Raw genomic sequence first — 57671 nt, forward strand, 5'->3', positions numbered from 1 at the left:
ATGTCGCTGATCAATGATTTCAAGACAAAATACAATGTCTCGGTTGATGAGGTTGATCGCGAAGCCTTCCGCAAAAAGATGATCCCGGAACTGACTGGCGACAACGTGCCGTGGAGCAAGTCCGATTATGAAAAAGTCCAGTTGATCACCTGATTATGGTGCTCAATGGTACGAGATCTTTTGGGAATGTGCCGGGGTAAAGAAAATGGACGACAAAAAACGCACACCTGTGTCCTCGCTCTTTGAGCGGGGGCACCCCGAACCGCCATTTGCGATATCGGGTGAAACAGACGGAATAACCGTTGTTAAGGATGCGCCGGTACCCCGCCTCGGGGTCGAGGATATGGTGGGGCTGGGGTTTTTCTGGGTAACCGGGGCGGTTATTTTTTTGCAGTTCTTTACCCGTTATGCCTTGAACGATTCCTTTGGCTGGACCGAGGAAATTGGCCGCTACCTTTTGATCGGGATGACCTTTATCGGGGCGGCAGCGGCGGTCAGGCGTCACGCCCATGTCAACATGACCTATTTTCATACGATTGTTGCCGCCCCGGTCCGCCGTGTGATGCACGCGCTGATTGACCTGTTCAGCATCGTCATCCTTGGGGCGCTGACCTATTTCGCGATCAAGCTGGCCAATGCGATGGGCAATCAGCCCATGACGTCCATCAATATGTCGATGGGGATTGTTTATTGGACTGTCGCTGTTGGCATTGGCGCGATGACCGTGCGTACGCTTTTTATTGCGCGCCGTAATATCAGGCAACGCTACAGCGAACGCTGAACTGCGCCACGCTTTTCGGGAGACCTTCCGTTGATTATTCTTTTGTTTGCTGCGTTGGCGGTGTTCATTTTTCTGGGCTTGCCCATTGGCCTGTCACTGGCGGGATCGTCGCTGATTTATATTCTGGTTTCCGGACATATTCCGGGGCTGGTGGTTATTCACCGGATGGTCGGTGGTGTTGATTCCTTCCCTTTGCTGGCCGTACCGTTTTTTATTCTGGCGGGGAACCTGATGAATTCGACCGGGATTACCGAGCGGATTTTTGGATTTGCGACCGCCGTTGTGGGCTGGATGCGCGGAGGCCTGGGGCATGTGAATGTCGGGGCTTCGGTTTTGTTTGCCGGCATGTCGGGGGCGGCGGTTGCCGATGCCGGCGGGCTGGGGGCGATCGAGATCAAGGCAATGCGCGATGCCGGCTATGATACCGACTTTTCAATCGGGATCACCGCCTCATCCTCGACAATCGGGCCGCTTATTCCGCCCAGTTTGCCGATGGTGATTTACGGGGTTCTGGCTTCGGCCTCGATCGGGCAGCTTTTTGCTGCTGGCATGGTGCCGGGTCTTTTGATGGCTGCCGCCCTTATGGTGATGGTTGCCTGGTATGCGCGAAAGCGCGGTTACACCCCGGCCAACAGGTTTGCCTTGCGGCTTTTGGCCCATAGTTTTTCGCGCGCCTTTCTGTCGCTGATGACGCCGTTATTGATTGTTGGTGGCATTTTGCTGGGTATTTTCACCCCGACTGAAGCTGCAATTGCCGCCGTTGCCTGGGCCTTGTTTCTGGGGACCGTGGTTTATCGTAACCTGAGCTGGAAAAGTTTTGTCGCGGTCAGCCGGGAATCGATGGAAACCACCGTTGTGATCCTGTTCGTTGTCGCCAGCGCGTCGATTTTTTCGTGGATTTTGACCGAAAATCGCGTGCCCGAGCAATTCGCCCACATGATTTCGATGACGACCGACAACAAGATCGCAATCTTGCTGCTGATCAATCTGATCCTGTTTGTGGTGGGCTGTTTTATGGAAACGGTGGCGGCAATTACAATTCTGGTACCGGTTTTGTTGCCACTTGCTGTTGGCGTTGGCGTTGATCCGGTGCAGTTCGGCGTGATTATGGTGCTAAATTTAATGATCGGCCTGTTAACGCCGCCGGTCGGCATGGTCCTTTATGTGCTTGCCAAGGTTTCCAATGTCACCTTCGAGCAATCGGCGCGTGCCACCATGCCCTTCCTCGTTCCGCTGTTGATCGTGCTGATGCTGGTTACTTTTGTGCCCCAATTCTCGATGTGGCTGCCAACGGCTTTGTATCGTTAGGCGCATATTAAAGCCTTGTTATAAATTGTTATTTTGTCATCACGTCCTTTGCGTGAGTTTGCGAGGTTACCCGAACCATGTCATTTCCAATCGATCCGTCCCGGTTAACCTATCTTGGTCAGGGGCTTGAACGCCCGGAATGCGTTTTGGCCACAGCGTCGGGATCCGTTTTTGTATGTGACTGGCGCGGCGGCATCGTCCGGTTGGGCGCGGATGGTCAGCAATCCTTTATTGGCGAGCCAAAAGCACCAGGTTCATCCGCACTTTTGCCAAATGGCATTGCCCTGATGCGTGACGGGTCGTTTCTTGCTGCCAATCTGGCCGATAGCGGTGGTATTTGGCGAATAACCCCGGACGGGCAGGTAACGCCCTTTATTACCAAGGTCGATGGCGAACCACTATTGCCCTGTAATTTTGTTGCCCTTGATGCCAAAGGCCGGATTTGGGGCACGGTTAGTACCCGGTTACAGCCACGTACGCGCGCCAACCGGCTTGACGCAGATGACGGTTTTGTTTTTGTCGCCGATCAGCATGGTGCCCGGATTGTGGCGGATGGTTTCGGGTTTACCAACGAGGTCGCCGTCGATCCGGCAGGGGAATGGCTTTATGTAAATGAAACGTTTGGTCGCCGTCTGACGCGATTGGCATTGCGCGCAGATGGCACGCTGGGAAAGCGCGAGGTCGTGGCAAGCTTTGGTCATGGGACGTTTCCCGATGGTTTGACCTTTGACAGCACCGGGGCAATCTGGCTGACCAGTGTTATTAGCAATCGGCTGATCCGGGTGGTCCCTGGCGAGGATCCGCAAATTTTGCTTGAAGACAGCGATCCCGAACGGGTTGAGTTCGTCGAGGAGGCATTTCTTGCCGGTCGTTTTGGCGCCGAACACATGTCGGAATCGCGGGGCCGTTTCCTTGCCAATGTTTCCAGTGTGGCATTTGGCGGGCCCGATTTACGCACAGTTTATCTGGGCTGCCTTCATGACGGGAAAATTGCCAGCTTTCGCTCCCCTGTGGCCGGGATGCCGCCAGTGCATTGGAATTGGGGATAGGATGACAGCGGCAGGGCGGGCAGGCTGACATCTCGGGTTTCAGGTGCCTAGATCGCGGTACCGGTAACAGTTTGTAGTGTGATCCATGATCAGGCCGGTTGCCTGTAAAAATGAATAGATGATGGTTGATCCCACAAACCGCATACCGCGTTTTTTAAGGTCTTTTGACAGGGCGTCACTGACATCGGTGGTAACGGGAACGTCGCTGTGGTTCTGCCAGTGATTGACGATGGGCGCACCGCCGACAAACCGCCAGACATAGGCATCAAAACTGCCAAATTCCTCGACGATTTTCAGGAAAACACGGGCATTGCCAACGCTGCTGGAAACTTTTAACCGGTTGCGGATGATGCCGGGGTTTGCCAGTAATTCGGCCTGTTTGGCATCGTCATAGGCGGCGACTTTTTGCACATCGAAATTATCATAGGCCGCCCGGTACTGCTCGCGCCGTGATAAAACCGTCAGCCAGCTTAATCCCGCTTGCGCCCCTTCCAGTATCAGCATTTCAAAAAAATGCCGGTCATCATGTACTGGCGTGCCCCATTCGTGATCGTGATAGGCAACATAAAACGGTTTATCGATATGGGTTAACGCCCATTGGCATCGCGGCGGTTCTGCATTTGCAGCTGGTGCAGGTGTACCAGCCGGAGTGTTGGCCTGTTTTATGCTGTCGGTCATGGATGGGCCTTGGTTGCGGGCAATGGACAGGCAGCATAGCAATATTTGGGGGTCGGAACAGGGCCTAATTCACGATTGTTCAACCCTTTAAACGGCCGGGTTGCCCAAATGTTGTGCAATTTTGCCTTTTGGGGTGGAGTGACATAAATGTGCAATGAAAATGCAACCGAATATTAAAAATTGAAATAAATTCGGCGTGATAAATCCTTGGGCGGTCAATAAATTACAAAAGTCCGTTCGCCCCCCATGGTCAATGCTGAAAACCCCTCCCTGCAAACCGGTTCCCCGGTAATTGCGACCGGCGTTTCACAACGTTTCGGCAGCAATACCGTACTTAAAACCATTGATTTAAACGTCGCCCCGGGCGAGGTAGTTGCCTTGTTGGGGCCGTCGGGCTGTGGAAAAACAACCTTGTTGCGGTTACTGGCCGGGTTATCGCGCCCAACCACCGGATCAATCCATATTGGTGATCAACTGGTGGCCGATGCCGGCGGCGGAACGTTTGTGCCGCCCGAGCGCAGGTCGATCGGCATGGTATTTCAGGATTATGCCCTGTGGCCGCATATGACAGTGGCACAAAATGTGGGCTTTCCGCTGGAAATGCAAAATGTTGGCAGTGCCGAGCGCGATACCCGCATTGCCGAAGCCCTTGGCATGGTTGGCCTGGCCCATGTGGCAGATCGTCAGCCCGGAACATTGTCGGGCGGGCAGCAACAACGTGTGGCGCTGGCACGTGCGATTGTATCGCGGCCACGCCTTGTTTTGTTTGACGAACCTTTATCCAACCTGGACCGTGAATTACGCGAAAGCCTTGTGGTCGATATTGCGTCCTTATTGCGCAAGCTGGGCATGACAGCGGTTTACGTAACCCATGATCACGGCGAAGCCTTTGCCATTGCCGATCGTGTCGCAATTTTGCACAGCGGCAACATTTTGCAAATTGACGCACCGGAACAACTGGTCGGCAATCCGTCTTCGCCCATTGTTGTCGATTTTTTGAAACTGGGTTTGGTATTGCCCGCCGACGTGCAGGGGGGCGATTTAATGATCGGCGGTGGGGCGCGTCGATTAAGCCCGCCCGCCGGGCTGGTAAACGGCAGCCGATCAGGCCAGTTGTTTTTGCCAAGGTCCGCTCTTTTACCGTCAAACGGTGGAAATCGGGTCGCTGCCGGACATGCCATAAGTGGCACCGTTGTACATAGCATGTTCCGGGGGGATGGCTATGCCGTGCAGATGCGCTTTGACAACGATATTTCGCTGGAAATGTTCAGCACGACACGCCTGGGCGACGGCACCATCCATGACCTTGATATTTCGTGGGACCGGGCTTTCTGGTTTCCGCATGAAGACGTGCAGACCGACCATACACATAACGCGTAAAATGGGGATATCTACGATGAAAAGCTTTAAGACTGCTTTGCTGGCCGGTTTTGCTTGCCTGGCACTTTCCGGTACGGCCATGGCGCAAAGTGTTACCGTGTACACCGCTGGCCCGGGTAGCCTGATTGAAAAACTGGCTGCCGGTTTCAAGGATGAAAGCGGGATTGATGTAAACGTGTTTCAGGCAACCACCGGCAAGGTGATGGCGCGCCTGGAAGCTGAATCCTCGAACCCGGTTGCCGATATTGTTATTTCGGCATCGTGGAAAACCGCCACCAGCTTTGCCAAAAAAGACATGCTGCTGGATTACACCAGCGCCAATGCCAAAAACGTTCCTGACTTTCTGAAAGGTCCGGGTTATGTCGCGCAGGGCATTTCGGCCCTGGCCATCGCCTGGAACCCGAAAAGCGGCACGCCAAAACCGGAAGACTGGACAGACCTGACCAAACCGGAATATCGCGACCTGATCACGATGCCCGACCCTGCACAGTCCGGTTCGGCCTATGAACTGGTAGCCGCCCTGACAGCACAGCCGGATCTGGGCTGGAAACTGTTTGAAGGTTTGGCTGAAAACAAAATGATTGTTCCCGGTGCCAATGCCCAGGCTCTGAACCCGGTTTTGCAAGGTGCCAAGGCCGTTGTTTTTGGCGCAGTTGATTATATTGGCCTGGCACAGGCGGCCAAAGGCGAATCCATCGAAGTGGTGTTCCCGAAAAGCGGGACCGTGATTGCCCCGCGTCCGATGATGATTTTAAAAACCTCGGCCCATCAGGACGATGCCAAAAAATTCATCGATTATGTATTGTCCGATGCCGGTCAGGCACTGGTTGCTAAAACACAGCTGATGCCGGCCCGTTCCGATGTCAAAGCCGACCGTCCGTTGATCGCGGATCTGAAAATTCTGGAAGTTGATCCGAAAACCGACCGTAAGGCTGTTCTCGATCGCTTCACCAAAACCTTTGGTCTGGAATAATAGGCCCGATGTGCGCCTGACATCTTTGAAATCGCGAGTATTTGGCAACGGCGGCATGATTTTTGCCGCCGTTGCCCCTGTTTTGACCCTTCTGGTGGCGTTTCCGCTGCTGTTTGTGGTGTTGCAGGCTATTTTCCCCGATATCGCGCGGGGTATTTTTGCCAATCCGTTTTCCCGATTTGTCGAAACGCTTTTTGACAAACATCTGATCAGTTGGACGTTAAACACCCTGATGCTGGGCGGCAGTGTTGTGCTGGTGTCGGCTTTGGTGGCGGTGCCGCTGGGTATTTTGCGTGGCCTGTTTCGTATTCCCTTTGCCGGGTTGTGGGATGTGGTGTTTCTGGTGCCCTTTACCATTCCGCCCTATATAGCCGCCCTTGGCTGGATTATGGCGTTGCAGCCGCGCGGGTATCTGGAACAAATCACCGGTCTTAATTTTGGCGGGTTTCTTTTTTCATTCTGGGGCGTCGTCTTTGTCATGACGCTGAATGTTTTTCCCGTTGTCTATTTTGCGGTGTCGCGCATGGTGGCCTCGATTGGCGGGCGTTACCTTGAGGCGGCCCGTGTGTCGGGCTGCCCGCCAATGCGGTCGTTCTGGCGGATCACCTTGCCGCTGACGACCCCGGCCATTGCCGCCAGCCTGCTTTTGGTTTTTGCCATGGCGATTGAAGAATTTGGCACACCGGCGGCATTGGCGGCCCGCAGTGGATTTTTGGTGCTGGTAACCGGTATTGAACAACGTCTGTCGGATTATCCGATTGATTTGCCCGGTGCGTCGCTATTGTCGGTTATTCTCGTTTTAATCGCGATGGCGGCCTTTGTTTTGCAAAACCGCATTGTTTCGCGCCGCGATTTTCAGACAGTTTCGGGCAAACCCGGTGCCAGCCGCCCGGCTGAACTGGGGGCATGGCGGATACCGGTGGTAATGTTTTTTGCCGTTATTGGTTTCCTGGGTGCTGTAATGCCGATTTTATCGGTGATTTTAACGGCATCGACCCGGACTATTTCTGGCGGGTTGGCAGCGGATAATTTTTCGACCGATAATTTCACCGAAATTTTTGCAAATTCCGGCGGTGCAATGGAGGCTCTGGGCACCAGCCTGTCGCTGGGGCTGGGTGCTGCGCTGATTACGGGCATTTTAGGTACGATGACGGCCTATGTCGTGGTGCGCCAGCGCACAGTGTCGTCGCGCATCCTCGATTTTCTAACGCTGATGCCCAATACCATTCCCGGTGTCGTGGTGGCAGTTGGCCTTATATTGGCATGGAACCAGCCGTGGTTGCCAATAACCCCTTATAATACCATTGGTATTCTGGTGCTGGCTTATTGCTGTTTGTTGCTGCCCTATCCGGTGCGTTATGCCAATGCGGCCCTGCGACAGGTCAGTGTCAGCCTGGAAGATGCCGCCCGGGTGGCCGGGGCTGGCGGAATCAAGGTGTTTTTTCGCATTTTGATGCCGTTGATTTTTCCCAGTATTCTGGCTGCCATGTTGCTGGTTTTTGCTGTGGCGGCGCGCGAACTGGTGGCAACCATTTTGTTAGCCCCGATCGGAACCAGGACGGTCGCGTTGTTTATCTGGCGGCAGTTCGAGCAGGGATCGGTCGGGATGGGCATGGCAATGAGCGTGATGGCAATTGCCATAACCATGACCATTCCGGTCGCTGTGGCTATCTGGGCGCGCAAACAGGGCCGGTTGTTCTGATTTTTGATTGGAAATACAAGGAAAATTGACCAAATCCGCCCGTTTGGGTGGCTTGGCGCTTGCGCCACTGTGTCCTTGTCATTACCTTCGCGATGAAATTGGTTTCCGTCACCGGCACGGGCCCGACAACAAGAAGGAGCGGTAATGCAGTCTGTCCTGATGCTGATAAGCACAGTAATCAGCCTTTATATCTGGTGTCTGATTCTTCAGGCAATCCTGAGCTGGCTGGTAGCTTTCAACGTGATCAACACCAGTAACCGTTTCGTTTATATGGTTGGGGATTTTCTGTATCGGATTACCGAGCCTGCCTTGCGACCAATTCGGGCGATATTGCCCAATATGGGGGGCATTGATCTGTCACCTGTCGTGCTGATTTTGTTGCTGAGCTTTCTTAAAAGCCTGATGTTCGAATTGTTCGCACAGATGATGTATTAACGTCGCCTTTGTCCTGTTGATAACGGCACGTTAATGATAGCAAAACCCGCAGGTGAAATTTTACCCGGTAGCAAGGATGTTCGGCTGTATTTAAGGCTGACACCCAAGGCATCGCGTAATCATGTGGGTGGACTATATCAGGACGCAGACGGACAGGTACGTTTGAAGGCAATGGTAACCACCGTGCCGGAAAATGGTAAAGCAAACGACGCATTGGTTAAGTTGCTGGCAAAAACGGCCAGGTGGCCTAAATCGGCATTTACCATTGTTAGCGGCCAGACCGACCGTAACAAGGTTTTGACCATTACCGGTGATGCAGCGCAGATTGTGGCGCAAATCAATCTATGGACGGGCGAGGATTAGATATGAGCAGTGCAAAAATTATTGATGGCAAGGCATTTGCCACAAAACTGCGCGGTGATATTGCCAGCGAAGTTGCCAAGCTGAAAGCCGACCACGGCGTTGTTCCCGGTTTGGCCGTGGTGCTGGTGGGTGAAGACCCGGCCAGCCAGGTGTATGTGCGTAACAAGGGTAAGCAAACCCTTGAATGCGGCATGAATTCCTATGAACATAAACTTCCGGCGGCAACCAGCCAGGAAGATTTGCTGGCGATCATTACCCAGTTAAACAATGACCCCAATGTGCATGGCATTTTGTGCCAGTTGCCCGTCCCCAAACATATTGATGAAAACGCCGTTCTGGCCGCGATTGACCCGGCCAAGGATGTGGATGGTTTTCACATTATCAATGCCGGTGCGCTGGCAACAGGCGGCGATGGCATTGCTCCTTGCACGCCTTATGGCTGCCTGATGCTGCTAAAAGATACGCTGGGCGATTTGTCGGGCAAGCGGGCGGTTGTTGTGGGCCGGTCCAATATTGTTGGCAAGCCGATGGCACAGTTGCTGCTGAAAGAAAACTGCACCGTGACCATTGCCCATTCGCGCACCCGCGATTTGGCCGATGAAGTCCGTCGTGCCGATATTGTTATTGCCGCTGTGGGCCGCCCAAACATGATTACCGGCGACTGGATTGCCAAGGGTGCCACCGTGATTGATGTGGGGATTAACCGCATTGAAGGCGAAAACGGCAAAATGAAACTGGTGGGTGATGTTGATTTTGCCAGCGCCGTTGAGGTTGCCGGTGCCATTACCCCGGTTCCCGGCGGTGTTGGCCCCATGACCATTGCCTGCCTGCTTAATAACACCCTGATTGCGGCGTGTCGTGCCAATGGCATAACACCACCCAAGCTGGGCTTTGGCGGCTGATCCGGGTTTTCCTATTTTGGGGCGGGCAGTTTTGCCCGCCCTTTTTTATGGCCGTGTCGAAGAACAAAAACAGAAAAGCTCCTGCCAAAATTGTCAGCAGGGTGTGATAGCATCGGCTCAACCAATTGATCGTATGATCGGAAAAAGTTTTCTTTGGGGAAGCCATGCCTGATGTCACCGAGCTAAAACCCGTTTCGATTTCTGCAAAACAGGCCCGCCACCTGGCGCTGGACGGGCAGGGTTTTGAAACACCGGATCCCGTGCGCCCGGTGGATCGGCGCCGCATCATGAAGATGATCCGCAAAACCAACATGCTGCAAATTGACAGCGTGAATGTGCTAAGCCGGGCACATTACATGCCGGTATTTTCCCGGCTCGGTGTGTATGACCGTGCCTTGCTGGACCAGTTAAGCTGGGGCACGGCAAAACAACGCAAATTGTTTGAATATTGGGGCCATGAAGCATCGCTGATCCCGGTGGAGGATTACCCGCTTTATCGCTGGCGGATGGAAGATGCCCTGCGCGGCGAGGGGATGTGGGGCCGAATGGCGGCCATTGCACGTGATGAACCCGATTTTGTTGCCAGTCTTTTGCGCCATCTGGAACGCGAAGGCACAACGGCTGCCAGTGCCTTAAATGAAGAACCCCGCGAAGGCGGCAGCCAGTGGTGGGGCTGGACCAAGGCCAAAACGGCGATGGAATATCTGTTTTGGAGCGGGCAGGTCATGGCACGCAAACGGCGGGGGTCGTTTGAGCGTGAATATGATTTGCCCCACCGTATTATTGGCGACGTCGCACATGAGCCTGTATTACCGCGCGATGTGGCCCAGCGCGCCCTGATAGCAAAGGGCATTGTTGCCATGGGCGTTGCCACCATTGCCGATTTAAGAAAATATTTTCGCTTGCCAACCGAAGATGCCAAGGCCCGTGTTGCCGAAATGGTTGAAAATGGCGATTTGATTCCGGCATTGGTTGAGGGGTGGCAACAGCCGGGCTTTATTGCGCCTGATGCTAAAATACGCCGTCGGGCAACGCCATCAGCCCTGATGGTGCCGTTTGATCCGGTCATGTGGGAACGCGATCGGGTAGAACGGATTTTCGGTTTTAATTACCGTATCGAAATTTATACCCCCGCGGAAAAACGGCAATATGGCTATTACGTGCTGCCCTTTATGCTTGATGGGAATTTTGTTGCCCGTGTCGATTTGAAAACCGACCGGCAAGCCAAATTGTTGCGGGTATTTTCGGCCCATGCCGAACCGGGCTGTGATACCGATCATGTCGCGGCACAGTTAAATGCACATTTGCATCAATTGGCGCAATTCCTTGAGATGGACGCGGTGGACATAACGGAAATGAACGGGTTTTCCAAACGTCTCGCCGGGCAACGGGCGATGGCGTAAGGAAAATACTGTAATTTCAGCCGGTGTTGCGATCCGCAGGCGGGCTGGGATCCTCGCCGTCGTTTGCCTACTCATCAGTGCCTGGCGATGGGGGGCTTTTGGGTGCAATCAGATGTGATCAAACGATGATAAATCACATGCGTTGAAAGTGGTCCTGTAAAAGCGAACGGGGCGTAGGTCCCACAACCACGCCCCGTTCATCCGTTGTTTTGACCCGATCACAAATGAGTTTCAGGACAATGTGATCGTCGGCTAACCCTGCCTCCTTACCAGCAGGAATAGCCCCCATCAGCCAAAACAATGGAACCGGTCATCAGGCTTGCGGCATCAGATGCCAAAAACAGAACGACAGACCCGATTTCGTGGGTTTCACCCAGGCGTGCCATCGGCGTGCCACTGATCCAGGCGTCGTACATTTCCGGCTTTGATTTGACAAATTCGTTCAGCGGCGTTGCGATATAGGTTGGTGCAACGGCATTAACGCGAACCCCACGGGCACCCCATTCGGCGGCCAGTGATTTGGTCAGGTGATGCACGCCAGCCTTTGATGCGTTGTAATAGGCCTGTTCCTGCGGCTTGTTGACGATGAAGCCCGACATGGAACCGATATTGACGATGGCACCGCGTTTCTTTTCCAGCATCTGTTTGCCAAATTCGCGGCAGCACCAGAACGTACCGTTCAGGTTTACGTCAATGACATTGCGCCAATGTTCATCGGCCACGGTTTCAGCCGGGGTTTCCGAACGGGCGATACCGGCATTGTTGACAAGAATGTCAATCCCGCCATGTTCCGCCTGTTTGGCGGCACTGGTGCGAACCTGGTCAGGGTTGGTGACATCCATCAGGTCGATGCTGGCATCGTAGCCCTTGGATTTCAGGTAGTCGCGGCCTTCTTCGGCAACTTCTGCACTGATGTCGCCGATAACCACATGTGCCCCTGCCTCTGCAAGTGCCTCGCAGCAGGAAAGACCAATGGCGCGGCCACCCCCTGTGACATAGGCGCGGCGTCCGGTCAGATCGAACATTTTCAGATACATTTTGATCTCGCAGTTTGGTCAGTGGGAAAATAGGCTTTCGGCTGGTGTTTATTCAATTTTCCAGCCGAAAGTCCGGATTGGTGCCAGCCCTAGTTCGAAATGGCTTTGTCGTTTTTGTCAAAGCGGTGAATACGTTCGGGGTCCGGCGTTAACCAGATGCGGTCATTCCCGCTTAGCGGCACTTCGCCGGTAGCACGGACCGTCATCGGGCCAATATTGTCTGCATTCACATGCAAATAGGTTTCAGCACCAAGATGTTCGGCAATCTTGACGGTTGCTGCAATGTCGCCCTGCTCTGTGCTCAGCAGCAAATGTTCAGGGCGGACACCGACACAGGCGCAATCACGGGCCCTGGCGTAATCCCCTTCAATGAAATTCATTTTGGGCGATCCGATAAAGCCTGCGACAAATTTGTTGGCAGGTTTGGCATAAAGATCCATCGGTTTGCCAACCTGTTCGACCCGACCTGCCTGCAACACCACAATCTTGTCGGCCATGGTCATGGCTTCGACCTGGTCGTGGGTCACATAGATCATGGTGGTTTTCAGTTCCTGATGCAGCCCGGTGATTTCAAGGCGCATATTCACGCGGAGCGCTGCATCAAGGTTTGACAGCGGTTCGTCAAACAGGAAGGCTGCGGGGTTACGTACAATCGCACGGCCAATTGCCACACGCTGGCGCTGCCCGCCCGAAAGGGCACCCGGACGACGTTCAAGATAGTCGGTCAGGTTGAGGATTTTGGCCGCATTACGTACTTTTTCGTCGATAACGGCCTTGGTTTCACCCGCCATTTTAAGGCCAAAGGCGATGTTGTTGTAAACCGTCATATGCGGATAAAGCGCATAGGACTGAAACACCATCGACAGGCCGCGTTTGGCTGGCGATTCATTTGCCATATCAACGCCGTTGATCATGATTTTGCCGTCGGTAACGTCTTCCAGCCCGGCAATCAGGCGCAGCAACGTTGATTTGCCACAGCCCGACGGGCCGACAAATACAACAAACTCGCCATCGTTAATTTCAAGATTAACACCGGGAATAACGTCGATATTCCCGAAGGTTTTCTTGACATTTTCCAGTCGGATTGCACCCATTGTGGTGTTCCTTCCTTGTATATTTTGGTCCGGCGGCGGTTTATTTCACCGCGCCGAAGGTCAAACCACGGACAAGCTGTTTCTGCGAGAACCAGCCGACGATCAGAATGGGGGCAACCGCCAGGGTTGATGCCGCCGATAGTTTTGCCCAGAACAACCCTTCGGGGCTGGAGTAGGACGCGATAAAGGCGGTTAGCGGGGCTGCATCCGACGTCGTAAGGTTCAGCGTCCAGAAGGCTTCGTTCCAGGCGAGAATAACGTTCAGCAGCATGGTGGATGCGATGCCGGGAATGGCCATGGGCAACAGCACAAAGATAATTTCCTTGGGCAGGGTTGCCCCGTCCATACGGGCGGCTTCAAGGATGTCTTTGGGGATTTCCTTGAAATAGGTGTAAAGCATCCAGACCATGATCGGCAGGTTCATTAAAAACAGAACCATGATCAGGCCAAAACGGTTGTCAAGCAGGCCCCAGTCGCGAAACACCAGATAGATTGGTACGAGCACACCAACCGGCGGCATCATTTTCGTCGACAGCATCCACAACAAGGTATCCTTGGTGCGTTTGGTCGGGTTAAAGGCCATCGCCCAGGCACAGGTCACCGCAAAGATCAGGCCGATAAAGGTGGACCCAAACGACAGGATGACCGAGTTCATGGCGAATTTGAAGTAGTTGGACTGCTCCAGAATCCCGGTATAATTTTCCAGCGTCCAGTTAAAATCAAGGAACAGGGGCGGCATGTTGACCGCATCAAGCTCGGATTTGAAACTGGTTAGCACCATCCACAGGATGGGGAAGAAAATTGCCAGGCCGATAATCCAGGCAAACACCGTATAGGCGAACTGACCGAAAGGTGTTTTGAATTTACTTTCCATTGTCGCCCCCTATGCGTCCAGGTTTTTGCCAATGAGGCGAACCAGAAAGATCGCAACAATATTGGCAAGAATGACAGCAACAATACCGCCCGCCGAAGCACCGCCAACGTCATATTGAAGCAGGGCCTGGGTATAAACGAGAAAGGCAATATTGGTGGTCGACAAACCGGGGCCGCCGCCCGTGGTGACGAAAATTTCGGCAAACACGCTGAGCAGGAAAATGGTTTCGATCAGGATGACAACCGTGATCGCACGGCTAAGGTGCGGCAGGGTAATATAAAAGAAAATCGATATCGGACCGGCCCCGTCCATTTGGGCGGCTTCTTTCTGATCGCGATCAAGCGACTGCAAGGCGGTCAGCAAAATCAGCGTTGCAAAAGGAAGCCATTGCCAGGCCACCATAATGATAATGGCCGTAAGCGGGGCGTTGGTAAACCAGTCGATTGGCTGGAACCCGAGCGATGTTGATATCCAGGCGAAAAAGCCGGACACCGGATTCATCAGCAGGTTTTTCCAGACCAGTGCATTCACCGTCGGCATAATAAAGAACGGAGAAATAACCAGAATACGCAAAATGCCGCGGCCAAAAATAGGCTGGTCCAGCATCAGTCCCAGCAAAATACCGCCAATAACGGTAATCACCAGAACGGAACCTACCAGAACAAGCGTATTGGCAAGGGAGGCAAAAAAGGCGTGGTCGGTCAGGAAGAATTTATAATTAACAAAACCAATCCATTCCTCCATCCCCGGTGTTAGCAGGTTGTAACGAAGGAAAGAGAAGTAAATTGTCATGCCCAAAGGCACGATCATCCACAAAAACAAGGCGATGATCGACGGTGCGGACATAACGCGCCCGGCCAGGGTCGAGGCCCGTGTCGACATGGTGCGCTCCCCGTTTGCAGTGTCTTTGACTGACCCGGGAAGAAAAGGGGTGGCGGAATTTTGCCGCCACCCAAGTCTACCAGGTCAAGGAGGTCAGATCACAGGATCGAGATCAGTAGTAACCAGCTTTCTGCATGGTACGATCCGTGCTTTCCTGTGCGTTTGCCAGAGCCTGGTCAACAGAGACCTGGCCGGCAAGTGCTGCAGAGAACTGCTGACCGACAACGGTGCCGATACCCTGGAATTCAGGAATGGCCGCAAACTGAACACCAACATAAGGTTTCGGTTTCAGAGTGGAGTTGATCGGATCAGCGCTGTCGATGGCAGCAAGGGTCTTGATGGCAAACGGTGCGGCATCAAGATATTTTTCGTTCTGGTAAAGCGACATACGGGTTCCCGGGGGAACGTTCGCCCAGCCTTCTTTGCTGGCAACCAGTTCGGCATAGGATTTCGAAGTTGCCCACGAGATGAATTTTTCGGCTGCTTCGGTGTTTTTCGACGAAGCCGGAATTGCCAGGCTCCATGCCCAGAGCCAGTTGGCACCGGTGCAGGTTACAGCGCAAGGTGCTTCGGTGAAGCCAACCTGATCGGCAACCTTGGAATCTTTGGGGTTGGTCACGAAGGACGCAGCAACGGTGGCGTCAATCCACATGGCGCATTTGCCGGCGTTAAACAGCGAAAGGTTTTCGTTGAAACCATTCGAGGTCGCACCCGGAGGACCGTATTTGCCAAGAATGTTGACATACATGGACAGGGCATCTTTCCATTCCTGACCGTCAAATTCCGGCTTCCATTCTTCGTTGAACCAACGTGCGCCATAAGCATTACCCATGGTCGAAATCAACGCCATGTTTTCGCCCCAGCCCGCTTTACCGCGCAGGCAGATGCCATAAACGCCGTTATCCGGGTCGTGCAGCTTTTTGGCGATGTCGAGGGTCTGGTCCCAGGTCAGACGACCATTGATTTCGATGCCAGCTTTCTCGAACAGGTCCTTGCGGTACATCATCATCGAGCTTTCGGCATAGAACGGTGCCGCATACAGCTTGTCATCGTTGCTCAGTGCCGCGCGAATAGCGGGCATAAGGTCGTCGACGTCATAATCAGCGCCCAGATCTTCGAGCGGTGCCAGCCAGCCTTTTTTCGCCCAGATCGGGGCTTCATAGGTGCCGATGGTCATGATGTCGTATTGGCCGCTATTGGTGGCGATGTCGGTTGTGACACGCTGACGCAGGGTATTTTCTTCCAGCGTCACCCACTCAAGCGAGATGTCGGGATTTTTTTTGGTGAAGTCATCCGTCAGCTTCTGCATGCGGATCATGTCACCATTATTAACCGTGGCAATCGTCAGTTTGGTCTCGGCACTGGCACCAAAAGCGACGCCGCCGGCCAACAGCGCACACAGCGCTGCTCCCATAATATTTCTCATAATTCCTCCCAAAAGGACTCTTTCCCGTCGGACAACCTTCGTCATCCATTTTGATCATTTGTTCAGGACATGAGCATTCACTCAATTTTCACATCCCTTGTCAACCGAATTCGATTGTGCGTTGCAACAGAAAAACCCGCAGTCTAATGCTGCGGGTTTGCTTTAGTTGGTTGTTTTTATTGTTTTAATTTTCAGGTATTAGCGCAGCAATGCCCGTGCGGTTGCTTCGTCTGTGACCAGAGATGTAATTAATTTTCCCGCCATTGCACCGCGAATCGCGGAAACTTTCTTTGTCCCCTTGGCAACCGCAACGGTATTTTGCCCGGGTATTTGCAACGGCGCGCTGGTAACGCGGTTATTAACGTCGTGATCAAGGATTTGGCCGTTTTTATCAAAGGTCCAGCTGATCAATTCGCCAATGCCGCCATGTTCCTGCAGGCTTTTAAGTTCGGCCGGGGTGATAAAACCATCGACCAGAAGCGGCGCATCGTCACCCATTTGACCAATACCGACAAATTTGACATCGGCACGGGCGGCCAGATGCAAAATATTGTCCATCGGTGCCTGTTCCTGCATTGGTTTGCGTTGTTCGGCGTGAGGTACGATCACGGGAATAGATAGCGGGTAATGTGGGGCGCGGGTTAAATCGGCAAGTTCGGTTACGGCATCATAAAAGCTGGCGGCACCATCGGTGGCAATGGTGCCAACCAGCGATACGATTTTATGGTGACTTGCATCGATACGCTGTACTTCGTTGACCATACCGCGCATGGCGCGCCCGGTGCCAAGGGCAATCACCTTGGGGTCGGGGGATTGTAAAACCCGTTCCAGCAACATTGCAGCGGCCTGTGTCATGCCAAACATGGCATCGGGGGCGGCAGGGTCGGTTGGCACAACTTCGCAATGTTCCAGCTCGTGGCGGTCGCGCAGGCGTGCGCCCAGTTCCATGCAATCGGCAATCGGATGATCCAGCCGAACCTTGACCAGTCCTTCGCTAACTGCGGCCGACACCAGTCTTTGGGCTGTCGGGCGGGAGACGCCAAGTTTGGTTGCGATTTCGTCCTGGGTGTTTCCGGCGCAATAATACAGCCACCCGGCACGGGCGGCTTCATCAAGGCGGGCTGCTTCTTTGCGGGTACGTTTAACCATCCCTATTTTCCGATTTTATTTTTGTTGGCTGTGCGCGTAAGTTTTGCGTTGTTATTGCCATCAACTTGCCCAACGGGCAGGGCAAATCAAAATCGGCGCACCATGTTGCCGGGCAATGCCGGCTGGCAGCCATATTTTTTGATACCCGCAGCGCATTGACAGTGGGTTAGCAAGGATTTCCTCTAGCTCTTTTTAAGTGGTATGACCAGTACCAATCACAAATAGCACCATAAAACAATATGGCCGCCCGGTTCCGGGCGGCCATAGCAAAAATGTGCCAAACTAGAAAAAGGCGTTATTTCTTCGGCAGGTAATCCGAAACCAGCATTTCGGCAATCTGCACCGCGTTCAGGGCCGCCCCTTTGCGCAAATTGTCGCTGACACACCACAGCGACAGGGTGTTGGGATTGCTGGGGTCTTTGCGAATACGAGAGATAAAGACATTGTCTTCGCCAGCGACTTCCTGGGGGGTGACATAGCCTTCGTCCTGGCGATGATCGATAACAGATACGCCCGGAAATGCCTTCAGCGCCTTGCGGGCTTCCTCGACGGTAACGGGCATTTCAAATTCGATATTAATGCTTTCGGAATGGCCGACAAAAACCGGTACCCGCACGCAGGTGGCGTGAACGGCCACGTCGGGGTCCAGAATTTTGCGGGTTTCCGCCATCATTTTCCATTCTTCGCGGGTCGCGCCATCATCCATAAATTCGTCAATATGCGGGATGACGTTAAAGGCGATTTGTTTGGTGAACTGTTCCTTGGTCGGAAGATCGTTCACATAGATGCCACGTGTCTGGTTAAACAGCTCGTCCATCGCCGCCCGACCAGCACCTGAAACCGCCTGATAGGTGGATACGATCACGCGTTTGATCGGTTGAAGGTCGTGTAGTGGTTTTAACGCCATGACCATTTGAATGGTCGAACAGTTCGGGTTGGCGATAATGTTTTTCTTGGCGTAACCGGCAAGGGCTTCGCCATTGACTTCGGGCACAATCAACGGCACCCCCGGTTCCATGCGCCAGTAGCTGGAATTGTCGATTACGACACATCCTGCTTCGGCAGCTTTGGGTGCCAGGGTTTTTGATGTGGTGCCGCCGGCTGAAAACAGGGCAATGTCGACCTGTGAAAAATCGAAACGGGCCGCGTCCTGAACAATCAGGTCGTCATCGCCATACGAAACTGTGCGCCCGATCGAGCGCGACGATGCCAGCGCAAAGATTTCCTCGGCGGGAAAGTTGCGTTCTGCCAGTGTGTTGAGCATTTCGCGCCCGACATTGCCGGTGGCGCCAACAACGGCGATTTTGTAACCCATCAAGTGCCTCTTTCTGTTTTGGTACGGTGTGCCTATACACCGGATTTCCCCTTAAACAAGTGGATAGGGTCATCCTGAACCGACCGGTAAGCTGGCCGAGATGTAAGGCTTTCCGCGGCGTCGCGCAAGGACGGTTTAGGTTTTTACTGCTTGAGATTGCAGTGAAATATGTCACTATATCGCACGGGGGTTGTGAAATGTTTGTTGATGTTTCACGATTTTGGGGGTTGTCGCATTTCCGGCTTGAGAAGGACGGCTATGACGTACCCGATGACTTTGAATTGGACTGACAAGAAAGTCCTTGATTTCTTTCGCGAACATGTAACGCGCGGCACGCTTGTTGTGCGCGTAAATGACCGCCACGAGGTCGCCCTTGGTGATGGCGGTGATCCACGCGCAACCATGACATTGCCCAACTGGGCCAACGCCATGAAAATGGCGCTAAGCCCCGATCCGGGCTTTGGCGAGGTTTATATGCAAGGTGGGCTGGATGTAACATCCGGCGAGCTTGAAGACCTGATTCGTGTTTTACGCCTGAATTTTGATGGAGGCCATTCAAGCAGCAACTTTGGCTTGCTGATTGAAAAGTTGCAGGCATTCAAGTTCCGGATCGCGCAATTTACCTCGGTCGAGGCTGCGTCCCGGCGCGTGCGCCATCATTATGATATCGGCAACGACCTGTATACCCGGTTTCTTGATGCCGATATGCAGTATTCCTGTGCCTTCTGGGACGACGGGGCGAAAAACCTGACCGAAGCCCAGTTACATAAGATGACACTGACCACGGACCGCCTGCAAATTACCGAACCCGGAACGCGGGTGGTGGATATTGGCTGTGGCTGGGGCGGGTTAAGCCGTTTTATTCGCCGGACAACAGGGGCCGAAGTTCATGGCATTACCCTGTCGACCGAGCAATATAACTGGGCGCTGGAACGCAAGGCCGAACTGCCTGCGGATTTCCACGAAGGTCTGGATTATCATTTGCAGGATTACCGGGTTTTCGCCGAAGCCAACAAGGAACGTTATGACCGGGTGGTTTCGGTTGGCATGTTTGAGCATGTTGGTCGACCACAGTTCAAAACCTATTTTGAACAGGTTAGCCGCTTGTTAAAGGCTGGGGGGCGTGCTGTTATTCACACCATTATCAAGCCCCGGCCAGATTTTACCTCGCCGTGGATTGATCGCTATATTTTCCCCGGGGGCTATATTCCAGCTGTTCATGAAGTGGTGGAAGCCGCAGAACAGGCAGACCTGGATGTGGATGCCTGCCATTTCCATCCTGGTAACAATTATGCCCGAACATTAATGGCATGGCGCGAGAATTTCCGTAAAATTCAGGACCAACTGGACCCGGAAAAATATGACACCGAATTTAAGCGGATGTGGGAATTTTATCTGGCTGGCTGCATTAATGCATTTGATGCCCGCGAAGGCGGCGGCGGAATGCGCGTCGGCCAGTTTGTGTTTACCAAACCTGGTTACCGTCATAATTGATGATGTCTGGCAGCAGGGCGCCAATGTTTGCTCTGCTGCCGATGCCGCATTTAAAGAACGCTAAAAACAGCATTTTGGTCGTTATTGTTATGTATCGGACCCGGAATTTTCCGGGTTTATCCTACCTAGCGGGTCGCAAGAACCCGTCAGCCGGGACACAGGGATGCAACCGGCCCTGAATAACCCGGATATGAACGGTTGATTTCCTTTTAGGGAGGAAAACCATGCTGTATTCAAGCCATGCCGGACCCGCCGTTAGCGTGCGTGCCAATGCACGCCGGAATACGGACCATTTTACTTTTGCCAACCCCGCAAAAACCGACGTCCAGCCCGCTTATGTCGGTTCGGTCGAACAATATCAGCAGGCGCTGTCAGTGGCGGAATTATCAAGTTGCGAGCGTGATATGCTGCGCGCACATTTGCGGGCACCCGATCATTGTATTACCGGGCTGGAGCTGGCATTTGCCGCCGGTCATTTCGGTCCGCGCATCGGGCATAAAAAATATGGCCGGGTCGGTCGAAAAATTGCCATGGCCGTTGGTCTGCCGCAATGTGACACCGATGTTAGCGATTACCTGGCGGCTATTTTCACTCTTGCCGAAGGATCGCAGTTGGAAGCCGAGGACTGGAACTGGGAATTGCATCCATCCCTGGCCGCAGCTTTGACTAAAAGCGGGTTTTCCTGATTTGACCGGCGGCTTTAGGTCCTGCCGTGAAACTGCCCAAAATGCGTTGCTCGCCATACCGGTTGGTTAGTTTTATCCGGTGTCGGGTATTATGGGCGGGGGCTTAGGCGGAAATATCGGGTGCCCATAATAAGGTTGTGCCGGGGCTTAGGCAGATAAATGTCGTGCGGTAATTTGGCCGGGCATGGGGACGATGGTGTTTTTGGGGAAAATTCATCATCGGATGTAACAGGGGCTCGTGCTGTGTCGTCCTGTTTGTAGAGATTGTTTTTTATCGTCTGCAAACAGGAGATTGCATCATGAGCCGCTTTGAATTTGCCAAAACCAGCCCCGCCCTTTTTAAGGGGCTGTATCACGCTGCGACCGTGTTCGACACGGAAAACACCCTGGCCAAAACCCTGATTGAAATTGTTAAATGCCGGGTATCCCAGCTTAACGCCTGTTCTTTTTGCCTGCGAATGCATCGTGATGATTATCTTAAACACGGTGGTCAGCAGGACAAAATCGATATGCTGGCTGTTTGGCGTAATGCAAAGGATTTTGCCGTCGAGGAACGTGCGGCCCTTGACTGGGCCGAAAAACTGACCCTTGGTGCTGAAGCCGAAGCCATCGATGCCAGCTTTGAAGCCCTTGGCGCGCATTTCAGCACTGAACAGATTTCGGAACTGACAACCGGTATTGCCTTGATTAATGCCTGGAACCGGCTGGGCGTTGCCCAGCATCAACTGGCGTAATGCCTGACCTGAACAACACGGTTCGATTTTAACGGCCTGGTTCGGTATTTTCGCACCCTACATGTGTCATATAACCGGCAGGGGTTTGCCCCGCTTGCTGATTGAAAGTCCGGTTGATCGGGTTTTATCGGCCAGAACAGACCTATGAGATAAAGTAAAGCGGTACAGGCGCGGGCCTGTGCCGCTATGCGTGTTGGGAAATTTGGCAAGGCAATAAATATGTCGACAGCAATTTTTGAACAGCTTCGCCCCCGGCTTTTTGCCCTGGCTTTTCGCATGTTGGGTAGCCACGCCGATGCCGAGGATGCAGTGCAGGATGTATGGCTGCGGTGGCGCAACGTCGATGTTGCGACTTTGCATGATCCGGTTGGATGGTTGATACGGGTATGTAGTAATTTGTGCCTGGATGTCCTTAAATCTGCCCGTCGCCGACGTGAAAATTATGTGGGGAACTGGTTGCCCGAACCATGGGTCAATCCGTTTGCCAACGAAACCGAAACCGCCCTGATTAATCAGGACTATCTGTCGCAGGCTTATCTGTTGATGTTGGAAAAGCTGTCGCCGGCGGAACGAATTGCACTGGTTTTGCATGATGTTTTTGACTGGGACCATGCCGCAATTGCCGGGGTTTTGGAAAACCAGCCTAATAATGCCCGGCAGATATTGTTTCGTGCGCGTCGTAAAATGTCGGATATGGCAACACGGAACCAGCCAGATCAATCACATCAGCCAACCCGGCACAGCCAAACCGGGGGGCCGGAAACACCAGATGAGGCCGGAAAAACCGCCAGCCCGAACCGTTTGACACGCGACGATTTGGCGGGGTTTATCGATGCCTTGCAATCAGGGCAGGCCGATAGAATTGCGGCGTTATTGTCGTCTGATGTGATTTTGCAAAGTGACGGTGGCGGCAAGGCCAGCGTGAATATCAACAAACTGTTTGGAACAGATCACGTCGCCCGGTTCTTTGCTGGCGTTTGGCACAAAAATTTAATAGCAGCCGATATGATGGTTGTCGAAAGCGAAGCTGAAAGCTGGGTTTTATTTTCCAGCGAGGGCGTTGTGCATACTGCGATAACATTTGCCCTTGGCAAGGGCGGCATCGAAAGTCTGTTTGTTCATCGCAATCCCGATAAACTTGCCGTGTTTCAACCAAAAAACAGTTAAGTTCGGCAATTTCCAATCATATTTCATGATATGGGGCCCCGACGGTGGTTCGTCACCATCGGGGCCGGGGCTGGTTATTTGCCAATTTCATCATTGGCAAGGATTTTTAGGCCGAATGTTTCGGCCATCACGGGTGGTGTCGGCGGTGTTTTTGCCTGCATCAATGGGGCCAGTGCCACGGGCTTTGCCGGGGTTAAGGTGATTTTCAAATGGCGCGGGTCTGCAAGCCAGTTTGCCAATTGCCCAAGGGATGCGCCCAATTGCCCGGTCTTGCCATATTGCTGCTGTGCCTGAACAACCACCATACCGGCGGTTAATTGCAACTGGTCGGCGGGAATGCCGCTTGTTGTGGCAATAATTTTCCAGATTGTGGGCATCAGGTTATCGCCGGAAATTTCCAGCGATGCGTCTTTCAGCCGGGCCGATTTGCCAACAACATTCCCAAGGCGCTGTTGCGTATCGATTAGGGGAATGTCCTGTAATTCGGCAATGACGTCAGATGTAAATCCGGCCAGGGTTGTGGAAAATTTAAGGGTGCCAAAATCGCGAATGGTCAATTCGTCAATCGCATATTGAAACTCGCCATTTTCCGTGTTCCAGCGTTGATGGCTATCCGTATCAATGGTCACCTGACTAAACCGTTCAACGCCAAGCATGCGGGTAATGCGAGGGTCGGTGCTGTATTCATCGGGGATGTCAATGCTCAAGCCGCCGATATGGCCGGTTGTGGCACGGGCAACATCGGGGCCTCCATCGCGCGCCGGGCCTATATCGCCCAGGGCGCCCCCCAGTTCATCAAGTGTCAGGTGAAAGGTTTCACTGCCGGTAATGCCAAGCTCAAACCCGGTCATCAAATAGGTAGAGAGGACGGGGGGCGTAAAGGGAAAGCCGACTTCCCCCAATGTTTTGTCCTGCATTTCTGCAAGCTGTTCTTCGGGGGTACTGGCCGTAACGCCTTGAAACTGGCGTACAACAGTGCCGATACTGGCAATGTCAATATCGCGGAAGGTGGCCTGGTCAAGACCGATTTTAAGGGTTTCGGCAACGGTACTGCCATGCACCGAAAGTCCGCCGGATGAAACTTCACCAATGACATGGTTGGCAAGGTTGGAAATGCTAAAGCGGTCCCAGCGTATTTCGGCGTCAGGCAGATTGTAATGCTGATCCGAGAGTTCCAGTTTGGCGATTTTCACGCTTTCAAACGCGGTAAGCCAACGGTTGAAGTCAAACGTTTCACCAGGTGTCGGGATCGTATCGGGATCAATGACCTGATCAAACCCGCCAAGTTCGATCCGCCCGATTGACAGGGAACCGCGTTTTTTGGGCAGGCGAATTTTAAGCCCGTTAATGCTGGCCGTCTCAATGGATTGCGTGGTCAGCCCGTCAACCAGAATACCGGCTGCTGAAATGGCTGAATGGTCTGGCAGGGACATTGTTAAATCAGCCAAAGCCATGTTTTTACACGATTCAGCTGAATTCCAGTTAAAATCGCTATTATCTAATTGTTGCAGCAAGGGCATTGGCCCTGCGCAATTGGCAAAAATGCTTTGCGCGATGCTGGCATTGCCCTGATCCGGTCCGGCGTCATAGCTCCAGGAACCTGTGGTGATTCCGCCAATATGGTCCGCCGCGATATCCTGAATATGGATATCCTCGATTGTGCTGGTCTGTTCCTGAAAGGACTGGGTCAGGCCGGGGCTCTGGATATCGGCGGCAGCAAAAGTTTCAGGAAGCCAGCTTGACGGATCAGCAGACACGTCGGCAAGACGGGCCTGATCAAACGTAATTTTACGTCCATTCACCTCGATATTGGCACCCTTAAGGGTCATGGCCCCGGCAAGTGCATCGTGCGAGGGGTTAAATCCGTAAACAGCTAGCCAGTCGATGCCGGTAATATCGACATGCCGGGCACTATAAACCGCGCCATCCGTCGTGACGATTTTAACATCGTCGCCCGACATGGTGCCTTTGAACAACGACATTTGAAAATTGCTAAATTCGCCCCGGATCATTGATTGCGGATTGGTCAATGCACTGCGCAAATTGTTTTCGGTGTAAACCGGCGCCAAAAAATGAAGCCCGGCACCTGCAGCAGCCACAATGACAAGGCTGCCAAGAATAAATTTTGCGGTTTTGGCCATATGATCGAATGAATCCCTGCAAATTTGAAAAATGTGTGTGCCAATATATCACGCGGCGCGTGCATTGCATGGGGCGATTACGATTTATTCGGTTCTTTTTTGTAGCCAATGGTTTGAAATAAAATAAAAAGGCCGGGGCGTATTGGCCCCGGCCTGAAACATGAAACAGCTAAGGGTATGGTTAGACCAGCTTGTTCAGTTCGTTGATAACGGCTTCACCCATAACGGTGGTCGAAACCTTTGCCATGCCCGGCTGCATGATGTCAGCGGTGCGCAGGCCACCCTTCAGGACATTCTGAACAGCGGTTTCAATCATGGTGGCATCGTCGCCCATGTCGAACGAATAACGCAGCATCATGGCAAATGACAGCAAGGTTGCCAGCGGGTTGGCAAGGTCCTGACCGGCAATATCCGGGGCCGAGCCATGGACCGGCTCGTACAATGCCTTGCGGGCACCGGTTTCGTCCGCCGCACCCAGCGATGCGGATGGCAGCATGCCCAGCGAACCGGTCAGCATGGCGGCACAATCGGAAAGAATATCACCAAACATGTTGGTGGTTACCATCACGTCAAACTGTTTCGGGTTGCGGACCAACTGCATGGATGCGTTGTCGACATACATGTGGCTCAGTTCGACTTCAGGGAATTCCTTGGCAACACGTTCCACAACTTCGCGCCACAGAACGGTGGATTCCAGAACGTTGGCCTTGTCGACCGAGCACATCCGTTTGTTGCGCTTCATTGCCATGTCAAAGGCAACACGGGCGATACGTTCGATTTCGGGTTCGGAATAAACCAGGGTGTTGAAACCAAAACGAACGCCATCGCGTTCTTCAACGCCGCGCGGCTGGCCGAAATAGATGCCGCCGGTCAGTTCACGCAGGATCATGATATTCAGACCCTTGACTACATCTTCCTTCAAGGTCGATGCGCCCACGAGGGCGTCAAATACCAGGGCCGGGCGCAAATTGGCAAACAGGCCCATTTCCTTGCGGATTTTCAAAAGGCCGCGTTCCGGTTTGATATCGAACGGGATGTTATCCCATTTCGGGCCACCAACAGCACCAAGCAGAACCGCATCGGCGGCCATGGCATCGGCCAGGGTTTCGTCGGTCAGCGGGTTGTTGTGGGCATCGATAGATGCCCCACCGATCAGACCTTCGGTGACGTCGAAATTGATGTCACGTTTTTTGGCCATCCAGTCCATAACGCGCTGAACCTGGCGCATCACTTCGGGGCCAATGCCGTCGCCCGGCAACATCAGGACTTTTTTGGTAATCGTCATTTTCAAACCTTAGCAAAGAAACAGCGGCGCGAAGGCGCGCCAGACATGCGGGAATTAAAAAAGGGCAGCGCAAAATATTTGCGCCACCCGGAATGTTTTACAGCGACAGCCAGGGCTGGGATGCGGCGCGTTCGGCTTCAAAACCGTTAATCGCATCGGCCTGTTGCAATGTCAGCCCAATGTCATCCAGGCCGTTAAGCATGCAATGCTTGCGGAACGCTTCGACCTCAAACTTGATGCAACCGCCATCCGGGCCGGTGATTTCCTGTTTTTCAAGGTCAACCGTTACCGTGGCATTGGCACCGCGTTCGGCATCCGACATCAGTTTATCAACATCTTCCTGCGGCAGCGCGATCGGCAAAATGCCGTTCTTAAAGCAGTTGTTATAGAAAATGTCGGCAAAGCTGGGCGCGATGATGCAGCGAATGCCAAAATCCAGCAGGGACCAGGGCGCATGTTCACGCGATGAACCACAGCCAAAATTGGCACCGGTGACAAGAATTTTAGCATCGCGATAGGCAGGCTGATTAAGAACGAAATCGGGGATTTCATTGCCGTTATCGTCATAACGCATTTCATCAAACAGGTTTTTACCCAGACCCGAACGTTTAATGGTCTTGAGGAACTGCTTGGGGATGATCATGTCGGTATCGACATTGAGCATCGGCAACGGTGCGGCCACACCGGTTAAAGTGTTGAACTTGTCCATTGTCTTATCCCTTGTTTTCAGCGTCCAGCACCAGACCCAGTGCTTCGATCAGGTCTTCGGTGGCGTCGATGTCATTGGCGACGAAATCCGGCAGGTTAATACCGGTGAGCTGGGGCAACAGGCTTTCCAGCACCATTGCCCGCCCATACCGCGTTACGCCGTTTTCATGAATGATAAAGGCTTGTGCAGACATTACAAAGCCTTACACGATTTCAAGTTTACGAACGTCGGTCAGATGACCGGTTACTGCGGCAGCAACGGCCATTGCCGGGCTTAACAGATGGGTGCGGCCCCCGCGGCCCTGACGGCCTTCAAAGTTACGGTTCGAGGTCGATGCACACCGTTCGCCCGGTTCCAGACGGTCGGGGTTCATGGCCAGGCACATCGAGCAACCCGGTTCGCGCCATTCAAAACCAGCTTCGATAAAGATCTGATCCAGACCTTCGGCTTCGGCCTGTTCCTTGACCAGACCGGACCCCGGCACAACCATGGCATTGACCGATGCGTCAACCTTGCGGCCTTTGGCCACAACGGCGGCAGCGCGCAAATCCTCGATCCGGCCATTGGTGCATGAACCAATGAAAACGCGGTCGATTTTAACTTCTTCCAACGGCGTACCAGCAACCAGACCCATATATTCAAGCGACCGGGCAATGGCTTTTTTCTTGCCAGCATCGGTTACATCATCCGGGCCGGGAACAACGGCACTGATCGGGGCAACGTCTTCCGGGCTGGTACCCCAGGTTACCTGCGGGATGATGTCATTGGCATCAAGTTCGACGATTTTGTCGTAATGTGCGCCTTCGTCAGATGGCAGGGTCTTCCAGTATTCAACAGCCTGTTCATATGCTGCCCCTTTGGGGGCCATCGGACGGCCTTTGATATATTCAAAGGTTTTTTCATCCGGTGCGATCAAACCGGCGCGCGCACCGCCTTCAATCGACATGTTGCAAACCGTCATGCGACCTTCCATCGACAGCGCACGAATGGCCGAACCGGCATATTCGATCACGTAACCGGTGCCGCCTGCGGTACCGATGCGGCCAATAATGGCAAGGGTGATGTCCTTTGCGGTAACACCGGGGTGCAAGTCGCCCTCAACCTTGACCAGCATGTTTTTGGCCGGTTTTTGAACCAGGGTCTGGGTTGCCAGAACATGTTCCACTTCGGATGTGCCAATCCCAAATGCCAGCGCGCCGAATGCGCCGTGGGTCGAGGTGTGCGAATCGCCGCAAACCATGGTTACACCGGGCAGGGTAAAGCCTTCTTCCGGGCCCACGATATGCACAATACCCTGGCGCAGATCGTTCATCGGGAAATAATGAATGCCGGTGTCGCGCGCGTTTTGATCAAGGGTATCAACCTGAATACGGCTGTCTTCTTCCTTGATGCCCTGGGAGCGGTCGGTGGTCGGCACGTTATGGTCGGGCACGGCCAGTGTCAGTTCGGGATGGCGCACTTTGCGACCAGCATTACGAAGGCCTTCAAACGCCTGCGGACTGGTAACCTCGTGAACGAGATGGCGGTCGATATAAATAAGGCAGGTGCCGTCATCCTGCGTGTTAATCACATGGCTTGCCCAAATTTTGTCAAAAAGGGTTTTCGGGTTTCCCATCTCGACCTCCTCTCTATTCGATCCTGTGTGCGGTATTGCAAAACATGATGCGCGCGGGCAGGCGATGCGAATGATACCGGGGCTAAAACCGTACGATCATCACGGGATAATCTGGTTTCCATGCAGGTAGCGGGTTACCGCCATTTCCTCCGGCGCAGTTTGATGCTGCGAAATATTATTATTCAGAAACGCTTGCCCGGGGCTGTTTTTGCCGCGGGACTGTTTTTATACACGCCAGCTTGCAAATCGCAAGCGCCAGAGCGGGTGTTTTTTCAGGCGACAACATCTTTAAATTGAAATGGTCAAAATTTGGCATCTTTGGGTAGCTGATGCAGCCCATAAAGCGGGATTGAGCCCCATAGTCTAAATAGCTGATATAGAAAAATGTGATGGCTAAGGGTGAACAATTCCGCCAATGAGATGGTTGGCGGGTGGATTTTACCGATTCGCCATAACACAACTATTGCGTGTTTTTATGATCGTTCAATCGCCACAAACCGGCATGGATCAATCACGGCCAATAACGCGCGAGGCACAGATACGCAAGGGGATGTGGCAGGGCAGATAAGGGTCAGGCATAAAAAAACGGGCCCATTTTGCAATGGACCCGTTTTGTGCTGTCCGGTTGCCCGGTGGTCAGCTTACTTCTTGCGTTCAGCCGCAGTCAGCTTGCCTTTGTGACCATTGGTCTGTTCGGCGATACGTGCCGACTTACCAGTACGGCCGCGCAGGTAGTAAAGCTTTGCACGACGAACATCACCACGACGTACGACTTCGATTTTGTCGATGGCCGGGGAATAGTTCTGGAAAATACGCTCAACACCTTCACCCGATGCGATTTTACGCACGGTGAAAGAAGAGTTCAGGCCGCGGTTTTTACGCGCGATGCAAACGCCTTCGAACTGCTGAATACGCTCACGCGTGCCTTCAACAACTTTCAGGTGAACGCGAACGGTGTCACCGGCATCAAATTCCGGCACAGCGCGCTTTTCGGAGATTTTATCAAGCTGATCTTTTTCGATCTGCTGAATGATTGCATTGGTCATGATTTAACCCTCTTTGCTGGGCCCGTGGCAACATACTGATCCCAAAGGTCAGGACGCCGTTCACGAGTGATTTCTTCTGCCTGGTCAAGCCGCCAGGCCTGTATCTTGGCATGATGCCCGGAGAGTAGAATTTCCGGCACGTCACGCCCGTTCCAATTGGCCGGGCGCGTGTAATGCGGATATTCCAGCAACCCGGTTTCAAAGCTTTCCTCATCGACGGAAGCAGCGGTATTCACCACTCCTTCGATCAGGCGTATGCACGATTCAATCAGGACCATGGCCGGCAATTCGCCGCCCATAAGGATGTAATCGCCAATGCTGATTTCCTCGACCTGGTGTTCATCCAGTACACGTTGGTCGATACCTTCGTAACGACCGCATAACAGCATCACACCCGGTCCCGCTGCCAGTTCACGGCAGCGTTTCTGGTTCAGCATCTTTCCCCGCGGGCTGAGATAAATCAGCGGTAATTCCGGTGCCGAAGCACGAAGTTCACGCAGGGCGGCATCGACGATATCGGGGCGCATGACCATACCGGCCCCACCCCCGAAAGGATTATCGTCAACCGTGCGGTGGCGGTCCGTCGCATGGTCGCGAATGTCTTTGACATCCAGCGACCAGATCCCGTTTTCCAATGCCTTGCCAGCCAAAGCCTGGCCGACGGCACCGGGAAACATTTCCGGGAACAGGGTTGCGACCTTGGCCTGCCACACGGGCATCCTCAGGCCTCCTTTCCGCTGCCGGTCGCGGTTTCCGCGCCTGCCGCATCTGCGGTCACGGCTTCGGAGTCGCGGTCGGCCTGGGTGTTGTTGCGTGATTTTGATGCGCGACGCGGGCGATTGCCCGGTCCTTCATCTTCCTGCAACAGCCCCTCGGGCGGATTAACCACCAGCTTGCGTTCCGACAAAACCACTTCTGGCACAACTGCGCGGGTAAACGGCAACACAACAACTTTTCCCCGGCCTTCTTCCAGGGCGATTTCGATCACATCGCCCGCCCCAAAGTCAGCCACGCCGCGGACGGTGCCAAAAACAGATCCATCAACATGGATCGCTTTCAGACCGACCAGATCGGCAAGATAGAATTCGTCGTCTGTTTCCGTGTCCGGCAATGCCGCCCGTGGAATATGAAGCCGGGTTCCGCGCAGTCGTTCAGCACCGTCACGGTCATTGACACCATCGATCTTGGCGATCAACTGGTCACGAACGTGGCCAACGGGCGACAGTTTGAATTTCTGTTTCCCTTTGGCATCAAATAACGGGCCATAACCAACCAGATTATCCGGATCGACGGTATAGCTTTTGACGCGCACGGCACCGCGCACCCCGTGAGGGGCCGTGATCATGCCGATGCAGACAAAATCTGTATCGCTTTTGGATTTGCGGTTCTCAGCCATGTCAGTTCACAATTACCTGGTATCTGATCAGATCGTACGATCAGCCAATTATTCGCTAGCAGCTTCGGCAGCAGCTTCAGCAGCGGCAGCTTCTTTTTCAGCCTTTTCACGAAGACGTTCCTGGGCTTTCGCCTTCGGAGCAGACTTCTTGGGCTGTTCGGTCGGCTTGAACGCATCAGCCAGACCAGCTTTACCCAGGAAACGGGCAACGCGTTCGGTCGGCTGGGCGCCAACGCCAAGCCAGTATTTAATGCGCTCTTCTTTGAAGGTAACGCGGTTGTCAGCTTCTTTCGGAAGCATCGGATCATAGGTTCCGACCTTTTCGATGAAGCTACCGTCGCGAGGCGCACGGGCGTCAGCAACTACGATGCGGTAGTAAGGACGCTTTTTGGCACCGCCACGGGAGAGACGAATCTTGACAGCCATTCGGATAAGTTCCTTTCAGCTCGGGTTTAGTAGTCTTTACGTTACGGCCCCTTGCAGGGCCAATTTGATCCGGTTCGAATGAACCTTTAAGCAAGGTTCGTGCGAGACCGCTTGATGTGGTTCTTTCGAACCGGGGGCCTGGTTATTTCTTTTTACCAAACCCCGGAAAGCCCGGCGGCAATGCACCGCCGCCCAATCCCGGAAGTTTCGGCATACCGCCGCCCATACCGGGAAAACCTTTGGGAAGCTGAAGATCTCCAGCATCCCCGCCTTCCAGCATGGATGGGTCCATCTGGGGCATACCTTTGCCAAACATTCCCTTTTTGCCCATTTTGCCGACCTTTTTAATCATCGTCGCCATGGTCTGGTACTGTTTGAGAAGTTTGTTGACGTCCTGAACACTCAGGCCGCAACCAGCTGCAATACGTTTCTTGCGCGATGCCTTGATCAGCGCGGGGTTCTCGCGCTCTTTCACGGTCATCGACTGAATGATTGCTTCCTGGTGTTTTAACAGTTTCGGGTCGATCTTGGTTTGGGCCATCTGCTTTTTCATCGCACCCATGCCCGGCAACATGCCCATGATGCCCGAAAGATCGCCCATTTTCTGAAGCTGTTTAAGCTGCGCGAGAAGGTCGTTCAGGTCGAACTGGCCTTTCTGCAGCTTTTTGGCCATCTTTTCAGCGTCTTCACGCTCGATGGTTTCGGCTGCACGTTCAACCAGGCTAACCACGTCGCCCATGCCCAGGATACGGCCAGCGATACGATCAGGATGGAAGGGTTCCATCTCGTCGATTTTTTCGCCAACACCCAGCATCTTGATCGGACAACCGGTAATCTGACGCATCGACAGGGCCGCACCACCGCGTGCATCGCCGTCAACACGGGTCAGAACGATACCGGTAATGCCAACCTTGTCGGCAAATTCCTTGGCAACGTTCACGGCATCCTGGCCGGTCATGGCATCGGTGACCAGCAGGGTTTCAGTCGGCTTTACCGCATCACGGACCTGGGCGACTTCGCTCATCAGTTCCATGTCGATATGCAGGCGGCCCGCCGTATCAAGGATCACGGCATCAAAGCCTTCCTTGCGACCCATATCCATGGCGCGCCTGGCAATCGCAACCGGCTTTTCGCCCATAATGATCGGCAGGGCATGCAGGCCATTGGCATCGGCCAGAATTTTAAGCTGCTGCTGGGCGGCCGGGCGATAAATATCGAGCGAGGCCAGCAGGACTTTTTTATTGCGCTTTTGGGTCAGGTGCAGGGCAATTTTGGCGGAACTGGTGGTTTTACCCGACCCCTGCAAACCAACCATCAAAATCGGCACCGGCGGGGTGGCAGCAAGATTGATTTCTTCGCCATCGCCCAGCATGTTTTTAAGTTCATCATGGACGATCTTGACGACCATCTGGCCCGGCGTTACCGACCGTAAAACATCCTGGCCTACGGCGCGTTCGGTCGCTTTGCTGATGAAATCTTTAACAACGGGAAGGGCGACGTCAGCCTCAAGCAGGGCGACTCGAACTTCGCGCATGGCTTCGCGGACGTCAGATTCCTTTAACGCACCGCGTTTACGCAGTTTGTCGAGAACGCCGCCAAGCCGATCGCTAAGTCCTTCAAACATCCCATATCCCGTCTGTTTGCCGGTGTTTCCACCATGTGCGCACAAAAAAAATTTGCCCAGTGCTCGAAATCTCGAGGACTGGGGGAGTCACCATACGGATGACCTTTGCTGTGGGGTGTTTAAGTGAGAGCCGGGTAAGAGTCAAGCCCAAAGCAAGGTAAAAGGCCCGGTTTCTGCGCTTTTCGCTATAAAGACTTCATGGCGCAGGGGGCGCGGCGAGTCCGTCCTGTCGGACGGTCGCAAAAGCCGCCCTATCGTCAGGTATCGGGGCAATCTGGCTGGTTAATTGCCAGATTATCGATCAGGCGCGCTTTGCCCAGCCGTGCTGCAACAAAAACCCGGGCCGGACGGTTTACAACCCCTTGCATCAGTTCCAAAGTTTCGGCATCGCGAATTTCCAGATAATCAATCGGGGAAAACCCGGCAGCGGCAATTTGTTGACGCCCTGTTTCCAGCAACGGTTCAATGGCATCACCGTTAGCGGCCCGTGCGGCAATCTCCGATAGAACCGCAAACAGGGTGGTTGCGATTTGGCGTTCATCAACAGAGAGATAGCGGTTGCGCGATGACATCGCCAATCCGTCATTTTCCCGATGGATCGGCGCACCGATGATCGATACCGGAATGTTGAGATCGGTAACAAAGCGCTTGATTACCATTAATTGCTGGTAATCCTTTTCGCCAAACAGCGCGACATCGGGCAGGGATTGCAGCAGCAATTTGCTAACCACTTGTGCCATGCCGTCAAAATGGCCGGGGCGCGAGGCACCACACAGCATGTCGGTCATTTTATCGATATGCAGGCGGGTGGCAAAGCCGGTGGGATACATTTCCTCCACCGTCGGGGCAAAACATAACTCGACCCCCGCTTCATCCATAATTGCCTGGTCGTCGGGCAGGGTGCGCGGGTAAGCAGCAAAATCTTCGGTTGGGCCAAACTGGGTTGGATTAACAAAAACACTGACGATCACCCGGTCAGCATATTTCCGGGCCAGCTTTGTCAGGCTGATATGGCCTTCATGCAAGGCGCCCATCGTGGGGACAAGCGCAATTTTGAGGCCTTCTGCGCGCCATTTGGAAACCTGGGCGCGCAGATCGGCGACGGTGTGAACTGTAAGCAGGCTCATGTCTTGAAAATCGCTTGTCTTATTTTACCGCGCGTAAATTGCCCGGTTTTGCCATGCCATAACAATGCTCGTCAGCCGGAAAGCTCCGGTTGCGCACATCGGTGGCATAACTGGCTGCTGCGTCGGCCACCTGGTCGCCCAGACTGGCATAACGTTTGACAAATTTTGGCGTGAAGTCGGAAAACAGGCCCAGCATGTCTTCGGTAACCAGAACTTGCCCATCGCAAGCCGCCGATGCCCCGATACCGATGGTGGGAATGTCTATTTCGGCGGTAATGGCACGGGCAACGGCTTCGACCGTGCCTTCAATAACAACACTGAACGCGCCGGCTTTTGCCACGGCTTTGGCATCAAGCATAACCTTGCTGGCTGTTGCCTCGTCGCGACCCTGCGATTTGAAGCCACCCAGTGTATTCACCTGCTGTGGCATCAGGCCGATATGGGCCATAACGGGAACGCCGCGCCGGGTTAGAAATTCGATGGTGTCGGCCAGTTCGGCGCCACCTTCAAGTTTAACAGCCGCACATCCGGTTTCTGCCAGAATATGCGCTGCAGTGCGAAATGCCTGTTCTTTGGATTCCTGATAGCTGCCAAAGGGCAGGTCAATAACGACACAGGCCGTTTTGCTGCCGCGCATCACAGCCTTGCCGTGGTTGACCATCATGTCAACCGTTACAGCCAGTGTGTTTTCCATGCCGTACACCACTGTGCCAACGGAATCGCCAACCAAAAGCAGGTCGCAGTGGGCATCCAGGCGTTGGGCAATGGGCGTGGTATAGGCAGTCAGGCAGACAATCGGGTCGCCGCCCTTGCGGGCACGAAGGGCAGGAACCGTGACCCGACCCTTTTTATTGGTGGTGGTGCTCATGACGTTTCTCCGCCGGGTTTACCGGTATGTGCAGCCCGGTCTCCGCCGGACGGGCAGTCATGTTTACAATAGGATGACAGCAGGCGCGAAATATTTTTTCGCAGTTGCGTATGCACTTTGGTCAGGGGTGGTTCCCGTTTGCAGGCGTGACCTTAAATAAACAAACATTTACAGGGCCTTAAAGCCCTTCTGCCAGGTCTTCCAGCATTCCCATGCCAATGGCTTCAATATGTTTGTTGTCTTTAAGTGAAATGGTCGATTCCTTGCGCAATTGCGTCAGGGTGCGCGATACCGTTTCAATGGTCAGGCCCAGATAGTCCGCAATATCAGAACGGCTCATTGGTACTTCGATGGCATCGGCATCGACACCGCGATGTTCCTGGCGGCGGGCCAGCATCAGCAAAAATGATGCGACTTTTTCCTTGGCTGTCTTGCGCCCCAAAAGCAGCATCTGGTCCTGTGCTGCAGCGAGTTCGTCAACCGCCATGCCCAGCATGCGTTTTTCAAGGCGCGGATATTCGTCAAACAGGCGTTCCAGTTTCTGCCGCGGAAAACGACAAGCTGTTACCGGTTCGATGGCTTCGGCGGTGTAGCTGTAAGTCTGGTTAAGCGCCAGACCCAGAAAATCACCGGCAAACAGAAAGCCGGTAATCTGGCGGCGGCCATCGCCTAGAAGTTTGTAAAGCTTCACCGAACCCGATGTTACATTGAACACATAGTCGGCATCTTCAGCTTCATGAAAAATGGTGCTGTGGCTGTCATACTGAACATGGGTCAGCAACTGACGCAGGCGCGTGTGTTCTTCACCGTGTAAGGCAGAGCAAAAGGTAAGGTCCCGAATATCACAGGCCTCACAAAGCTGGGAACGAACCGCCATCTGTTTCTCCGAGGCTGTACAGTGTATACGCGCACAAACTGGAATTACTTTAGACGATTGTGATGAAAGGATACAAGCTATTCATTTCATCATCGTCATTTTGGTCCTGGGTTGTTTTTCGGGGCGACGTTTTCGTCGTCGTCGAACAGGATCCGGTTTGCGGCACCATCCATATCGTCGAATTGCCCGGACTTCAATGCCCATAAAAATGCACCCAGGCCCAAAAGTCCGAGAAATAATGCGATAGGGATTAAAAGCAGCAGGTTGCTCATGATATTTTCTCTGTGGTCATGGCTGTTTTTTCCAATTCAAACGCAAGGCGTTGGCAATGACAACCAGCGAGGATGTGGACATGGCAATTGCAGCAATCAGCGGAGTAACAATGCCCGCCACGGCAAGGGGAATGGTGACAATATTATAGGCAAAAGACAGCGAAAAATTTTGCCGCACCAGTCGATCAGCCATCCGGGCAACCCCAAGTGCCGTTATCACGGCCCCCAGCCGGTCGCCCTGAAAGATGATATCGGCAGCATTCTGGCTGATTTCAGCAGCACTTGCCGGTGACATCGAGGCATGGGCAGCGGCAAGGGCCGGGGCATCATTGATGCCGTCGCCCACCATCAGGTCATGGTGCCCGGCCAGGGCACGTTGCTCCACGACGGATACTTTCTGGGCGGGGGACAGGGCCGCCTGCCAGCTTGCGATATCAAGTTCATTGGCAAGCTGGCGCACATTATCGGCCCGGTCGCCCGACAATAACAGCACCGGGATTTTTTCAGCATGTAATGTTGCAATTGTCGATGCGGCATCGGGGCGAGGTAAATCGCGAAAGCCAAACCGGGTGGCTGCCTTGCCCGGTTCTGCCAGCCATATTTCAGGTCCGCTTTCATTGTTTGTCGGTAAAATGGCATGATTGGCCCCGCAAAATTCGCGGCTGCCAAGGCGGATTTCCCCCTGGGGCACCATCATCGACAGGCCTTGTCCCGGATGTTCACTTACGCGGGCGGCAACAAATGTGTCGCCCGCGGCCCGTACCAGGGCGCGTGACAGCGGGTGGTTGCTGTTTGCGGCCATTGAAGCCGCAAGTTTCAGGGTGTCATGGTCCGGTGTTGTGATCAGTTCGGGGTGCCCGGTTGTGAGCGTGCCGGTTTTATCAAACAGAACCCCGTCAATTTTGGTCAGCCTTTCCAGGGCTGTGGCCGATTTAACCAGAATGCCGGCCTTTAACAGGCGCCCGGTTGCCAGCACTTGCACCACCGGCACGGCCAACGCCAGCGCGCACGGGCAAGTCACAATCAGCACCGCAATGGCGTTCATTAACGAGTCTTGCCAGCCAATGCCACCGATCAGCCACCAGCCCAAAAAGGTTATTGCCGCCAGACTGTGAACCACGGGGGCGTAGGCGCGGGCAACACGGTCGGCCAGGGCGACATATTTGGCGCGGCCCTGTTCGGCATTTTCCATCAGGCGAACAATTTCGGCCAGCAGGGTCGAGTCACCGGTTGCGGTGATTTGCACCCGAACCGGTGCTGATAAATTCATGGTGCCGGCAAAAACCCGGCTGCCGACATTGACCGGACTGGGCAGGCTTTCACCGCTAATCACGCTGGTATCAATGTCGGATTGGCCCTCAATAATGTCACCGTCAATGCCCACCCGTTCGCCTGCGGCCACTAGAACAACCATGCCAGGCTGTGCCTTTTCCGGTGCCAGAACCCGGCGTGTTCCATCCGGGTTTATGATGGTGATGGACCGTGCGCGCAGGGTCAGCATATGTTCGGCGGCCGAGCGGGCCTGGCTGCGGGCTCGCCCGTCCAGATAACGCCCGATCAGCAGGAAAAACAGCAAGGTTATGGCACTGTCAAAATAGGCGTGTTCGGCCCCGCGCATGGTTTCAAACAGGCTCATGCCCAGGGCGAGCAATACTGCCAGCGTAATGGGTACATCCATATTGACCCGGCCATGGCGCAACGCGCCAAGGGCAGAGCGAAAAAACGGCCGCCCGGCATAGGCAACGGCAGGAACCGCAATCAGGGCAGAAAACCAGTGGAACAGGTCGCGGGTAAATTCGCCCATACCCTGAATATAACCCGCCCATATTGATACCGACAGCAGCATGACGTTGCCCGCTGCAAACCCGGCCACGGCCAGACACCGCAAAAGCTCGCGGTTGCGTTGGTCGGTTGCCCGTTCAAGGGTTTCCGGGTCAAACGGGATCAACCGGTATCCCATCTGGAATACCGGTGCGATCAGCCCGGCGATATCAGCCGGTTGCCCTTCCCATGCCAGGTGTAAACGCCGGGTGGTCATGTTGATGCGGGCCTGCACCACCTGTTGCTGGCGCTGCAAAATGGTTTCGATCAACCACACACAGGCCGCACAATGCAGCCCGTCTATCATCATGTCGAGATGGCACTCGCCATTCTCGCCGGTGCTGACAAGGTCGGTGAAATCAAAGGCACCCGGCCCGTCATCTTCGGGTTTAAGGGCGCGAATGTTGGGATCAACGCTGCGGCGGGTATAATAGGATTGAAGGCCCAGATCGTTAATCAGGGAAAAGGCACCTTCGCATCCTGTGCAGCAAAAGTCAGGTCCAGCCGGCGAGCTGGCAGTCACCGGCTCGCCACAATGGCGGCAGGCGGTAATCGCGTTCATTGCTTGATCAGTACATCCTCGACGACCTGATAGTCGTGGTTTTGCGCGTGCGCAACAATCCGCAATTTCCAGTTTCCATAGACAGGGACGTTGGCGCGGGTACGGTATTCACCGGGGCTGATTTCGCTCAGCATGATTTTTTCGTCCATATCATCGCGGTCATTACGCATCAAAACCGCTTCCATCTTTGCGCCTGAAATCGGTTCCTGTGCCTTGTCACGGAACAGCACTGTGATGGTGGCTTCGTTGTTGATAACACCGGCAACCGTTACCTTGGTACGCCAGCCCAGTTCTGCCTGGGCCCGCGCATCGGAAAGGGCTTCGTTATAGGTGTTGCCATCTTCAAAGGCATGGTCGCTGACCAGGCCAACCCAACTGGTTTGGGAAAAAACGATCAGGCAGATATTGGCGAACAGCATGACGGCAAATCCGCCCACGAAATACCACGGTATCAACCGGTCCGATTTGCGCGGGCCCGAGGAAGCCGGGATCGAGGTTGTATTGGTTGTGGTGGTCATTTCGACGGCCCTTTTTGGCGGGCCGACCCTTATTTTTTCGGGCCGGCAAAGATGGTGTCATGGGTTTCAGAAACGTCGCTATCGGTGTTGGTCACAATGAAATCAATCGGTGTGGCATCACTTTGCAGGCTCGACGGACTGGCGGCAATGAAAACCCGGTAACTGCCGACCTGATCGGGTGCAACTGTCAGCGAGAATTTACCGTCTGGCGTTGGTTTTTGACCGATAATCTGGAAATCGGTGGCATTTACGCCCGACAGATCAAGAAGATAGGTTTGCTGGCTTTGTTCCTTGTTCAAAATCTTAAGCGTATAGCCATTACGGACATCGCCCGTTGAAAGCGGCACATAAAGCGGGTTGCGATCGCGCAGAACGTTAACGTCCATGGTGCTGCGATTTAGCAGGCCAACCAGCATCACCCCGGCAACAACGACCAGCAGCACAGAATAAAAGATCGTGCGCGGGCGAATAATGCGGACTTTGGCAGCCTGGCCGTGCGCGCGCAATTGCGAGTTCTGGACCGAGTCGAAACGCACGAGGTCGCGCGGGAAGCTAACCTTGTCCATCATTTCGTTACAGGCATCGATGCACAAACCGCAGCCAATGCATTCAAGTTGCAATCCATCGCGAATATCGATCCCGGTGGGGCAGACATTGACGCAGGCATGGCAATCAATGCAGTGGCCGGTTTCGGGAACTTCACCACGTACAAGGTTTTTGCGTTTGATCGGCCCGCGCTGTTCGCCGCGCCATGCCTCGTAGGTGACAATCATTGATTCGTCATCAAGCATGGCCGACTGAAATCGCGGCCACGGGCACATATAGGTGCAAACCTGTTCGCGGGCCCAACCGGCCAGCAGATAGGTCGAAAATGTCAAAAATCCCATGGTGACGTAAACGGCCATGCTGGCATTGCCGGTGAAAATGTCGACGATCAGGGTTGGTGCATCGTTAAAATACAGAACAAATGCGCCCCCGGTAACCAGCGAAATAATAATCCACGCCAGATGGGTGCCGCCGATTTTGCCAAATTTTTCTAATGACCACGGGGCTTTATCCAGCCGCATACGGGCATTGCGGTCGCCCTGAATATAGCGTTCAACCAGCATGAACAGGTCGGTCCATACAGTTTGCGGGCAGGCATAACCACACCAGATACGGCCATAAAGCGATGTCGCCAAAAACAGGCCGATTGCGGCCATGATCAGGATGCCGGTAATGTAATAAACTTCCTGCGGCCATATTTCGATAAAGAAGAAATACGCCCGGCCCAGATCCATATCGATCAAAACCGCCTGATCCGGTGCTGATGGCCCACGGTCCCAGCGCAACCACGGAACGATCCAGTAAATTGTCAAAAGCGTGATCAGCGCAAACCATTTCAGGTTACGAAAATGGCCCGAAACACGTTTCGGATAGACCTTTTCGCGGTCTTTATAAAGCGGGATATCGTCCTCAAGCGGCGCTTCGTCGTTTTGTGGCGTCATCTTTTCGGGCGCTGATGATTGAGTACGAGATAATTCCATGATCGGGACCTGACCATTTGCCGTGCGATACAGACCGGCTGCTCTCATATTGATTGTGGGGCAATCAACCAGTCGGTACTGCGGGGATCTACCGGGGCGGCACGCTCGACCTGGCAGACTTGGGATTATTCAAATCCCGCAGGCAAAATATTGGAAACTGGCCTTGCTGTTCCATGACACAAATCAATTTTCGGCCCTGCGAACTGCTCGTGGACGGTTGCCTGTCACGTATTCAACCAAAGAAAATCCTGTTTTCGAGCAGGGGAACTGATGCCCGGTCATAAGCAAGTGCTTGAAGTGTCACGGTTTTATATTCAAGAGTTGTGATAAAGGATGGGATCGGTATTGACGGTAGGGCGATTTTGCAGATGCGAAGGATTTTAAATTTTATGAATTTTTTGACGAAAGTACGTCTGAAAGCCGCATGAAACGGAGGTTTTTACGACATAAAAGAACGTAATTTTGCCGGACAATACCCATACAAATCGCTGTTGAAAAACGGTTGCGAAGGGGTCACTGCGAATATGATTCGTCGCGTCGCCAGATTCGCATACGAACCGGGTATAGGGACCTGCCAGGTGACGTGCGCGTCTATGTATCCATAACGATAATGATAATGATAATGATTATTATTTACATTGTTGTTTTGTGGCAAAGCTGTTACCAACGGCACCATTCTGTTTTTCACTGTTGGTTTCGCAAGCTCAGGCATGTCTGCACATGATCCGCTGCATAATCTGTTTTCAAAGCGCCGCAAGGCGTTGCTTGCGCTTGCCTATCAGCGGTGCGGTTCGCGTACAGATGCCGAGGATTTCGTCCAGGAATGTTTTGCCCGTGCCATGCAACTGGACTGGGCCGAGGTCGGAAAACCCGATGCCTTGTTGGCCACCATTCTGATCAATCTGATCCGCGATCACGACAGACGCCAGTTTACCCGGCAATGGGCGGATGGTGGCAGTGGCCTTGAAGCCCGGCTGGAGAAAATATCCGATCAGTCGCCATCCGCTGAACAGCGGCTGGAACATCGGCAAACGCTGGACCGGGTAATTGAAGCAATGGCCGAACTTCCCGATAAACGCGCGCGGATATTCCGTATGAGCCGCGTTCAGGGCATGAGCTATGCTGCCATTTCACATGCAACAGGCCTGACCAAGAAGGGAATTGAAAAACACATTCAACGTGCCTTAAGTGACCTGCGCGAGATATTGCGCCGGCACGATGTTGGAAAAAGGCGTTATTTTCCCGACAAGGACAGTTAGGATTATGAATTTAGACCTGAAAGCAGCAGCGAGCATTTCCCAATTGATGTGTAATTTGGATATCCTGTGATGGCGGGGCCCGATCAGAGCGAAGCCGAACAGGAACAGGCGGCGCGTGACTGGTGGCATGTGATGGCCGACGATGCCAGTGCAGTCGAAAATTTCGCGGCCTTTGCCCAATGGTGTGACGCCGTACCGGGCAACCGCGAAACATTTGATCGCATCAGCCTTGCCTATCAGCAAAGCCGTACGGCACCGCCCTTGCGAGCCAAGCAAGTTCGGCGGCAAGAGCCGCGTCACAAACCGGCACGGCGGCCTAATCCGCTGCGCCGGTTGGGGATGACCCTTGCCGGGGCGGGGTTTGCGCTGGTCGCGGCCTTATCTGCGGTGGCGATTATCCCGCGCGATGCTGCCTGGCAGGAAATTGATCTGGCGGATGGCTCGGTTGCTTCGGTGGCGCCGGGAAGTGATTATGACATTGCCTTCAATGATCAGTTTCGCAACATCCGCCTTGCCCATGGCAGTATCGTTATTTCGGCCGCCAAGGACCGGCAACGGCCGATGCAGGTGATTACTGACCAGGCAACGGTGCGGGTTGTGGGCACCAAATTTGCCGTTTCCATCATTGGGAATGATGTTGAAACGTCGGTTCTGGAAGGCATTGTCGGGGTGCGTGGCAATGCCGGGGACAGCCGCAATTATGAACTGAAACCGGGCGACCGCCTGTGGCTTGGTGCCGGGCATGATGCCCTGCAAACCACAGTACCGCTGGCAAACGCACTGGAAATTCGCAAGGGCTGGCAAAGTTTTCGCAATGCCCCGCTTGCCGATGTGCTGGATGGTATTTCGCGCCATAGCGGGCACCGTTTTGTGCTTTCGCCCCTGTATCAGGGACAAAAAAGGATTACCGGGCGGTTTAACCTGACACGCGCAGATCAAACCATAGCCGTATTGGCCAAACTGGCCCCGATCACCATTCAGCCGGTAACGGGCAATTTGACGCTGGTTTATTAGGTGCCTTGCCGTTTGTACCTCAGTCACCTGCTATTTTCAGTTCAGGCTGCCCGGCGCAAATGGCTGCCAGAAAATCGATAAAATGCCGCACGCGTGATGGCATGCGCCGCCCGGCACTTGTCACCGCATTGATCGGGTAGGGTGGTGGTGCATAGGCATTAAGGATGCGTATCACCTCGCCACTTGCCAGCTCGCGGGTGAAAAGCCAACTGGCATGATGGGCAATTCCCAAACCGGCAAGCACCGCGCCGCGCACATGTTCGGCATCATTGGTGCGAAAGGCCCCCTTGGCATCAAAGGTAACCTGCTCGCCATTTACCATAAAACCCCAGCCCATAATGTCGCCTTTATAAACATAGCTGATGCAGTGATGCTGGCTTAGCTCATCAAGGTTTTGCGGGGTGCCATGCCGGGAAAAATAGGTGTTTGATGCCAGCGTGATCATGCGCATATCGCCAATGTGGCGCGCGATCAGGGCTGAATCCGACAGCCGTCCGATGCGAATGGCAACATCAATGCCTTCCTCGATCAGGTCCACATGCCGGCCCGATACCTCCATTTCAATCGCAATATCGGGGAAACGGTCGCGGAATTCCGCCAGCCTGGGAATAATAAACATGCGTCCGAATGCCGGGGAAACCGATACACGGATCAATCCTGCCGGGGCGGATTGCCCCTCGGTCACCCTTTCTTCAATCAGGTCTATATCCTGCAAAATATCAAGGGTGGCTTCGTAATAGTCCTGTCCGGCGGGCGTAACGGCCAGCATTCGTGAATTACGTTGCAAAAGCTGGATGCCAAGCCGGGCTTCAAGGGTGGCAAGCTGCTTGCTGACGGTTGGCTGGCTGATATTCAAGTCACGTGCTGCCTGCGAAAAACTGCCGCTTTCAACAACGCGCACGAACATTCGCATGGCATCCAGCTTATCCATTGTCCACCTTCCGATTTCTGCTTACCCGGTCATTCACTTTTCCGGTTTTCATATACGCGACCAAGCCCGTGATTATTGGGCAGGGCAAGACAGGGCCATCCGATGGCGACAGGTCCGCCGTCAATGCTTTGGCTTACCGTGCTGCTGCGTTTTGGCCCTGCATCTTGCGGGATGGGTGGCTGTTAAAACTATCATCTTAAATTCTGAAATAGAATAGATGGTATTATAATTTCGTAAATTTCATTCGATATGTGAATGGATATATAGCCGTGGCAGCGCCCAGTCACGGGCTTTGATTTGAAAGGTATTATAATGGCGATCAGGATTTACGGTGACGCGGGCTCGGGCAGCCTGCGCCGTGTGACCACTGCGGCAAAGATCATGGGCATTGATATTGAGCGCGTCAAAATTGACCTGTTCAAAGGCGAAAGTCAGACCGATGCCTTCAAGGCACGCCTTAATCCCCATGGTTTGACACCGGTGCTGGAGGATGAAGATACCATTTTATGGGAGGCATCGGCCATTAACCTTTATCTTGCCAGCAAGGCGGATTCCCCGCTGGTGGGCAGGACAGAGAAAGAACGGTTTCAGGTTTTGCAATGGATGTTCTGGTCGGGTGAGCAATGGCGTACCTTTACCACCACCATTTTTGGCGAACGTGTTGCAAAACCGGTCATGGGCCAGCCCCAGGACGAAGCCGTGGTTAAATATGCCGAAGACCGTATCCACGGGGCGGCGAAAGTGCTGGACCAGCATCTTGAAGGCCGGAATTTCATGGTTGGCGATGCGCTGACCTTTGCCGATATCGATATTGCAGCACCGTTTTCGCAAATTGACCGGGCAAAGTTTCCATTCGGTGATTATCCACACCTGATGGCCTGGCATAACAATCTTTTGCGTACCATCCCGGCCTGGGCCGAGACAAAAGCCGAGGTTGATGAACGCATGGAAACCTTCCTGCGCAGCGTGGGTGTGACCCTGTAGGACGGCTTTGCGGTGGTTGGTTGTCGCTCCGCTACGGAGAGGGGACCGGCCACCAGCATTTGGTGCATGTTTGGGGGCGAGCTGGCAGATTGGGCGATGCCGGTACGGCAGGTTATTCGCGCGAATACCTTTCCCCGGCCTTGGAAAATTCCCCGCAAATTTCGTGTAACCCTCGCCCGCAAGCATCGTTGGCAGTACACGGCGGTGGCGGGCAGCAGGGACGGGGAAGCCCAAATTGCGGAAATCCAGCGTATTTGGGCTGCTTTCCAGTCCTTACAAAACTAATTGCGAATAATTTTCATTTTCTTTGTCGGGCAGTCAGCTGTTTCTGCGTCCTTACTATCAAGCCGGATTTATTTCCCTGCCGTCAGATAGTTTAGGACACCAGAATATGACTTCACCCTTGCCATCGGGTTCTTCGTTTAAATGGGTATTGCTGTTGGGTACGGCCCTGATCCCTGCTATTTCGGTATCCGCCTTTGCCCAGCAAAAACCGCCACTGGCGGCGGATAGCAGCTTGCAATTCAATATCCCCCGCACCGATCTTGTTTCGGCGATTGATCTGTTATCCCAGCAGGTTGACCGTCCCGTTGCGCTGAGTGACGGCGTGAATGGTCATCAGCAGGTGGGGCCACTTGTCGGGCGTTACAGCCTTGAACAGGCCTTAAACCACCTTTTGGGGGCAAGCGGTATGAGATACCAGCTTGGTAATGGCAGCATCATCATATTGCCCGGCAAACCTGCGACAGATGTGCTGTCTGCGCGCGAAGACGAGGTTCTGAAACTCGACCCGGTGATTATCGTTGCCGATCATATTGACCGTTTCAATGTCGGTGTATCATCGGTTGACAGCGAACTGATCGAACGGATCCAGGCAACAACAGTTCCTGAATTAATGGATGATTTGCCCGGCATTGATATGAACGGGACGGCGCGCCCGCAGGGGCAATCGCTTAATATCTGGGGGTTTGGTGATCAGGAGGACGTTAAAATCCTGCTTGATGGCGCACAAAAGGATTTCGAAAAATACCGCCAGGGTACTGTGTTTATCGAGCCGGACCTGATCAAGAAAGTGGATGTGCATAAAGGGGCGTTTTCGCCGCGCTCATATGGTGCATTTGGCGGCACGGTGGAGCTTAAAACAAAATCGGCAGCCGATATGTTAAAGGACGGACAGGATTTTGGGGTGTTCACCAAATTTGGTTATGCCACAAATGGGAATGAAAATACCGAAACCACAGCAGTTTACGGTCAGGACAAGGATGCCGGGATTCAGTTACTGGTATCCGGGACGCGCAGGGCGAACAAAAAGTTCCGCACCAGTGATGGGCAGCGTTTGAACCTGTCATCGGGCACGCTTTATAGCGGTCATTTCAAAGGCAGCCTTGACCGCGACAACCACTTTATCGAAATCGCCGGGGCAATGTCTGAAAGCGACCGTCTGGCCCCCTTCGCCGCCAAACGTGGTCAGATTATTCCCACTGATTATCTGATTGGACGATATGGCTATGACCTTGCGCTTGCGCGTTCCACGGTGGACCGTGAAACCAGCGATCGGTCATTGTCGGGCGAATATAATTATAATCCCGACAGTGATTTGATTAACACAACGGCAAAACTAAGCTGGTCGCGCACCCGGCAGCGTGATGACCGTCTGATTGATGACATGTTTGTCAGCCTGGGGTTGGGCGGCAACATTAACTGGCTGACCTATGATACTTACACAGCCGATCTTTATAACCAGTCCGACTATGAACTGTTCGGGCTTGATAACAGTTTTACCTATGGCGTTCAGTACAAGTTTCAGGACCGCGACAGCTGGGCCTATGACCGCAGCCTGCGCAACAGTGCCACAGGCAATTACGGATATTTGCAGCCTTATAATATTCCGTCGGGCAACCAGTCCATCTATTCCGGGTGGGGGGAATATAATGTTGATTTCGGCAATGGTTTCGAACTGACGCCGGGTTTGCGCTATGATTACATCGTCAGCAAAGGGGTGCCGAACGCAGCAAGCAAATATAACAACCCGGCGGTCGGGCACGATTACGGTGAAGAAACCTATAGCGGTTTTTCACCGTCGTTAAATGCCTTTTACAAAATGAACCCGAACTACACGCTGTTTGCCGATTGGGCCTATAAGCTGCGCGCACCGCTGGTGGATGAAATTTATACAGTGGGCAGTACGCGGGCGACTTCTAACCAGCTTAATGTTGAACGGGTGAATGCAAAGCGCATCGGTTTGTCGACCCGGTTTGAAAATGTGATGCAGGCAAAGGATGTGGTGCATACCCGCCTGTCGCTGTTTCGCAACGATGTAGACGATAATATCCAGGTCCTGTTTGGCAGCCCCAATGTGGCCCTTTATGGCGATAATGCCCCGTCCTATGCCAATTTGCCGGGTTATTATACCCAGGGGATCGAGGCGGAGTTTTATTACGATAGCCCCGGTGTGTTTGGCGGTGCGACATTTTCGGTTATGGAAGGCGAACATAACGGATCGTTGCGTGACATTCATGGCGCAGATCAACTGGTTTATGACATTGCGCCAATGAAACTGGTGACGACACTGGGCTATAAAATTGCATCCTATGATCTGTCGCTGGGTTGGAAAGGCAAGTTTGTCAAACGCCAAACCGACGTTCCTGACGATGATGTCTTTCCTTATTCACCCTATCCGGCGAGTGCGGGTTATGCCCTGCATGATGTTTTTGTGAGCTGGACCCCGGATGACGGTGCCTTTTACGGGGCAGAGGCAAACTTTACGATTCAGAACCTGTTTGACAGTTATTATCAGCCCTATCTTGGCGTGTTCCCGGGCAAGGGGCGTAATTTCAAATTTTCGCTTAGTTACAAGCTGTAATCGTGGGGCGCAGGCAATAAAAAAGACCGGGGCGGCAAAACCCCGGTCTTCTTTTTTGTCAGGATCACAGGGCAGTTTATAAGACTGCCCTGTAATGGTTGTTACTGACCACCACCAAGCGAGTGAACATAAACCGCCAGCATTTTGATGGTTTCGTCACTAAGCTTGCCTTCCCAGGCCGGCATGACACCGCGACGGGCATTGGTGACCGTTTCGGTGATGGTGGCCTGGTCGCCGCCATACAGCCAGATATTGTCGGTCAGGTTTGGCGCACCCATTTCGGTAATGCCCTTGGCGTTGTCGCCATGGCACGCTGCACAGTTATCGGCAAAGATTTCTGTGCCACGTTCTGCGGCGGCAGGGTCGGTTTCCCGGCCACTAAAGGACAGGACATGTTGTACAACGTCGCTGATTTCGGCGTTGGACAGGATGCCATCCTTGCCAAATGCAGGCATATCATTGAAACGGGTATCGTCGTTTTGCGACCAGCGCGCGCCAACATGGATGGTTTGCGAGATGTCATCAAGCGTCCCCCCCCATAGCCAGTCATCGTCCTGAAGGGATGGGAAGCCGGTATTGCCAACCCCGCCCGTGCCGTGGCACGGGGCGCAGTTTTCAGCAAATACAGCCTTGCCACCTGCCATCGAAAAATTGAGAAGTTCCGAATCGTTGGCAATCTGGTCAACATCCAGAGCAGCGAGGCGTTCCATATAAGGCGCGCGTTCGGCAGCAACATTTGCCATCGTTTCTTCAATTTTCGACCGTTCGGTGATGTTGAACATCCCTTTCAAATAGCCGTGTGCGGTTGGAAAGGATGGATAAACCACCCAGTAACCGATCGACCAGATGATGCAAACCCAAAACACATAGACCCACCAGGACGGGAGCGGCGTATTGAGCTCCTTGATACCGTCCCATTGATGGCCGGTTGTTTCGCGGCCGGTAACATTGTCTTTTTCGACATGCGTCGACATAGCTCGGTTCTCCCTCGTCCTAGTCCTTGAACGGGATCTGGGCATGGTCTTCAAAGTTCTTCTGGCGTTTTTTGCTTGGCCACATGACGAAAGCAATAATCACCGCAAAGAAAACCATCAGCCACAGCCCCCACAAGGGCCGGAGAAAATCAGCGAGTGCGGAAAAGAATTCCATAATTCGCCTCCTTGTCTCAGCGCAAATTCATGCTTGGGTTATAGGTGGTGAAGTCCACCATACGGCCCAGAATTTGCAGATACGCGATCAGGGCATCCATCTCGGTCAGTTTCTCCGGATTGCCGTCAAAATCCCCGGTGGCGGCATTCGGATAGCGGGCGAGGAAGTCGTCGTAATCCTCGTCTGCGGTGGCCTGAAGATGAAGGTCCGCCACTGCGTCCTCGATCTGTTCGTCGGTGTAGGGAACCCCGACCATGCGCAACGTTTTAAGATGTTCTGCTGCGTCGTCGAACTTCAGTTCCTTTTTGGCAAGGAACGGATAGCCCGGCATGATCGATTCCGGCACGACCGAACGCGGGTCATCAAGGTGGGCAACATGCCAGGCATTGGAATATTTGCCGCCGACACGTGCCAGATCCGGCCCGGTACGCTTGGAACCCCACTGGAACGGATGGTCATACATCGACTCTGCAGCCAGGCTGTAATGGCCATAACGTTCCACTTCGTCACGGAACGGACGGATCATCTGCGAATGGCAGTTATAGCAACCTTCGCGGATATAGATGTTCCGGCCTGCCTGTTCCAGCGGCGTGTAGGGACGAACCCCTTCGACCTTCTCGATCGTCTGTTCCATCGTGAACAACGGAACGATTTCAACAATCCCGCCGATGATGATGGTCAGAAAAATACCGAGAATAAGGAAGAAAACGTTCTTCTCGAGGAAGTGGTGTTTTTTAAGAAGCATTTTCCATCCCTCCTTACTGGACCGCTGCCGGGGCACTAACCCCGATCGGTGCTTCCCGACGGATATCACCACGGATCGTCTTGTAGACGTTCCAGACCATCAGGAAGGAACCCAGAAGGAACAGGGCGCCGCCAGTGGCACGGATGATGTAGTAGGGATGCATAGCTTCAACGGTTTCGATGAAGGAATACTGAAGGAAACCAAGCTGATCGTGGGCACGCCACATCAAACCCTGCATGATACCCGATACCCACATCGAGGTGATGTAGAGGACGATACCAATGGTGCCGAGCCAGAAGTGATGCGCCACCAGACGCATGGAATACAGGCGCTCACGGTTCCACAGAACCGGGATCAGGAAGTAGATCGCACCGAATGTTACGAAAGCAACCCAGCCCAAGGCACCAGAGTGAACGTGGCCGATGGTCCAGTCGGTATAGTGCGACAAACCGTTAACCGATTTGATCGACATAACCGGGCCTTCGAAGGTCGACATGCCATAGAAACCAACAGCGGCAACCATGAAACGCAAAACCGGATCGGTACGCAGTTTGTCCCAGGCCCCCGAAAGGGTCATCAGACCGTTGATCATCCCGCCCCATGAAGGCATCCACAGCATGATCGAGAAGGTCATGCCAAGGGTTTGTGCCCAGTCGGGCAGGGCAGTGTAGTGCAAGTGGTGCGGACCGGCCCAGATATAAAGGAAGATCAGCGCCCAGAAGTGAATGATCGACAGGCGGTAGGAATAAACCGGACGTTCGGCACGTTTCGGAATGAAGTAGTACATCATGCCGAGGAAGCCAGCGGTCAGGAAGAAGCCCACTGCGTTATGGCCATACCACCACTGGGTCAGGGCGTCCTGCACACCGGAAAACATCGAATAGGATTTGGTGCCGAAAAGCGAGACCGGTATCGCCAGGTTGTTGCCCAGATGCAGCATCGCGATGGTCACGATGAAGGCCAGGTAAAACCAGTTGGCCACATAAATATGCGGTTCCTGGCGTTTCAACAGGGTGCCGACAAAAATGGCCAGATAGCAAACCCAGACAATGGTAAGCCACAGGTCAACGAACCATTCCGGTTCGGCATATTCGCGGCCCTGGGTCACGCCCATCACATAGCCGATTGCGGCCATGACGATGAACAACTGATAGCCCCAGAATACGAAGGCAGGCAAAGCCTTGCCACCGAACAGGCGGGCGCGACAAGTGCGCTGTACGACATAAAACGATGTCGCCAGCAGCGCATTGCCGCCAAATGCAAAAATGACTGCCGAGGTGTGAAGCGGGCGCAGACGCCCGAAATTCAGATACTCGAAGTCAAAGTTTAATGCGGGAAACGCCAACTGCCAGGCGATAAGATCACCTGCCAGAAAGCCGACGACGCCCCAAAAGACGGTCGCCAGCGCGCCCCAGCGCACTACGTCCATATTGTAGTCAACGGCGGACGAAGCCGTCTGTGCCATGCTCCCCTGGCTCATTCTCGACTCCCGTTTGCGTGTGCGGGTGGATTGCCGCATGGGGCCGGCAATCCGAACAGCCCTGGCGGCATCCTGCAATGACCTGGTCATCCCCCGTGCCGCCGACGATAAAAAATTCCGGTTCAACCTGTGATTGTTGTGTCCATATCACAAGGTTTCAACAAAAACGTTCATAAACATGTGTTTCCGGCATCATCCGCACATTTCGTTCGCACCACACTGATCAATGTCAATTCGGGGCGATTAACGTTATGGGCGTTGGGAATGCCAGATACATTAATGTCGCTTCGGAATGTTTTATCGCAGTAATGCTTATGCCTTGTTATTGGGGCTATTGTTGTTGATGCACATCAACGCTGGGCCGTTTTCTTTGCGCCATGATCGCATTATAAATTCGGGAAAACGACCATGTTGAACACCTATAGCGCACGACCCCTTACCGCCGGCATTGCGGATATGACCTACCCTTTGGTCCAGATGACCGAAGTTGGCATAACCTTGCAAAAATGGCAGGATTTTGTGGCCGATTATGTTTGTGTAGATGACCCGGTTCCCGAAAGCCAATGGCTGCGCGACAAGGGAATCGTAATTGTCTGCAACGAACGTGGTTATGTCCACGGACTGTTTTCATATGAAGTTCGCACCGACATCAGCATCGGGCAGGTTTTGCATGTCGATAATGTCAAAGCCGTTGAAATTGTTGCGCGCGGGCATGTTCTTAATTGTATGCGCGAAGCAATGGATCGCCTGTTGCGGCTGCATGGTTGTGCCGCCACCTATGTTGCGGTGGACGAGCCAAACCTGCGTTTGAAATCATTTTTTTCCGATGCCGGTTTTGTGCCCCGTAAAATCCGCTATTGCGCCCCGGCCTCAAAGCCGTGATGCTGTAGGCGTAGTCGCCTTTTTACAGCCGGTAGCCAAGTGGATATGAACGGAATTTCCTTTACCAAGATGCATGGCCTGGGCAACGATTTTGTCGTCTTTGACGGACGGCGCGATTCGGTTGTTCTGGACATGGACGATGCCACCGCCGCCCGCATTGCAGATCGCAAGACCGGGGTGGGCTGTGACCAGCTTATTGTTATCGAGCCATCGCGTGATGATGACGCCGATGCCTTTATGCGTATTCGCAATAATGACGGTAGCGAAGTGGGGGCCTGTGGCAATGCCACGCGCTGTGTCGCCGATGTGCTGATGGCCGAACTTAAGCGGCGTGACGTGACGGTGCAAACCGTTTCAGGCTTGCTTGAAGCACGCGGGCTTGAGGATGGACAGGTTAGCGTGGACATGGGGCCTGCCTGGCTGGACTGGCGCGAAATTCCGTTACTCAAGGCGGTTGATACCAACCATATTCCCGTGACGGTCGGCCCGTTAGCCGATGCCGTTGGTGTAAGTGTGGGTAACCCGCATGCGGTGTTTTTTGTTGAAAATGCCGAAAGCATCGATCTGGAAAAATACGGCCCCATCCTGGAACATCACGATATGTTTCCCGAACGCGCCAATATCGAGGTTTGCCATGTTATGGCCGATAATCGTATTCGGATGCGGGTGTGGGAACGCGGTGTTGGCATTACCCGTGCCTGCGGAACCGGGGCCTGTGCGGCAGGAGTCGCCGCAGCGCGCCGCGGACTGACCGGGCGCACTGTCGAGGTTGTTCTTGACGGGGGCGTTTTGGGAATCGAATGGCTGGCCGATGACCATGTCTTGATGACAGGGCCGGTTGCCACCAGCTTTTCCGGCATTCTTCATCCTTCCCTTTTTGGTGTTCATTGACCGCTTTTTCGCTTCGGGCTTGCACCGGGCTTATGGATCGGCGAAAAAAGGCACCCGATGATCGTGCCGCTGTTCTGGCGGCTGTTTCCGGTTTTGGGGCATGCACGGCATTGCCCCGCCGGAACTTGTTAAACGCAAAGGCAGGTTCTGATAATGGCTGATTTCAATACGCTTGACGGTGTTTCTGTCGCAGGCAAGCGCGTTTTGCTGCGTGCCGACCTTAACGTCCCGATGAAAGATGGTGCCGTAAGCGATACCACCCGTATCGACCGTACCGTGCCCGGCCTTGTAGAACTGGCCGATGCCGGTGCGCGGCTTGTCATCATTACCCATTTTGGTCGCCCCAAAGGGCAACGTGTGCCTGAAATGTCGTTAAAACCGGTGGCGGATGCCCTGACAAAACAGCTGGGTCGCCCGGTTGCCTTTGCCAATGATTGTATTGGCAAAGATGCTGCCGATGTGGTTAACGCGCTGAAAGACGGCGAAATTGCCATTCTGGAAAACCTGCGTTACCACGCCGAAGAAGAAAAAAATGACCCCGTCTTTGTCGAGGAACTGGCAAAGCTGGGTGACATTTTTGTCAATGACGCCTTTTCCTGTGCGCACCGCGCCCATGCCTCGACCGAAGGGCTGGCGCATAAATTGCCAGCTTATGCCGGTCGTTTGATGCAAATCGAACTTGATGCGCTGGGCAAGGCCCTGGAAGCCCCGAAACACCCGGTTATGGCTATTGTTGGCGGTGCCAAAATCTCTACCAAGCTGGACCTGTTGGGTAATCTGGTGGAACGGGTGGATCAGCTTGTCATTGGGGGGGGCATGGCCAATACATTTTTGGCAGCCAAAGGCGTTGATGTGGGAAAATCGCTTTGCGAGCATGACCTGCTGGTGACCGCCCGTGAAATTTTCGCCAAGGCCGAAGCCGCCAATTGCGAAATCGTTCTGCCGATTGATGGTTTGGTCGCCAGGGAATTTAAGGAACATGCCGATCATGTTGTTTCCGACCTGAAAGCAATTGATGCCGACGGCATGATTTTGGATGCAGGCCCGGCAACCATTGCGGATTTGAATAAACGCCTTGAAAGCTGTGAAACGCTGGTATGGAACGGCCCGCTGGGCGCGTTTGAAATTGCCCCGTTTGATACGGCGACTGTTTCGGTCGCACAACATGCAGCCAAACTGACCAAGGCTGGCAAGTTGCTGTCGGTTGCCGGTGGTGGCGACACGGTTTCTGCCTTGCGCCATGCCGGTGTTGACGGTGACTTTTCCTACGTGTCCACCGCTGGCGGTGCGTTCCTGGAATGGCTGGAAGGCAAGGTCTTGCCCGGTGTGGCGGCCCTGCGCAAAAATTAACCCTGTTTTTAAGCCCGGGTTTGCCGAAATATCAAAACCCCTGTCTGTGAATATCACGGGCAGGGGTTTTTTATGCGGTCGGGAATCTGCTTTGGTGCCGGGGGCCCGTCATGCCGATGTCTGGCACATGCCGTATTATCGGGCGAGGATCACCCTATCCCTGTTTTGTAAAAGGTATAGGTCGTTTAGACCGGAAAGTTTCGCTGATCCGGGCGAAAATACGGATTTTGAGGCACTTTTGAACTGCCGCGAAAGCCTTTGTTCCTTGCGGGATGTGCTAATATTGCGCCGCAAAAAATTAGCAAAACTTTGCAAATTTTCAGTCCACTGGCGTGGTGTCATATTGTTGCCATGTTCTAGCCAAAGGTTGGGGGTGTTAACCCTCCCTGGTTTTGTCACAGCATGGACGTTCGTCACAATGACTGGTCATGACAGCCGACTTCATCACTGCCCGCTCGTTACACCTATTCCTCCCCCTTCGTAACGGGCAGGTTTCTTAAATTTAAGCAAAAAGCTGGCATGTGTCGTTCTCCCCACGACGCATGAATAATAGCATGTGTCCCATCCCGTTCAAAAATCCCGTTTACGGAACTAACAGATGATCAAACTTGAGCATCTGACGCGCTGCTATGGCGATTTCATAGCGGTGGATGACGTCAGTTTTGAAATAAAGCACGGCGAGATCGTCGGTTTGCTGGGCCATAATGGCGCCGGTAAAACAACGATCATGAAAATGATCACCGGCTATCTGGAGCCAACTTCGGGCAAAATTGCCATTGATGACCTGGAGGTCGGGCGTGATACCCGCGCCATTCAGAAACGCATCGGTTATTTGCCGGAAAACTGCCCGATCTGGCCGGAAATGACAGTAATCGACTATCTTGACTATCAGGCAAGCCTGCATGGTGTACCTGCCGACAAACGCCCGGCGGCGGTGGCCAGTGCCATTCGACGCACGGTTCTGGAAGTCAAGGCAACCGCATCGATCCAGACCCTGTCGCGGGGGTATCGTCAACGTGTTGGCGTGGCGCAGGCGATTTTGCATAACCCCGATATCATCATTCTTGATGAACCCACCAATGGTCTTGATCCCACGCAGATCCGCCATATGCGCGATTTGATTGCCGATCTGGCAAAATCGGCAACGGTGATTGTTTCCACCCATATCCTGCAGGAAGTGCAGGCCGTTTGCGAACGTGCGTTGATCATGCGGGCAGGCAAGCTGGTGGTCGATGCCCGTATTGATGAATTGCAACAATCGGGCGGATTGCTGGTCACCGTGGATCGCGATGCAGATCAGGCCTTTTCCGCCATTCCTGAAATCAACGCTATTGTCAGCCATTCCGAAGAGGGGGGGCGCCACCATTACCGGCTGGAGGCCAGCAATGACGCCGCCCCGGCAATTGCCCAGGCCATAAACCGCGAAGGGCTGCAGCTGTATGCTTTGCAACCGCAACGTCGCGATCTGGAAACCATTTTCGCCGAGGTGAATGAGGAGGTGGTCAATGGCTGATATCCTGCGTATTTCCCGCAAGGAATTTCGGGGATTTTTCGCCACACCCGCCGCTTATCTGTTTATTGGCGCGTTTCTGGCGGTAAATCTGTTTGTGTTTTTCTGGGTTGAAACCTTTTTCGCCCGCAATATTGCCGATGTGCAGCCATTGTTTAAATGGATGCCGGTGTTACTGATTTTTCTGGTGTCCGCCCTGACCATGCGGGCCTGGTCCGAGGAACGCCGGGCAGGTACGCTTGAAACCCTGTTGACCGCGCCGGTCCGGCCGATTTCGCTGGTGCTGGGCAAATTTCTGGCTGCATTGCTGCTGGTGGTTCTGGCGCTGGTTTTAACCTTGCCATTGCCCATTACCGTTTCCATTTTAGGCCCGCTGGATTGGGGCCCCGTGATTGGCGGGTATGTTGCGACACTGTTTTTGGCAGCAGCCTATATTGCCATCGGCCTTTATATGAGCGGCCGCACCGACAACCCGATTGTCGCCCTGATCCTGACTGCCCTTGTGTGCGGTGTGTTTTACCTGATCGGCTCCGACACCCTGACATCGCTGTTTGGCGACAAGGTTGGCGGTTTATTGGCCGCCCTTGGCACAGGAACCCGATTCGAATCCATCACGCGGGGTGTTCTCGACCTGCGTGATCTTTATTATTACCTGTCCATTGTCGGCGTATTCCTGACGCTGAACCTGTTCAGCCTGGAAAAACTGCGTTGGCATGGCAACCCGGCCAGCAACAAACATCGGTTATGGGGCGCTGTTGCCACCCTGTTTGTGCTGAACTTTGTGGCGGCCAATTTCTGGTTGGCACCGATTACGGCCGCCCGTGCCGATATGACGCATCAGCATATCTATTCGCTGTCATCCTCGACCAAACAGGAATTGCAACATTTGCAGGAACCTTTGGTTATCCGGGCTTATTTCTCGCCGCGAACCCATCCGTTGCTTGCACCGCTGGTGCCCCGGGTAAAGGATTTGCTGTCGGAATTCCAGGTGGCATCCAAGGGCCATGTCCGGGTTGAATTTATTGACCCGACCGCCGACCCCGACAAGGAACAGGAAGCCGCATCGAAATACGGTATTCGTCCGGTACCTTTCCAGACCAACAGCCGTTATCAGTCGTCCGTGGTTAATTCCTATTTCGATATTGTCGTTGCCTATGGCGACCAGTTTGAAACCCTGACGTATGGTGATTTGATCGAGGTAAAAACCCAGGGCGAGGGCGACATCAATGTTGGCCTGAAAAACCCTGAATATGAAATCAGCCGTACCATCCGCAAGCTGGTTAACCAGTATCAGGCCGGGGGTAACCCGTTTGAAAACATGACCCAACCGGTTACGTTTGAAGGGTTTGTTTCCCCAAGCGACAAACTGCCCGACCAGTTGCAGGAATTCCGCAAAACGCTGGACGGCGTTTTAAAGGATTACAAGGACCAGGCAGGCGACAAATTTAACATTGCCTTTCAGGACCCTGATGCCAATGACGGCGCTTTGGCAACCCGTTTACAGGATGATTACGGCTTTAGCCCGCAGGTCGCCAGCCTGATGGACCCGCAACCGTTCTGGTTTTATATGATGCTGAAAAGCGGCAAGGATGAAGTACAGGTGCCGCTGCCTGAAACCACGGATAAAGCAGCGCTGAAGCGATCGATCGATTCTGCTCTGCATCGTATGGCACCGGGTTTCCTTAAAACCATTGCTTTGGTTAAACCGGCATCGCCCCCGCCCAGCCCCTATATGCAGCAGGCCCCGGGCCCGCAATATACGGAACTTTACAAAACCCTGTCGGAAAACGCCCGTGTGGTTGAAGCCGATCTGAAGGACGGCCATGTGCCCGAGGCAGCCGATTTGCTGATGGTGCTGGACCCGGTTAACCTGGATGATAAGCAGCGTTTTGCCATTGACCAGTTCCTGATGCGCGGTGGCAGTGTGGTGATGGCAACATCGCCTTACGATATCAGCGTTACCAACAC

The 57671-nt window shown here is 53.7% G+C and carries 54 protein-coding genes (2 of these 54 running past the window's edge); 24 read left to right on the forward strand and 30 right to left on the reverse strand.

Translation table 11 applies throughout. The features are described 5' to 3' along the window. The 4 genes from THS27_RS04940 to THS27_RS04955 all read left to right on the forward strand — a co-directional run. Positions 1-153: the end of a sialic acid TRAP transporter substrate-binding protein SiaP gene (locus tag THS27_RS04940; protein ID WP_085588460.1), read on the forward strand. Its footprint begins 879 nt before the window's first position; 153 of the gene's 1032 nt are visible here — the last part of the coding sequence; its start codon lies off the left edge, out of view; it ends in the stop codon at positions 151-153. Between the two features lie 52 nt (positions 154-205). Beyond that, a complete protein-coding gene (locus tag THS27_RS04945; RefSeq protein ID WP_085588462.1) occupies positions 206-781 on the forward strand; it encodes a TRAP transporter small permease in 576 nt (191 codons plus the stop codon). 30 nt (positions 782-811) lie between these two features. Continuing rightward, positions 812-2089 (forward strand): TRAP transporter large permease, encoded by a 1278-nt coding sequence (locus THS27_RS04950; RefSeq protein ID WP_085588464.1) that lies wholly within the window; start codon positions 812-814, stop codon positions 2087-2089. Positions 2090-2166: 77 nt separating this feature from the next. After that, on the forward strand, positions 2167-3138 hold the full coding sequence (locus THS27_RS04955; RefSeq protein WP_085588465.1) for an SMP-30/gluconolactonase/LRE family protein: 972 nt from the start codon (positions 2167-2169) through the stop codon (positions 3136-3138). A 39-nt stretch (positions 3139-3177) separates the two neighbouring features. Here the strand turns inward: THS27_RS04955 and THS27_RS04960 are convergent, their stop codons facing one another. Continuing rightward, positions 3178-3816 (reverse strand): DNA-3-methyladenine glycosylase I, encoded by a 639-nt coding sequence (locus THS27_RS04960; protein WP_085588467.1) that lies wholly within the window; start codon positions 3814-3816, stop codon positions 3178-3180. Between the two features lie 246 nt (positions 3817-4062). Between THS27_RS04960 and THS27_RS04965 the strand changes: the two genes are divergently transcribed. The 7 genes from THS27_RS04965 (at position 4063) to THS27_RS05000 (ending at position 10974) form a co-directional block, all read left to right on the forward strand. After that, complete coding sequence (locus THS27_RS04965) at positions 4063-5196, forward strand: ABC transporter ATP-binding protein (protein WP_085588469.1); 1134 nt, start codon at positions 4063-4065, stop codon at positions 5194-5196. A 16-nt stretch (positions 5197-5212) separates the two neighbouring features. Next, positions 5213-6169, forward strand: a complete 957-nt coding sequence (locus tag THS27_RS04970) for an ABC transporter substrate-binding protein (protein ID WP_085588471.1) — start codon at positions 5213-5215, stop codon at positions 6167-6169. A gap of 55 nt (positions 6170-6224) precedes the next feature. After that, entirely contained in the window at positions 6225-7871 is a 1647-nt protein-coding gene (locus THS27_RS04975; RefSeq protein WP_085588762.1) for an iron ABC transporter permease, read from the forward strand. A gap of 144 nt (positions 7872-8015) precedes the next feature. Continuing rightward, on the forward strand, positions 8016-8306 hold the full coding sequence (locus THS27_RS04980) for a YggT family protein (RefSeq protein WP_085588473.1): 291 nt from the start codon (positions 8016-8018) through the stop codon (positions 8304-8306). 33 nt (positions 8307-8339) lie between these two features. After that, positions 8340-8669 carry a DUF167 family protein gene (locus tag THS27_RS04985; protein WP_085588475.1) on the forward strand — a complete coding sequence of 110 codons (330 nt, stop codon included), beginning with the start codon at positions 8340-8342 and terminating at the stop codon, positions 8667-8669. Between the two features lie 2 nt (positions 8670-8671). After that, the gene (gene folD / locus THS27_RS04990; RefSeq protein WP_085588477.1) at positions 8672-9571 is read left to right on the forward strand and encodes a bifunctional methylenetetrahydrofolate dehydrogenase/methenyltetrahydrofolate cyclohydrolase FolD; all 900 of its coding nucleotides are present in this window, start codon (positions 8672-8674) and stop codon (positions 9569-9571) included. A 164-nt stretch (positions 9572-9735) separates the two neighbouring features. Continuing rightward, positions 9736-10974, forward strand: a complete 1239-nt coding sequence (locus THS27_RS05000) for a winged helix-turn-helix domain-containing protein (protein ID WP_085588481.1) — start codon at positions 9736-9738, stop codon at positions 10972-10974. A gap of 266 nt (positions 10975-11240) precedes the next feature. Here the strand turns inward: THS27_RS05000 and THS27_RS05005 are convergent, their stop codons facing one another. The 7 genes from THS27_RS05005 to THS27_RS05035 all read right to left on the reverse strand — a co-directional run bounded on the left by THS27_RS05005 (position 11241) and on the right by THS27_RS05035 (position 18751). Then, positions 11241-12011, reverse strand: coding sequence for an SDR family NAD(P)-dependent oxidoreductase (locus tag THS27_RS05005; protein ID WP_085588483.1), 771 nt, complete (start codon positions 12009-12011; stop codon positions 11241-11243). 89 nt (positions 12012-12100) lie between these two features. Then, complete coding sequence (locus THS27_RS05010; protein ID WP_085588485.1) at positions 12101-13105, reverse strand: ABC transporter ATP-binding protein; 1005 nt, start codon at positions 13103-13105, stop codon at positions 12101-12103. Between the two features lie 40 nt (positions 13106-13145). Next, positions 13146-13979 carry a carbohydrate ABC transporter permease gene (locus THS27_RS05015; RefSeq protein ID WP_085588486.1) on the reverse strand — a complete coding sequence of 278 codons (834 nt, stop codon included), beginning with the start codon at positions 13977-13979 and terminating at the stop codon, positions 13146-13148. 9 nt (positions 13980-13988) lie between these two features. Then, a complete protein-coding gene (locus tag THS27_RS05020) occupies positions 13989-14861 on the reverse strand; it encodes a carbohydrate ABC transporter permease (RefSeq protein ID WP_085588488.1) in 873 nt (290 codons plus the stop codon). Between the two features lie 112 nt (positions 14862-14973). Then, positions 14974-16287 (reverse strand): sugar ABC transporter substrate-binding protein, encoded by a 1314-nt coding sequence (locus THS27_RS05025; protein ID WP_085588490.1) that lies wholly within the window; start codon positions 16285-16287, stop codon positions 14974-14976. Positions 16288-16485: 198 nt separating this feature from the next. Next, the gene (locus THS27_RS05030) at positions 16486-17436 is read right to left on the reverse strand and encodes a sugar-binding transcriptional regulator (protein WP_085588492.1); all 951 of its coding nucleotides are present in this window, start codon (positions 17434-17436) and stop codon (positions 16486-16488) included. A gap of 295 nt (positions 17437-17731) precedes the next feature. Next, positions 17732-18751, reverse strand: coding sequence for an aspartate-semialdehyde dehydrogenase (locus tag THS27_RS05035; protein ID WP_085588494.1), 1020 nt, complete (start codon positions 18749-18751; stop codon positions 17732-17734). Between the two features lie 270 nt (positions 18752-19021). Between THS27_RS05035 and THS27_RS05040 the strand changes: the two genes are divergently transcribed. The 4 genes from THS27_RS05040 to THS27_RS05055 all read left to right on the forward strand — a co-directional run bounded on the left by THS27_RS05040 (position 19022) and on the right by THS27_RS05055 (position 22832). Then, the gene (locus THS27_RS05040) at positions 19022-20245 is read left to right on the forward strand and encodes a class I SAM-dependent methyltransferase (protein WP_085588496.1); all 1224 of its coding nucleotides are present in this window, start codon (positions 19022-19024) and stop codon (positions 20243-20245) included. A gap of 224 nt (positions 20246-20469) precedes the next feature. Further along, positions 20470-20931 (forward strand): hypothetical protein, encoded by a 462-nt coding sequence (locus THS27_RS05045; RefSeq protein WP_246832843.1) that lies wholly within the window; start codon positions 20470-20472, stop codon positions 20929-20931. Between the two features lie 299 nt (positions 20932-21230). Then, the gene (locus tag THS27_RS05050) at positions 21231-21665 is read left to right on the forward strand and encodes a carboxymuconolactone decarboxylase family protein (RefSeq protein ID WP_085588498.1); all 435 of its coding nucleotides are present in this window, start codon (positions 21231-21233) and stop codon (positions 21663-21665) included. A 219-nt stretch (positions 21666-21884) separates the two neighbouring features. Continuing rightward, the gene (locus tag THS27_RS05055) at positions 21885-22832 is read left to right on the forward strand and encodes a sigma-70 family RNA polymerase sigma factor (RefSeq protein ID WP_085588766.1); all 948 of its coding nucleotides are present in this window, start codon (positions 21885-21887) and stop codon (positions 22830-22832) included. 74 nt (positions 22833-22906) lie between these two features. Here the strand turns inward: THS27_RS05055 and THS27_RS05060 are convergent, their stop codons facing one another. The 17 genes from THS27_RS05060 to ccoG all read right to left on the reverse strand — a co-directional run bounded on the left by THS27_RS05060 (position 22907) and on the right by ccoG (position 40645). Next, positions 22907-24973: a hypothetical protein gene (locus tag THS27_RS05060; RefSeq protein WP_085588500.1), complete on the reverse strand. Its 2067-nt coding sequence runs from the start codon at positions 24971-24973 to the stop codon at positions 22907-22909. A gap of 181 nt (positions 24974-25154) precedes the next feature. Next, positions 25155-26258: a 3-isopropylmalate dehydrogenase gene (gene leuB, locus THS27_RS05065; protein ID WP_085588501.1), complete on the reverse strand. Its 1104-nt coding sequence runs from the start codon at positions 26256-26258 to the stop codon at positions 25155-25157. A 97-nt stretch (positions 26259-26355) separates the two neighbouring features. Continuing rightward, the gene (leuD, locus tag THS27_RS05070; RefSeq protein WP_085588503.1) at positions 26356-26967 is read right to left on the reverse strand and encodes a 3-isopropylmalate dehydratase small subunit; all 612 of its coding nucleotides are present in this window, start codon (positions 26965-26967) and stop codon (positions 26356-26358) included. 4 nt (positions 26968-26971) lie between these two features. Further along, the gene (locus THS27_RS05075; protein ID WP_085588505.1) at positions 26972-27160 is read right to left on the reverse strand and encodes a hypothetical protein; all 189 of its coding nucleotides are present in this window, start codon (positions 27158-27160) and stop codon (positions 26972-26974) included. 9 nt (positions 27161-27169) lie between these two features. Continuing rightward, on the reverse strand, positions 27170-28582 hold the full coding sequence (gene leuC, locus THS27_RS05080; RefSeq protein WP_085588507.1) for a 3-isopropylmalate dehydratase large subunit: 1413 nt from the start codon (positions 28580-28582) through the stop codon (positions 27170-27172). A 641-nt stretch (positions 28583-29223) separates the two neighbouring features. Beyond that, entirely contained in the window at positions 29224-29628 is a 405-nt protein-coding gene (gene rplS / locus THS27_RS05085) for a 50S ribosomal protein L19 (protein ID WP_085588509.1), read from the reverse strand. Then, entirely contained in the window at positions 29625-30347 is a 723-nt protein-coding gene (trmD, locus tag THS27_RS05090) for a tRNA (guanosine(37)-N1)-methyltransferase TrmD (RefSeq protein ID WP_085588511.1), read from the reverse strand. The genes rplS and trmD overlap by 4 nt, the downstream gene beginning before the upstream one ends. A gap of 2 nt (positions 30348-30349) precedes the next feature. After that, on the reverse strand, positions 30350-31024 hold the full coding sequence (gene rimM, locus THS27_RS05095; protein WP_085588513.1) for a ribosome maturation factor RimM: 675 nt from the start codon (positions 31022-31024) through the stop codon (positions 30350-30352). A 48-nt stretch (positions 31025-31072) separates the two neighbouring features. Beyond that, entirely contained in the window at positions 31073-31450 is a 378-nt protein-coding gene (gene rpsP / locus THS27_RS05100; RefSeq protein ID WP_085588515.1) for a 30S ribosomal protein S16, read from the reverse strand. A 142-nt stretch (positions 31451-31592) separates the two neighbouring features. Further along, entirely contained in the window at positions 31593-33074 is a 1482-nt protein-coding gene (ffh, locus tag THS27_RS05105) for a signal recognition particle protein (protein ID WP_085588517.1), read from the reverse strand. Positions 33075-33331: 257 nt separating this feature from the next. Further along, on the reverse strand, positions 33332-34201 hold the full coding sequence (gene panC / locus THS27_RS05110; RefSeq protein ID WP_085588519.1) for a pantoate--beta-alanine ligase: 870 nt from the start codon (positions 34199-34201) through the stop codon (positions 33332-33334). Between the two features lie 19 nt (positions 34202-34220). Then, a complete protein-coding gene (panB, locus tag THS27_RS05115; RefSeq protein ID WP_085588521.1) occupies positions 34221-35069 on the reverse strand; it encodes a 3-methyl-2-oxobutanoate hydroxymethyltransferase in 849 nt (282 codons plus the stop codon). 178 nt (positions 35070-35247) lie between these two features. After that, complete coding sequence (locus tag THS27_RS05120; RefSeq protein ID WP_085588523.1) at positions 35248-35946, reverse strand: cyclic nucleotide-binding domain-containing protein; 699 nt, start codon at positions 35944-35946, stop codon at positions 35248-35250. A gap of 95 nt (positions 35947-36041) precedes the next feature. Beyond that, a complete protein-coding gene (gene ccoS / locus THS27_RS05125) occupies positions 36042-36218 on the reverse strand; it encodes a cbb3-type cytochrome oxidase assembly protein CcoS (protein ID WP_085588525.1) in 177 nt (58 codons plus the stop codon). Between the two features lie 16 nt (positions 36219-36234). Next, on the reverse strand, positions 36235-38601 hold the full coding sequence (locus THS27_RS05130) for a heavy metal translocating P-type ATPase metal-binding domain-containing protein (protein WP_085588527.1): 2367 nt from the start codon (positions 38599-38601) through the stop codon (positions 36235-36237). Further along, entirely contained in the window at positions 38598-39119 is a 522-nt protein-coding gene (locus tag THS27_RS05135; protein ID WP_085588529.1) for a FixH family protein, read from the reverse strand. The genes THS27_RS05130 and THS27_RS05135 overlap by 4 nt, the downstream gene beginning before the upstream one ends. 29 nt (positions 39120-39148) lie before the next feature. Next, positions 39149-40645: a cytochrome c oxidase accessory protein CcoG gene (gene ccoG / locus THS27_RS05140; RefSeq protein WP_085588531.1), complete on the reverse strand. Its 1497-nt coding sequence runs from the start codon at positions 40643-40645 to the stop codon at positions 39149-39151. A 710-nt stretch (positions 40646-41355) separates the two neighbouring features. Between ccoG and THS27_RS05145 the strand changes: the two genes are divergently transcribed. Beyond that, positions 41356-41904: an RNA polymerase sigma factor gene (locus tag THS27_RS05145; protein WP_139835478.1), complete on the forward strand. Its 549-nt coding sequence runs from the start codon at positions 41356-41358 to the stop codon at positions 41902-41904. Between the two features lie 69 nt (positions 41905-41973). Next, entirely contained in the window at positions 41974-42918 is a 945-nt protein-coding gene (locus THS27_RS05150) for a FecR family protein (RefSeq protein ID WP_085588535.1), read from the forward strand. A 19-nt stretch (positions 42919-42937) separates the two neighbouring features. Here the strand turns inward: THS27_RS05150 and THS27_RS05155 are convergent, their stop codons facing one another. Next, positions 42938-43849, reverse strand: coding sequence for a LysR family transcriptional regulator (locus tag THS27_RS05155; RefSeq protein ID WP_085588537.1), 912 nt, complete (start codon positions 43847-43849; stop codon positions 42938-42940). A 312-nt stretch (positions 43850-44161) separates the two neighbouring features. Here THS27_RS05155 and THS27_RS05160 point away from each other — a divergent pair, with 312 nt between their 5' ends. Both THS27_RS05160 and THS27_RS05170 read left to right on the forward strand, forming a co-directional pair. Continuing rightward, a complete protein-coding gene (locus THS27_RS05160) occupies positions 44162-44833 on the forward strand; it encodes a glutathione S-transferase family protein (protein ID WP_085588539.1) in 672 nt (223 codons plus the stop codon). A 391-nt stretch (positions 44834-45224) separates the two neighbouring features. Continuing rightward, on the forward strand, positions 45225-47696 hold the full coding sequence (locus THS27_RS05170) for a TonB-dependent receptor domain-containing protein (RefSeq protein WP_085588543.1): 2472 nt from the start codon (positions 45225-45227) through the stop codon (positions 47694-47696). Between the two features lie 101 nt (positions 47697-47797). On the opposite strand, the gene ccoP is transcribed toward THS27_RS05170, so the two are convergent. From ccoP to ccoN, 4 genes are read right to left on the reverse strand one after another with little or no spacing between them, the layout of a single operon-like run. Beyond that, positions 47798-48670: a cytochrome-c oxidase, cbb3-type subunit III gene (ccoP, locus tag THS27_RS05175; RefSeq protein ID WP_085588545.1), complete on the reverse strand. Its 873-nt coding sequence runs from the start codon at positions 48668-48670 to the stop codon at positions 47798-47800. Between the two features lie 19 nt (positions 48671-48689). Beyond that, positions 48690-48845, reverse strand: coding sequence for a cbb3-type cytochrome c oxidase subunit 3 (locus tag THS27_RS05180; RefSeq protein WP_085588547.1), 156 nt, complete (start codon positions 48843-48845; stop codon positions 48690-48692). A gap of 16 nt (positions 48846-48861) precedes the next feature. Next, positions 48862-49590, reverse strand: a complete 729-nt coding sequence (gene ccoO / locus THS27_RS05185; protein ID WP_085588549.1) for a cytochrome-c oxidase, cbb3-type subunit II — start codon at positions 49588-49590, stop codon at positions 48862-48864. A gap of 13 nt (positions 49591-49603) precedes the next feature. Next, on the reverse strand, positions 49604-51055 hold the full coding sequence (gene ccoN / locus THS27_RS05190; RefSeq protein ID WP_085588768.1) for a cytochrome-c oxidase, cbb3-type subunit I: 1452 nt from the start codon (positions 51053-51055) through the stop codon (positions 49604-49606). Positions 51056-51478: 423 nt separating this feature from the next. On the opposite strand from ccoN, the gene THS27_RS05200 reads away from it, so the two are divergent. The 5 genes from THS27_RS05200 to THS27_RS05220 all read left to right on the forward strand — a co-directional run. Further along, the gene (locus THS27_RS05200; protein WP_246832844.1) at positions 51479-51952 is read left to right on the forward strand and encodes a hypothetical protein; all 474 of its coding nucleotides are present in this window, start codon (positions 51479-51481) and stop codon (positions 51950-51952) included. A gap of 45 nt (positions 51953-51997) precedes the next feature. Further along, positions 51998-52843, forward strand: a complete 846-nt coding sequence (gene dapF, locus THS27_RS05205; RefSeq protein WP_085588553.1) for a diaminopimelate epimerase — start codon at positions 51998-52000, stop codon at positions 52841-52843. Positions 52844-52996: 153 nt separating this feature from the next. Beyond that, positions 52997-54193: a phosphoglycerate kinase gene (gene pgk / locus THS27_RS05210; RefSeq protein WP_085588555.1), complete on the forward strand. Its 1197-nt coding sequence runs from the start codon at positions 52997-52999 to the stop codon at positions 54191-54193. 598 nt (positions 54194-54791) lie between these two features. Next, the gene (locus THS27_RS05215; RefSeq protein WP_085588557.1) at positions 54792-55706 is read left to right on the forward strand and encodes an ABC transporter ATP-binding protein; all 915 of its coding nucleotides are present in this window, start codon (positions 54792-54794) and stop codon (positions 55704-55706) included. Next, positions 55699-57671: the 5' portion of a Gldg family protein gene (locus THS27_RS05220; protein ID WP_085588559.1), read on the forward strand. 931 nt of this gene lie beyond the right edge of the window; the window shows 1973 of its 2904 coding nt (coding positions 1-1973); its start codon is at positions 55699-55701; its stop codon lies off the right edge, out of view. Before THS27_RS05215 ends, THS27_RS05220 begins: the two co-directional genes overlap by 8 nt.

The organism is Thalassospira sp. MCCC 1A01428, from assembly GCF_002115825.1.
In the GTDB taxonomy this organism is placed as follows: domain Bacteria; phylum Pseudomonadota; class Alphaproteobacteria; order Rhodospirillales; family Thalassospiraceae; genus Thalassospira.

Excerpts from the sequence above, each read along its gene's own strand:
- THS27_RS04960 (WP_085588467.1), bottom strand. The coding sequence starts at position 3,816 with ATGACCGACAGCATAAAACAGGCCAACACTCCGGCTGGTACACCTGCA.
- trmD (WP_085588511.1), bottom strand. The coding sequence starts at position 30,347 with ATGCCCGTGTGGCAGGCCAAGGTCGCAACCCTGTTCCCGGAAATGTTT.
- THS27_RS05145 (WP_139835478.1), top strand. The coding sequence starts at position 41,356 with ATGTCTGCACATGATCCGCTGCATAATCTGTTTTCAAAGCGCCGCAAG.
- THS27_RS05040 (WP_085588496.1), top strand. The coding sequence starts at position 19,022 with ATGACTTTGAATTGGACTGACAAGAAAGTCCTTGATTTCTTTCGCGAA.
- THS27_RS05215 (WP_085588557.1), top strand. The coding sequence starts at position 54,792 with ATGATCAAACTTGAGCATCTGACGCGCTGCTATGGCGATTTCATAGCG.
- THS27_RS04975 (WP_085588762.1), top strand. The coding sequence starts at position 6,225 with ATGATTTTTGCCGCCGTTGCCCCTGTTTTGACCCTTCTGGTGGCGTTT.
- THS27_RS05055 (WP_085588766.1), top strand. The coding sequence starts at position 21,885 with ATGTCGACAGCAATTTTTGAACAGCTTCGCCCCCGGCTTTTTGCCCTG.
- rpsP (WP_085588515.1), bottom strand. The coding sequence starts at position 31,450 with ATGGCTGTCAAGATTCGTCTCTCCCGTGGCGGTGCCAAAAAGCGTCCT.
- THS27_RS05130 (WP_085588527.1), bottom strand. The coding sequence starts at position 38,601 with ATGAACGCGATTACCGCCTGCCGCCATTGTGGCGAGCCGGTGACTGCC.
- folD (WP_085588477.1), top strand. The coding sequence starts at position 8,672 with ATGAGCAGTGCAAAAATTATTGATGGCAAGGCATTTGCCACAAAACTG.
- THS27_RS05160 (WP_085588539.1), top strand. The coding sequence starts at position 44,162 with ATGGCGATCAGGATTTACGGTGACGCGGGCTCGGGCAGCCTGCGCCGT.
- THS27_RS05015 (WP_085588486.1), bottom strand. The coding sequence starts at position 13,979 with ATGGAAAGTAAATTCAAAACACCTTTCGGTCAGTTCGCCTATACGGTG.
- rplS (WP_085588509.1), bottom strand. The coding sequence starts at position 29,628 with ATGACCAATGCAATCATTCAGCAGATCGAAAAAGATCAGCTTGATAAA.
- rimM (WP_085588513.1), bottom strand. The coding sequence starts at position 31,024 with ATGGCTGAGAACCGCAAATCCAAAAGCGATACAGATTTTGTCTGCATC.
- pgk (WP_085588555.1), top strand. The coding sequence starts at position 52,997 with ATGGCTGATTTCAATACGCTTGACGGTGTTTCTGTCGCAGGCAAGCGC.
- THS27_RS05005 (WP_085588483.1), bottom strand. The coding sequence starts at position 12,011 with ATGTATCTGAAAATGTTCGATCTGACCGGACGCCGCGCCTATGTCACA.
- THS27_RS05000 (WP_085588481.1), top strand. The coding sequence starts at position 9,736 with ATGCCTGATGTCACCGAGCTAAAACCCGTTTCGATTTCTGCAAAACAG.
- ccoG (WP_085588531.1), bottom strand. The coding sequence starts at position 40,645 with ATGGAATTATCTCGTACTCAATCATCAGCGCCCGAAAAGATGACGCCA.
- ccoO (WP_085588549.1), bottom strand. The coding sequence starts at position 49,590 with ATGCTTCTTAAAAAACACCACTTCCTCGAGAAGAACGTTTTCTTCCTT.
- THS27_RS05050 (WP_085588498.1), top strand. The coding sequence starts at position 21,231 with ATGAGCCGCTTTGAATTTGCCAAAACCAGCCCCGCCCTTTTTAAGGGG.
- THS27_RS05155 (WP_085588537.1), bottom strand. The coding sequence starts at position 43,849 with ATGGATAAGCTGGATGCCATGCGAATGTTCGTGCGCGTTGTTGAAAGC.
- ccoN (WP_085588768.1), bottom strand. The coding sequence starts at position 51,055 with ATGGCACAGACGGCTTCGTCCGCCGTTGACTACAATATGGACGTAGTG.
- THS27_RS04955 (WP_085588465.1), top strand. The coding sequence starts at position 2,167 with ATGTCATTTCCAATCGATCCGTCCCGGTTAACCTATCTTGGTCAGGGG.
- THS27_RS05045 (WP_246832843.1), top strand. The coding sequence starts at position 20,470 with ATGCTGTATTCAAGCCATGCCGGACCCGCCGTTAGCGTGCGTGCCAAT.
- THS27_RS05180 (WP_085588547.1), bottom strand. The coding sequence starts at position 48,845 with ATGGAATTCTTTTCCGCACTCGCTGATTTTCTCCGGCCCTTGTGGGGG.
- THS27_RS05120 (WP_085588523.1), bottom strand. The coding sequence starts at position 35,946 with ATGGCGGTTCGTTCCCAGCTTTGTGAGGCCTGTGATATTCGGGACCTT.
- THS27_RS05030 (WP_085588492.1), bottom strand. The coding sequence starts at position 17,436 with ATGGTTAAACGTACCCGCAAAGAAGCAGCCCGCCTTGATGAAGCCGCC.
- leuC (WP_085588507.1), bottom strand. The coding sequence starts at position 28,582 with ATGGGAAACCCGAAAACCCTTTTTGACAAAATTTGGGCAAGCCATGTG.
- panB (WP_085588521.1), bottom strand. The coding sequence starts at position 35,069 with ATGAGCACCACCACCAATAAAAAGGGTCGGGTCACGGTTCCTGCCCTT.
- panC (WP_085588519.1), bottom strand. The coding sequence starts at position 34,201 with ATGAGCCTGCTTACAGTTCACACCGTCGCCGATCTGCGCGCCCAGGTT.
- THS27_RS04965 (WP_085588469.1), top strand. The coding sequence starts at position 4,063 with ATGGTCAATGCTGAAAACCCCTCCCTGCAAACCGGTTCCCCGGTAATT.
- THS27_RS05170 (WP_085588543.1), top strand. The coding sequence starts at position 45,225 with ATGACTTCACCCTTGCCATCGGGTTCTTCGTTTAAATGGGTATTGCTG.
- THS27_RS04970 (WP_085588471.1), top strand. The coding sequence starts at position 5,213 with ATGAAAAGCTTTAAGACTGCTTTGCTGGCCGGTTTTGCTTGCCTGGCA.
- leuB (WP_085588501.1), bottom strand. The coding sequence starts at position 26,258 with ATGACGATTACCAAAAAAGTCCTGATGTTGCCGGGCGACGGCATTGGC.
- dapF (WP_085588553.1), top strand. The coding sequence starts at position 51,998 with ATGAACGGAATTTCCTTTACCAAGATGCATGGCCTGGGCAACGATTTT.
- ccoP (WP_085588545.1), bottom strand. The coding sequence starts at position 48,670 with ATGTCGACGCATGTCGAAAAAGACAATGTTACCGGCCGCGAAACAACC.
- THS27_RS05150 (WP_085588535.1), top strand. The coding sequence starts at position 41,974 with ATGGCGGGGCCCGATCAGAGCGAAGCCGAACAGGAACAGGCGGCGCGT.
- THS27_RS05035 (WP_085588494.1), bottom strand. The coding sequence starts at position 18,751 with ATGGGTTACAAAATCGCCGTTGTTGGCGCCACCGGCAATGTCGGGCGC.
- THS27_RS04945 (WP_085588462.1), top strand. The coding sequence starts at position 206 with ATGGACGACAAAAAACGCACACCTGTGTCCTCGCTCTTTGAGCGGGGG.
- ccoS (WP_085588525.1), bottom strand. The coding sequence starts at position 36,218 with ATGAGCAACCTGCTGCTTTTAATCCCTATCGCATTATTTCTCGGACTT.
- THS27_RS05020 (WP_085588488.1), bottom strand. The coding sequence starts at position 14,861 with ATGTCGACACGGGCCTCGACCCTGGCCGGGCGCGTTATGTCCGCACCG.
- THS27_RS05200 (WP_246832844.1), top strand. The coding sequence starts at position 51,479 with ATGTTGAACACCTATAGCGCACGACCCCTTACCGCCGGCATTGCGGAT.
- THS27_RS04980 (WP_085588473.1), top strand. The coding sequence starts at position 8,016 with ATGCAGTCTGTCCTGATGCTGATAAGCACAGTAATCAGCCTTTATATC.
- THS27_RS05025 (WP_085588490.1), bottom strand. The coding sequence starts at position 16,287 with ATGAGAAATATTATGGGAGCAGCGCTGTGTGCGCTGTTGGCCGGCGGC.
- ffh (WP_085588517.1), bottom strand. The coding sequence starts at position 33,074 with ATGTTTGAAGGACTTAGCGATCGGCTTGGCGGCGTTCTCGACAAACTG.
- THS27_RS04985 (WP_085588475.1), top strand. The coding sequence starts at position 8,340 with ATGATAGCAAAACCCGCAGGTGAAATTTTACCCGGTAGCAAGGATGTT.
- leuD (WP_085588503.1), bottom strand. The coding sequence starts at position 26,967 with ATGGACAAGTTCAACACTTTAACCGGTGTGGCCGCACCGTTGCCGATG.
- THS27_RS05135 (WP_085588529.1), bottom strand. The coding sequence starts at position 39,119 with ATGACCACCACAACCAATACAACCTCGATCCCGGCTTCCTCGGGCCCG.
- THS27_RS05010 (WP_085588485.1), bottom strand. The coding sequence starts at position 13,105 with ATGGGTGCAATCCGACTGGAAAATGTCAAGAAAACCTTCGGGAATATC.
- THS27_RS05060 (WP_085588500.1), bottom strand. The coding sequence starts at position 24,973 with ATGGCCAAAACCGCAAAATTTATTCTTGGCAGCCTTGTCATTGTGGCT.
- THS27_RS05075 (WP_085588505.1), bottom strand. The coding sequence starts at position 27,160 with ATGTCTGCACAAGCCTTTATCATTCATGAAAACGGCGTAACGCGGTAT.